This is a genomic window from Sphingobacterium lactis, assembly GCF_051951495.1.
In the GTDB taxonomy this organism is placed as follows: domain Bacteria; phylum Bacteroidota; class Bacteroidia; order Sphingobacteriales; family Sphingobacteriaceae; genus Sphingobacterium; species Sphingobacterium lactis_A.
The window spans coordinates 1-57671 of the sequence record NZ_JBNHAS010000003.1 but is presented as its reverse complement, the minus strand read 5'-3'; the positions used below and the strand labels follow the sequence as shown (position 1 = coordinate 57671).

Sequence of the window (57671 nt, the reverse complement as noted above, 5' to 3'; positions counted from 1 at the left end):
TTTATGTCTGTACATTTTTAATTAAATATGCATACCTACTGAAGTTTTATCCTCATCAAATTGGAGAAATGATCAATTTTCTCTTGATAGGGATTGCTTCACCTCAATTAGGATATCAGATGTCGATAGATCCAAGCCGTGGTTTTACTATACCATGGTCTATCTATGCTGTGATCTCTGTAGTTAATCAGTTATTTTTTATTATAGGCTTCATCTATTGGAAATATAGTAATCTTTCAAAAAAAATAATTTTTATAATTTTTTTAGCAATTGAATTTTTCTTTTGGTTTGGTCGTGGGACAAACTTTGGCGTTATCAACCTTATAGTGACATTCCTCTTGGTAATGTTTGTTAATAACTCTATTAAAAAGATTAAGCTTACCCAGAAAATTAAGAGAACAGTAGTTATTGTTTTGTTAGGGATTGCTGGTTTAGGTGTATTTACTTATAATCTGGTTGAACGCGGTGGAGGAGGAGAAGTAAATTCTTCTGAACTTAGTTTAGGTCGTTCTGAAATTGATGAGAATAACAGTTTTTTAAATAGTTTGCCAAAAAGTTTAGTACCAACCTACCTTTTTACTGTTTATTATGTTTCTCAAGGCTATTATCATACTTGTTTAGCATTTGATTTAGATTTTCATTTTACCTATTTCTTAGGGAATAATCCGGAGACAATTAACATCGGTAATATAATGGGAATGGAGGTTGATAAGGAAACTTATGTATACCGTTTAAATCAAAAAGGAATTGATCCTAAAATAAATTGGCACTCTATTTATACTTGGTTAGCATCCGATTTTTCTTTTTTTGGTGTACCCTTCATTTTTTTCATAATGGGTGCAATGCTTGGACATTCTTGGGTGTCAAGCATTAAACATCAAGATTTTATTTCCAAAATTATATTTGTGATAACCGGTAATATCCTAATATTTTCGTTTGCGAATAATAATTATTTTGGATCAATTTTTTATTCAGGGACTATTGTAATAATATATTGGTACATCACACGTGTAAAAGGCATAAAAGTTTAATAGGATAATTTATGAATGATTTTCTAACTAAAAGGTATAGTTCCATAATCGATAAAAATTCTTTCTTAACAAAGATTAGATTTTATTCTCTTCAACGGTTTTTTTTAAGAATTGTAGCTAATGTTATTACACCTTTTTGGTTTAATATAACAAACCTATTTAACCCTGTTAAATTGGAAAAAACAATAAAACAAAAAGATAGGCTTATTGTTAGTTTAACAACTTTCCCCGCACGAATTAACAGAATATGGATTGTTATTGAGTGTATGTTGAGACAGAAAGAAAAACCAGACAAAATTATTTTATGGTTATCAAAAGAGCAGTTTTCCTCCTTAGATGTATTACCAAAAAAGCTTCTTGACTTAAGGTCAAGAGGTTTGGAAATCGTTTTATGTGATGAAGACTTAAGGTCGCATAAAAAATATTATTATGCATTAAAGGAATATCCAGAAGATATAATTATTACTGTGGATGATGATGTTTTTTATCCTTCGGATACTTTAGAGCGCTTGATTGAATTAAGTAAAAGATATCCAAATTGCGTATGTTTTCATCGTGGCCTACAATTAACTTTTAATGAAAGTGAGATTAGACCATATAAAGAATGGGAATATCTTACAGATTTTAAAGGGCCATCTTATGATCTTTTACTTACAGGTTGTGGAGGTGTTTTATATCCGCCACATTCATTACACAAAGATGTTTTAGAAAAAGATCTGTTTATGACCTTATGTAAAAATGCCGATGACCTTTGGTTATACAGTATGTCTTTGTACAATGGAACAAGATTAGTTAAATCAAAAGATAATATTGAGTTAATACCAATCTATAATAAAGGTGATGTTACTTTGGCGTCTAGCAATGTTGATGATGGGCACAATGATAAGCAACTATTGAACATAAGAAATTATTTCCTCGAAAATCGATTTGTAGATGTCCTTGAAAATTCATTTAAAAAAAATAAGATATGAAAATAGTACACTTATGCTTATCATGTTTTTACATTGATGATTATTCTTATCAAGAGAATATGCTTCCGAAGTACCATGTAAAGCAAGGTCATGATGTGACTGTTGTTGCCTCATTAGTATCTTTTGATAAAGAAGGTAAGCCATGTTTGCTAGATGAAGAATCGGTTAAAGTAACCAAAGATGGGTATAAGGTAATCCGTGTTGATTACAAGAAACCTTTACATAAAATAAATAGTTTTATTAGGAGATACAAAAATCTTGATAAAATTCTTCAGGCAGAACAGCCAGATTTAATTTTTATGCATGATTTTTCATTTATGGATGTTACCAAAGTTATTAGTTATGTGAAGAAGCATCCAAACGTTCGAGTTTATTCCGATTGTCATACCGATTATATTAATAGTGCCCAAAGTTGGGTTTCAAAAAATGTTTTTCATCATTTTATATGGAGACATTATGGCAAAGTGCTTTCAAAGTATACGGAAAAATTTTATGGTGTAACACCCCTCCGTTGTGACTTTTTAAGAGATGCTTATAAAATTGACCCTAGCAAAATAGAATTATTAGTTATGGGTGTAGATGATGAGCTTTTACAAGATAAGAATAGGAAGGATATTCGACTTAATTATTGTCAAAAATTAAATATTGATCCAAATGATTTTATCATTGTTACTGGAGGTAAAATTGATGAGAAAAAGAATATCCATTTAGTTCTAGAGGCGGTTCGAAACTTGAATAATAAAAACATAAAGTTAGTTGTTTTTGGGAATATCGCTCCTGAGATGAAAAAAACAATGGATAAATTGCTAACCTCGGACAATATAATTTTTGTTGGTTGGCAAAATTCAGGTACAATTTTAGATTATTTTTTACTTGCTGATCTTATTATTTTTCCTGGTACGCATTCAGTTTTGTGGGAACAGGCAGTAGGAGTTGGTACCCCTGCGATATTTAAATATTGGGAAGGAATGACGCATGTTGATTTGGGAGGAAATTGTGAGTTTTTACATTTGGATACTGCGAAAGAAATTGAAGAGGTTATAAATTCTATTGTTACAGAAGAAAATAAGTATAAACATATGAAGGAAATTGCAATGACAAAAGGGCTTAAAGAATTCTCCTATAGCGAAATTGCAAGAAAGGCTATAACAGGTTAAGATATGTTAGGTAAACTCGAATATTATTGGTCTAAGTTGTTAAAAAAGATTAGACTAAAGGCTTTGGTAAACGTAAAAATTGGTAAAGGATCTAAAATATGCTCCGGAAGTCAATTGGTAAATGTCTCACTTGGTAAATATACTGATATAGGATATGACTGTATTATTGTAAATACTCAAATTGGATCATTTTGTTCCGTGGGTGCAAACGTGATTATCGGTGGAGCCTCACACACTATTGATTGGGTAAGTACTAGTACTGTTTTCAATGAAAATAGAGATCATTTACCCACTAAATTTTCTAAACATAAATTCTCATTAGAATCCAATACTAAACTTGGAAATGATATTTGGATCGGGAACAATGTTCTAATAAAAGCTAATTTGAAGGTAGGTGATGGAGCTGTTATCGGGATGGGATCTGTTGTTACAAAAGATATTGGGCCATATGAAATCTGGGCTGGAAATCCTGCGAAGCTTATCAGAAAAAGATTTGATGACGAGACCATTGATAAACTTTTAAAAAGTGAATGGTGGTCTTGGAATGATGAAAAAATCAGAGAATATAGTTCATCAATTAATAATGTGAAAGAATTTTTGTCGAAAATAGAAAAGGGATAAAATATATAAATAATTTTTATGGAAAGTAAAAGACCATACCAAATATGTACAAAGACAATAATGGATACGACCGATCCAAATATTGTATTCAATGAAAAGGGAGAGAGTGATTATTACACCAACTATATTGAAAATATAGTTCCCAATTGGCACACGGATGAGCGTGGCTACGAAGAATTAATGAAGATTGCGGACAAGATCAAAAAGACAAGCCGTAATAAGGATTTCGACTGTATTATAGGTCTTAGTGGTGGATTAGATAGTTCTTATGCGGCTTATGTGGCCAAAGAGATTATGGGAATCCGTCCATTGATATTCCATGTGGATGCAGGCTGGAATACAGACAAGGCAGTTGGGAATATCGAAAAATTGATTAATGGCTTGAACCTTGACCTTTACACGGAAGTAATCAATTGGGAAGAAATGAAAGACTTGCAGCGATCATTCTTAAAATCTCAAATTGCGGATCAGGATTTACCTCAAGATTATGCCTTCTTCTCAGGCCTGTATAAGTTTGCACGTAAGAATAATATTAACTACGTGTTGACTGGAGGAAATTTTTCTACAGAATGTTGTAGAGAACCCGAAGAATGGGGAGGTTTCCCAGGAATCGATGTAAAATTGGTAAAAGATATTCATGGTAAATTTGGAACTCGTCCCTTGAAAACTTTTCCATTGGTTGATATTTTAAGCTATAAGATCTACTACAAATATGTATATGGTATGGAAGTTTTCAAACCATTGAATCTTGTGCCTTATATCAAAGCAGATGCTGAGCAATTATTGCAAGATAAATTTGGATGGGAGCCATTCCAACATAAGCATCATGAATCGCGCTTTACCAGATTTTATGAGGATTATTGGTTGCCACGCAAATTTGGATTTGAAAAACGTAGAGCGCACTTTTCTTCTTTGATTTTAACTGGTCAGATGACCAGAGAAGAGGCGCTTGACCGTATTTCGCGTCCAGAGTTATCCGAAGAATTCTTACAAAAAGAGTTTGAATACGTAGCTAATAAATTAGACTTAACCAAAGCTGAGTTACAAGAAATCTTTGAGGGTCCAAATAAAACCTATAACGATTACAAAAATAAAATGGGCATTATCAAACTAGGAGCGCAGGTAATGCAGAAATTAGGTATGGAAAAGAGATTATTTAGATAATGATAACATTAATTGATTACGGAGTAGGGAATATCAATGCTTTTGTCAATGTGTACAAAAGAGTGGATGTGCCTGTAAAGATAGCGCGGAACAAAGAAGATTTGCATGGAGCAGAGAAATTGATTCTGCCAGGAGTAGGACATTTCGATCATGCCATGACACAGCTTAATAATTCAGGTATGCGTGATACCTTGGATAAAATGGTTTTGGAGGATAAGGTTCCTGTAATTGGTATTTGTGTGGGCATGCAAATGATGGCAAATCATAGTGATGAAGGAAAACTGGACGGTTTAAAATGGATTGATGCTTCGGTGCGTAAGTTTGATGAATCGACCATTAAACAGGTTACTCGTTTACCTCATATGGGTTGGAACGATGTGAAACCCGTTAAGGATATTAGCCTATTCAAGGGCCTGGAAAAAGAAGCTATCTTTTACTTCTTACATACTTACTATTTCGAATGCAACCATCAAGAGGATGTCATGGCTGTTACAGATTATGGAATTAATTTTGCCTCTGCTGCACATCATGAGAATAAATATGGTATTCAGTTCCATCCGGAGAAAAGCCATCAATATGGGGAGATTTTATTACATAATTTTGCTAAACTCTAAGAACTTATGCTAAGACCAAGAATTATCCCTAGCCTACTAATTCAGGATAATGGATTAGTAAAAACGGTAAATTTTAAGAATCCCAAATATGTTGGAGATCCCATCAATGCGGTTAAGATTTTTAATGAGAAATCCGTAGACGAGTTGGCTATTTTTGATATTGATGCTACTGTTAAAGGTCATGAGCCGAATTACAGTTTGATCGAGCGTATTGCCAATCAATCTAGAATGCCTTTATGTTATGGAGGCGGGGTAAAAACCGTTGAACAGGCGCAGCGAATTTTCGGACTAGGTATTGAAAAGATTGCACTATCATCGGCAGTCTTACAAAATCCTAAACTTATTACAGCTATTGCAGACCGAGTTGGAGCACAATCGGTCATTGTGGTACTTGATGTGAAAAAGAAAATGTTTGGTGGCTACGAAGTATATACACACAATGGTAAAAAAGGTACAGGTATTAATCCATTTCAATTCATTCAGGAAGCACAAGAGCTAGGCGCCGGAGAGATCATTATTAATTCAATTGATCAAGACGGTGTGATGAAAGGATATGATTTTGGTTTGATCGACAAAGCACGCGAACAAACCTCTTTACCAATGACCGTTTTGGGAGGAGCTGGCTCCTTGGAAGACATCAAAAAAGTTATAGATAAACATAAAATTATAGGTGTTGCTGCGGGTAGTCTCTTTGTTTTCAAAGGGGTTTACAAAGCGGTACTAATCAATTACCCTACAAAAGAAGAAAAGGAAAAATTATTTTAAATCGGATTACATGGAAATTAAGAATAAAGTTTTGTTAATCACAGGTGGTACTGGATCTTTTGGTACTGCGGTGTTGAATCGTTTTTTACAGACAGATCATTTTCGCGAAATTCGCATATTTTCTCGAGATGAAAAGAAACAGGATGATATGCGAAATCTATATAAAAATGATAAAATCAAATATTATATAGGTGATGTTAGGGATTTTGCATCTGTAGAACCTGCTACACGTGGAGTAGATTATATCTTTCATGCGGCAGCTCTAAAACAGGTTCCATCTTGTGAGTTTTTCCCTATGCAAGCGGTAAAAACCAATGTGGAAGGAACACAAAATGTAATTCGTGCAGCAGCATCGAATGGTGTAAAAAAAGTAATCTGTTTATCTACAGATAAAGCTGCTTATCCTATTAATGCCATGGGAATCTCCAAAGCGATGATGGAGAAAGTGGCGGTGGCAGAAGCTCGTAATCTAACCGATACAGTAGTATGCCTTACCCGTTATGGAAACGTAATGGCGTCTAGAGGTTCGGTTATCCCATTGTTTTTAAATCAAATCCAGAAAAACGAACCTATTACAGTGACAGATCCTAATATGTCCCGCTTTTTCATGTCCTTAGAGGATGCAGTTGATTTGGTTTTATTTGCCTTTGAGCATGGTAACCCTGGAGATCTTTTTGTTAATAAGGCACCTGCAGGATCCATTGGTGACCTGGCTAAAGCATTAATCGAATTAACAGGCAAGGAAGTTCCTGTTAAGGTGATTGGTACAAGACACGGTGAAAAATTATACGAGACACTTTGTACACGTGAGGAGATGATTAAAGCGGAGGATATGGGCGACTTCTATCGTATTCCAGCAGATAATAGGGACTTAAATTACGCGAAATATTTCTCCGAAGGTGAGCAGGATATTTCAAAGATTGAAGACTACCATTCACATAATACGGAACAACAAGGTGTGGAAGGATTGAAAAACCTTATTTCAAAATTGCCATTAATTCGTAAAGAAGTATTTGGTGAAGATGTAATGCAATATCCTTATTAATATTATGATTGAAGAAATTCAAGGCGGGATAGCCAAGGACGAAAGAGGTCAAATCAGGTTTGTAAATGATTTTGACATGACCCTGGTGAAACGATTCTATATCATTAAAAATGCGGATACCGAGCTTATTAGAGGTTGGAGAGCGCATCGTATAGAGCAAAGATGGTTTTATGTTATTTCAGGTTCATTTGTAATAGATATTGTGGCAATAGACAATTGGGATGAAGCTTCGAAAGATCTGCCTGTCCGAAAAGAAATAATAGATTCAAAGGAAAATAAGATTTTACATTTATCGGCAGGGTATGCCACGGCTTTTCAAGCCTTAGAAGCTGACAGCGAATTGCTTGTTTTTTCAGACTACCCCATCGATAATGCGAAGAATGACGATTATACTTACCCATTAGATTATTTTATTAATAAAATACAGTAATGACAAAAATTGGAATAACCGGTCAAAATGGTTTTGTTGGAAAACATTTATATCATACTTTAAAATTAACTCCTGAAAACTTTTCTGTTGTAGAATTTCAAAAGGAATTCTTTGAAGATGCATCCAAATTGGATGAATTTGTTGCCGAATGCGATGTGATTGTACATTTAGCGGCAATGAATCGTCATGAAAGCGAGCAAGTAATTTACGAAACCAATATTGGACTTGTCGAAAAGCTAATCGCTTCCTTAACACGTACGGGATCTACTCCACATGTCTTGATTTCATCTTCTACACAGGAAGAACGAGATAATCTTTACGGAAAATCAAAAAAAGAAGGTCGTGAAGCGCTAGTGAACTGGGCTGCTGAAAATGGAGCTAAGGTTTCAGGATTGATTATTCCAAATGTATTTGGTGCTTTTGGGAAGCCATTCTACAATTCATTTGTTGCTACCTTCTGTCATCAATTAACGCATGGTGAAATTCCTACGGTAGTCAATGATGGCGAAGTAAAATTGATTTATGTTCAGGAGCTGGTAGAAAAAATTATTGAAGAAATAAAAGCAGAAAAGGCGACGGCAGATTTATTGATTGCACCTACAGCTACAAAAAAGGTGACCGAAGTTTTGAATTTGCTATTGGATTATAAAACCAAATATTTTGATGCTGGCGAAATTCCTGTTATTCATGATTCATTTGAGCACAATTTATTCAATACTTATCGCTCGTATATAGAATACAAGACTCATTTCCCAGTTAAATTCACACAGCATGTGGATCCTCGTGGTGCATTTGTAGAGGTTATTCGCCTTGGGATTGGCGGTCAGTGTTCTTTTTCGACTACTGTTCCTGGAATCACCAGGGGAAACCACTATCATACGCGTAAAATAGAGCGTTTTGCTGTAATAAAAGGGAAGGCATTGATTCAGTTACGTAAAATTGGTACTGATGAAGTGCTGGATTTTTACTTAGACGGATCTGAACCAGCCTATGTGGATATGCCAATTTGGTATACCCACAACATAAAAAACATTGGGGAAGAAGATTTGTACACTATTTTCTGGATTAATGAGCCATTTAATCCGGCAGATGCAGATACGTATTTTGAAACAGTTTAATACTTAAATAAAAATGAAAAAATTAAAAGTAATGACGGTCGTAGGTACTCGACCAGAAATTATTAGATTATCTCGTGTATTATCGGCTTTAGATGCTTCTGAAGCTGTAGAACATATTATCGTCCATACCGGACAGAACTACGATTACGAATTGAACCAAATTTTCTTTGAAGATTTAGGACTTCGTAAACCGGATTATTTTTTAGAAGCGGCAGGAAAAACAGCCACAGAAACTGTAGGAAACATCTTGATCAAGATTGATCCACTTTTGGAAGAACTTAAGCCGGAAGCATTTTTGGTATTGGGTGACACCAATTCCTGTCTATGTGCCATCCCGGCTAAGAAACGTCATATTCCAATTTTCCACATGGAAGCAGGAAACAGATGTTTTGACCAACGTGTTCCAGAGGAAACTAACCGTAAAATAGTAGACCATACAGCAGATATCAATTTAACCTATTCTGATATTGCGAGAGAATACCTATTACGCGAAGGTTTACCTGCTGATCGTATCATCAAAACAGGGTCGCCAATGTTTGAAGTGTTAACCCACTATTTACCTGAGATTGATGCTTCGAATGTCTTGGAGAAATTGAATTTGGAAGAAGGTAAGTTTTTTGTGATTTCCTCACACCGGGAAGAAAACATCAATTCGGAGAAAAACTTTAGGGGTTTAATGGCATCTCTGAACGCGATTGCTGAGAAATACGGATATCCAATCATCGTGTCGACACATCCTCGTACCAAGAATATGATTGATAAGATGCAAATTGAAATGCGTCCGGAAATTCAATTCCTAAAACCTTTAGGATTCCATGACTACAATGCTTTGCAGAAAAGATCATATGCCGTACTATCCGATTCAGGCACCATCTCAGAAGAATCCTCCATTTTAAATTTCCGTGCCCTTAATATCCGTCAAGCACATGAAAGACCAGAAGCTATGGAAGAAGCATCCGTTATGATGGTTGGTCTATCTCCAGAAAGAATCTTACAAGGTCTTACGCAGGTATTACAACAAAAAATCGGTAAAGAACGTAATTTCAGACCAGTAGCTGATTATTCCATGCCAAATGTATCTGAAAAAGTAGTGCGCATCATTATTTCCTATACAGATTATATCAAAAGAACCGTTTGGTCAGAAGAAATATAATGCAGAAGAAAAGAAAGATTTTAATCCATAGTATTGCCTTTAGTCCTGATGGGGTATCGACAGCATATCTGTATAATGATATCGCAAAGGGATTCAAGAAGGAAGGATATGAGGTAGTGGTTTTGACCACTACCCCTCATTATAACACATTAGAATCAGAACTAAAGAAACAGCCCCTTAAAAAGCGAGCTTTAGGATTATTCTATGAAAGTAATTTTGATGGGATTAAGGTTCTGCATGTGCCACAGAAGAAATTCAAATCCACAGCTTTACGTTTAGTAGGCTTTGTTTTTTGGCATATCATGGCGATTATCTTGGGGTTAAAGGAAAAGAATGTTTCGGCTATTCTATCTCCTTCGCCTCCACTTACTATAGGATTTATTAATCTACTCATTGCAAAGGTAAAAAAGGCGAAAGTTGTCTACAATGTACAGGAAATTTATCCAGACTTTTTGATTGAACAAGGAGGGCTAAAGAATGGTTTTATCATAAAATTCTTAAAATGGTTAGAACGCTTTGTGTACAATAAATCGGATGCGGTGACTACGATAGATGAAGTATTCTATAAGACTATTGTCGACCGCTTTGATGATCAGCAGAAGCTACATATCATTCCTAATTTTGTGGACACAGAACTCTATAAACCTATAATGGATGTAGATTTGGGTCTTGATCCAAAAAAGTTTCCACCGAATGATCATATCAAATTGATGTATGCCGGAAATATTGGGCATGCACAAGATTGGATGCCCTTAATTCAATTGGCGGTTTTATTAAAAAACGAAGCCTTTGATTTTTATGTCATTGGTGAAGGGGTAATGAAATCTTATGTGGAAGAGCAGGTGAAAATAAATGGTTTATCCAATGTTCATGTTCTTCCTTATCAACCTCGAGAAACAATGCCTAAATTATTGGCATTCGCAGATTTGCAGTATATTTTTATGTCCAAGGAAATGGAAGGTCATGGCTTCCCTTCGAAAGTATACACCATTATGGCTTGCGGCAAGCCATTAATGGTTTGTTCCGGAGAAGGCACGCCAATTGTCAACTTCTTAAAGCCGATATCTTGTGCCTGTCTGATTACGACCTCAAATTTTGAGACCAAGATAAACGAGATGGTCAATTTTCTACGAATGCATGACAGACAATCTCTTCAAGAAATGGGAGCAAAAGGATTAGAGGAAGTAAATAGATATTATTCCAAAGATGTGGTGGTGAATAAGTATATCCGATTAATAAATAATTTGTTAGATTAATGAGCATAATTATCACAGGAGCATCAGGTTTTGTAGGACAAAATTTAATAAAGTATCTACAAGAAAAGGGTAAAACTGTTTATCCACTTTCCTTACGGGATTCCAAGTGGATTAACGAGCTTCCAAAAGAGGCAGATGCACTTATTCATTTAGCAGGAAAGGCACATGACACCTCCAATACCTCGCAAGAAATAGAATATTTCCAAGTAAATAGAGATTTGACTATTGCGATTTTTGAGGAATTCCTGAAATCAGAAATTCGAGACTTTTTTTATTTCTCATCGGTAAAAGCAGTTGCTGACACTACTGATGGCATATTGGTAGAAGATGTCAATGCCAAACCTTTTACACCTTATGGAAAATCTAAACTTGAGGCAGAGCAATATATCCTAAATAAAGAGCTGCCTGCAGGAAAAAGAATTTTTATTATTCGGCCATGTATGATACATGGACCCGGCAATAAGGGAAATTTAAACTTGCTTTATAAAATTGTTGAAAAAGGAATGCCATGGCCTCTTGCCAGTTTTGAGAACCAACGTTCCTTTTTAAGCATTGATAACCTGTCATTTATGGTTAATTCTATACTAGATAAAAGGGATATAGCATCAGGAGTATATAACTTTGCTGATGATGTTCCTTTATCAACCAATGAATTAATTGAATTGATTGCGTCGGTATTAAAGAAGAAGGTAAAGCTTTGGAATGTGTCCAAAGGTTTAATATCTACCATAGTTAAGGTAGGCGATGTATTACCACTTCCTTTGAACTCCGATAGATTAAAGAAATTGACGGAATCTTATGTGGTTTCGAATGCAAAAATTAAGCGTGAGCTTGGAATCCAACATTTACCAATATCAACACAAGCTGGACTAAAAATTACTATTGAATCATTTAAACAAGCTAATTCCTGATGGTTTATTTAATCGTATTTATTTTATTATTTGTACTTGAACTTGTCTATTTTCAAGTCGCTGATCGTTTCAATATCATTGATAAGCCTAATGAACGCTCCTCTCATACCCGTGTTACTTTAAGAGGAGGTGGAATTATCTTTTATTTTGCTGTAGTCATTTATTTTATTAGCTCTGGATTCCAATATCCCTTCTTTTTTATTGGTCTTTCCATGATGACGATTATATCTTTTTTGGATGATGTTTTCACCTTATCCAATAAACTTCGGCTATTGGTACATTTTACGGCGGTTCTATTGATGGCTTATGAATTGAACCTTTTTAATATGCCTTGGTTTTACTTACTGATTGCTTTTGTGGTCATTGTGGGTGTAATAAATGCCTACAATTTTATGGATGGCATCAATGGGATTACAGCAAGCTATAGTTTAGCCGTAGGAGGATTATTAATGATCGTTAATCATAGTATAAATTTCATCGATCAGGATTTATTGGCATACACCTTGTTTGCTGTATTGGTCTTTGCGTTCTTTAATTTTCGAACTAATGCAAAATGCTTTGCCGGTGATGTTGGCTCTGTAGCCATTGCCTACATCTTATTATTTGGCTTAGGTGCGCTTATTATTAAAACAGGAAATTTTTTATACATCTTGTTTTTAGCGGTATATGGAATTGATGCTGTCTGGACAATTATACAACGCTTAATGAAAGGTGAAAATATTTTTAAAGCCCACCGATCGCATTTATACCAATATTTAGCTAATGAAGCAGGTCAAAATAAACTAGTAGTTTCCTTTATGTATGGCTTCATTCAATTCCTTGTTGGATTATTGGCAATATATTTGAGCAGTAAGGAAATTAACATACAAATTATTTATGCCTGTTCAGTCCTTATTTTTGGAAGCATTATTTATTTAGTAATCAAAACCAGTATATATAAAAAATATGTATTGAAAACAGATTCAACACTTTAAACATTTAAATTAATAATTGTTATTTTAGCCCTTTAGAAAAACAATATGAAGAGATTTTTATTCTTGATAGCGGTATTAGCCATATTCGCTTCATGTGCTTCTCGCAAAGAAATAGTTTATTTACAGAATTCAAATGTAATTCCGGAAAATATTTATGCTAAATATGCACCTAAAATACAGCAAGAAGATTTATTGACGATTTTGGTTTCGGCTGAAGATTTAAAAGCGACACTTCCTTTCAATCAACAAAATCAATATCAGATTCAAACTGCAGCCACCAATGATTTAGCATTTAAACCTACTTACCTAGTGGACCATAATGGAGAAATTGACTTTCCGGTTATTGGAAAATTAAAATTTGAAGGTTTGAGCCGATTAGAAGCAACGGAATTATTAAAGTCAAAATTGAGCCAATACATCGTGAATCCTGGTGTCAATATTACCTTTGCTAATTTCAAGGTTACGGTATTAGGTGAAGTAAATCGACCGAATACTTATACCCTTCCTCAAGAACGAGTAACAATTTTGGAAGCTATAGGTATGGCTGGAGATATGACGATTAAAGGTGTAAGAGAAAATGTGTTGTTAATCCGAGAAAAAAACGGGGTTAAAGAAATGCACCGTTTGAATCTGTTAACGGATTCTTTGATTAATTCACCCTATTACTATTTGGCACAAAATGACGTGATTTATGTGGAGCCAAATAACTCTCAGGTTAGAAACTCAAGATTTGGACAAGATACCAATGTTTGGATTTCCATTTCAAGTTTGTTAATCACGATTACAGCCCTAATAGTTACAAATATCAAAAATTAATATGTCCCAATCAAAGACGTCCATAAATACTGTCTCCAACGAAGAAGGAAATGAGTTGGATTTAAAACAGATACTTGAACAATATTTTTTTTATTGGAAATGGTTTTTATTATCTATTGTTGTTGTTGTATTAGCAGCGAGTATATACTTACGCTATTCAACTCGTCAATATAAGGTAGATGCTAAGATACTATTAGAAAAGGAAGATAAGGCTACTGGGGAGCTATCTGGTTTGGCTGAATTAAGTTCCTTGGCGGGAGGTTCAGGGCAATCTGCTTTTGTGCTTGATCAAATTGATGTTATTCGTTCGCGTAGATTATTACGGAAGATAATTGAAAAAAATAACCTTCAGTATACTTATTATGTGAAAGGAAGTATAAAGGAGTCTGAAGTTATTGAATCTGAAAGTCCAGTTAAAATTATTGTTCAAAAACCAAATCTTCGAAATCCATCAGGAACAATCAGTCTTGAAATTTTAGACAATAATACTATATCTGTTGAAGAAGTAGATGGGAACACAATAGGTAAAATTGCTTATGGTAAGGCTTTCAAAACCTCCTTTGGAGAAATTATTGTTATTCCGAACAAAATAAACCAAGCAAATAACATAAAGGGTGTTAAGATAAGTGTAGAGCCTATTGATAAGGTTATCGATAATCTTCAAAAGAATATCGCCATTTCTCCAAACTCGGAAAAGCAATCCTATATTGTAAACTTTTCCATAACAGGTCCGCTTATTGAAAAATCCAAAATCATTATTAATGACTTAATTGAGCAATACAATATTGATGTTTCAGAGGATAAAAGCAAGGTGACTGAAGCTACCTCCAAATTTATCACAACTCGTCTGAATTTGATTGGAAACGATTTGGAGAATGTGGATAAAAAGGTTCAGGATTATAAATCCTCTAACAATATGACCGATTTGGAGGCTGAGGCAGAATTAAACCTAAAAACCTTAACTGAAGCTGAAAAGGAAGTATTGGAAAAAAGAACCCAATTGCAGTTGGCTGATTATATGCGTGAATCCATTAGAAATAACCATGATTTACAATTATTGCCGTCCAATGTGGGCTTGGAGGATATGTCTATTGAAAAGACAATCGTGGAATATAATAAACTCGTCTTGGAACGTGAGGATTTATTAAAAAGTTCAACCCCGGAAAATCCAGTTGTTAAAAATATTACGGACAATATCCGCTCTTTGAATAACAATTTAAATAGTTCGGTTGATAATTACAGATCTGTACTTCAATTGTCCTTAAATAATTCCCAAAATAAAAGAAACCAATTACAGGGTCGTGTTTCAAACGTCCCTAAACAAGAATTAGGGTTTAGGGATATTTCCAGACAGCAAAAGATTGTAGAGTCCATTTATTTGTTCTTATTAGAAAAACGTGAAGAGAATGAGATTAAGGCTGCTGCACAACCGGATATATTGAAAATCATCGATTCAGCTTATGGATCTAACATTCCCGTTGCACCTAAAAAGGCAATTATTTTATTAGGCGCTTTAATACTTGGTTTTATTATTCCATTTGTAATTTTATATCTTAAATTCTTATTGGATAATAAAATCCATTCACGTAAGGACATTGAGGAGAAATTCAATGCACCTATTTTGGGTGAGATACCAAGTTCGGATGATCCAATCGTGAAGGATAATGATCGATCATCCTTGGCAGAGGCCTTCCGTATTTTGCGTACGAATATTGCCTTTATGCTTGGAGCCAAAAAGGATTCGGCGGTTATATTCGTGACATCGACAACATCTGGTGAGGGTAAGTCCTTCGTAGCGACTAACTTGTCGAGAATCTTAGCCATGTCTGGTAAGCGTGTCCTATTAATAGGGGCGGATATTCGTTCTCCTAAGGTATTGGATTATTTAGGCCTTTCGCATTTGCAGCATACCAATATCGGAATTACGCAATTCTTGATTAATCCGGATATGCCTGTAGAAAACATCATTATTAAGAAGCCAGCACCTTATGATTTTGATATCATCTATTCCGGTTATATTGCACCTAACCCTGCGGAATTGTTAATGAATGGTCATTTCAAAGAGGTGATTGATTATGGACGTGCTCACTATGACTTTGTCTTGGTGGATACAGCTCCGGTTAGTTTGGTAACAGATACCCTATTAATTGCAGATAATGCCGATATGACCATCTATGTGTCACGTGCGAATTACTTGGATAAGCGTCTATTAAACGTACCTAAGGAACTGTATGAGGATGGCAAGCTGAAAAACATGGCTGTGGTCATAAACGATGTGGATTTCGCTCGTGGTTATGGATACGGCTATGGTTATGGTTATGGTTATGGAGAAGCAGAAAACGATTCTGTTTCCATACGAGCCAAGCTTAAAAAAGAATTCAAAAAATTGTTTAAAAAGAAGAAGAAGTAATAAAAAAGGGTTCCAAAATTTGGAACCCTTTTTCTTTTCGCTGAAATAGATATACCTATCTTTTCATTCTACTTTTTAACATTCCTTCAACCTGTTGCTTGCTGTAGTAATGTCTTCTTCCAATAACAATGGGTTTAAGTACGCCTGTTTTAACTAAACGGTAATAGGTACTTTGGCTAATCTTTAGGATTTTCATCACATCATTAGCGTCTAAGAGTTCCATAGTGGCTCCTTCACCGAAGGGGTCGAAATTCTCTTTGTCTTCTGAACTTTTGTTTTTGATGGCGAGTTGTTTTAAAATCTCTTCCATCACGTTTAGATGTCTACTCATTTGACCGTAAATTTTGATTAATGTTTTCCGATACATTTCGGATTCTTGGTTAGTTGAATTCATACCTCTGATATTCTTTAAGTTTTTAACCATGTATTTAACATTTTAATCAAAAATAGCTATGTTAAATTAAATAGAAAATAGATTGAGAAATAATAAATCGTTAATATTTATTTATCTTTTTTTTAAGAATGGTTTCCATTAGCAATTTATTGAAAAATAATGCTTATAAAATTTAGAGGATTTTGGTCGATTTTCTAATTTGCTATTAAAAAATGAAAGAAATTGGATTCGGAACCTTACTATCTACTCATAAAAAATCTTAAAACCAGCTTTTATCCTTCTTCCATCTACGGACTAAGTCTTATCTTTGGCACAATCTATCTATTTTACCTATGAAGCTCCACATCAAAACTTTATTGGGCGTATTGGCTTTTTTATTCTTTCAACCGATCAGCATAAATGCACAGGATTTGGATTCGGATCAGCTTTTTGCATTAGCACGAAAAACTGCATTTGATCAAAAGGATTATCCTAAGGCCGTTCAGCTTTCCAAACAAGCCTTAGCACGTAGTCCAGAGTATACGGATATTCAAGTCTTCTTAGGTCGACTTTATACATGGATGGATGCGGTAGATTCTGCACGTATGGTTTTTCAACAATTGGAACTTAGACAGGTTCAAGATGCTGACTTTCACCTAGCCTATGCTTCATTGGAATATTGGGAAGATCAAGAGGGGAAAGCACTGGAGATAGTAAATAAGGGTTTGGCTTACTCTCCAAAATCCATGGAATTGCGCATGTTGAAAGCCAAGATCCTAAATAGTCAAGGGCAGTACACAACAGCCCAGGATATTGTTAAGACCATTCTGGAAGATGAACCGACTAATTCAGAAGCTCGGGATTTGTGGAATAGACTAAAGAATCAATCGGGAGATCGTGAGATCGGCTTATCCTATAATTTCCTATACTTTGACCAGCAATTTGCTGATAATTGGCATATCCTTGGTTTGAGCTACAAGCAGGGCACTAAACTTGGATCCCTGATCTTTAAAACGAACTTTGCGAACAAATTCGCGAGTAATGGGGTGCAATTCGAAGTAGAAGCTTATCCGCGCTTATCTAAATTATTCTATATGTATTTAGGTGCTGGCTATTCTGATAATGTGGGTGTCTTTCCGAATTACCGTACCGGCGCTTCTTTATATGCGAACCTTCCGGCTAGCTTTGAGGCTGAAGTAGGTTTTAGACAATTGAAGTTCAGTGATCATGTTTGGATCTATACCGCATCTGTTGGAAAATATTATAAGAACTTTTGGTTTAATGCCCGTACCTACCTCACCCCTGGTGATAGCCAAATTTCGCATTCCTATGCCGCTACGGCCCGCTACTATACCCAAGGTGCCGATGATTACCTAGGCTTCGTAATAGGCACAGGTATTAGCCCTGAGGAAAATCGAGAGAACCTCTGGACTGAAAGTCCGTATAAACTAAAAACCTTTAAAACAGGATTGGATTATAATTTCTCCCTAAAAAATAAAAATCTGTTCAATATTTCCGCTACATATTACAATGTTGAATACAGACCACAAACCAAAGATAATCAGGTGGATTTTACATTGGGGTATAAAAGGAGGTTTTGAGGATTGAGACCGCTACGCTGTTAGACAAAAGACAACAGACAAAAGACATTGCAAAGTCTGTCTTCTGGTGTCTATTATCTGGTGTCTCAACTGTAGAAAGACCTATTGGCGGGATAGGATTTGCCACTCAGAGCGAAGCGAAGAGTCTCATTTCTCTCCCCCCCCCAGATCCCGTCATCACGAAGCTAGCTGAGTGAACTTTCGACTGTACAATAATTTGAGTTTTTTTATTTTTTATTATGCGGTCGAAGCATGCTTCGACCCTACAGTTATGGTGGATTAGAACAATAAAATCACGATTGTTTGTAGGGGCGATGCATGCATCGCCCGCGATAAAAACGCCTACCGATTCTTTTTCGAATTTAATATCGAACAGCTGCGGTCGAAGCATGCTTCGACCCTACGGTTATTGGTCATAAGCATTAATAAAATCACGATTGTTTGTAGGGGCGATGCATGCATCGCCCGCCATCTAGTATTTTCCCCAATCTGTGTCTATTATCTGTTATCTGTTGTCTATTATCTGTTATCTATTATCTCATCTACCACCCCCTATCAATTATTCTCATTTCATGTCAGGTTCTTTCAGGCATTTTTTGCATCCCTAAATCTGTTTTACATTCGTATAGATATCAGGAACAAACGCACTGCAGGCGTGATTATTTAACATTAAAAAACAGAAAAATGGGTGTAATTCATCAAGGTATTTTAGGAGGTTTTCACGGAAAAACCGGTTCAGTAGTAGGTTCATCATGGCGTGGTATTCAAGTCATCCGAGCATTGCCTAAGCGTATCAAGCGAAAAGCCAGTACCAAGCAATTGATGCAGAGAAAAAAGTTTCAATTTGTCACCAAGACATTAAAGCAATTAGATGGCCTTTTGAATTTTGGATTCCAGGGCAGACATCTTAGCCGTTCTACGAACTACGCGGAAGCTGTACAGCAATTACTTTTATCAGGTGTGTCTGGGGAGTTTCCTAACTATAAAGTTGAATTCAACGAATTTTCAATCAGCGAAGGACCATTGCGCAAATTGGGAAATTTGAAATGGGAAAGAAATGGAGTCAAGAAAGTGAAGCTTATTTGGGAATATACACCGTTCTTCGGAAGAAATGATGAAGAAGATAGTCTGGTCGTTGTTCTTTACCATATCCAAAAGAATCGTTTTGAATTCTATGAGGGAGGTAAAAGAAAAGATGAATCTTTTGAAATTGATGTTCCGACAGATATGCAAGATGCACTCATAAGTGGTTGGGTATTTGTACGAAATGCCGCGCTGGATGCAAATTCAGATAGCATGTATTTGGTGAATTTAGAGCCTTATACTGCACCTAAGACTGTCTAGTAAGGTAATTAAGGGGAGGATAAAAATCTTCCCCTTATGTTAATAACATATTAAATTTTAAACAATTTAATTTTCGTTCTATTTCTAGTCGAATTATATTTTACTTTTGTGCAAGGAGTTCCGAGTGAAGGATATCCTACATACTAATTAATTAATTTGGATTCGAATATCTAGTGCAATATGGCATCAACTTTGTTTAAGTTCATGCTGGTGATTGAATGCGATCTAAGCTCGACTCCAAAAGCATTTTACTGAAAAAAACACAAAATGGATAAGACCGTTCTGAAAAGATATTTCCGAAAAGATAGCCCTAGGTGGGTGATATTACTAATTGATTTACTGATTGTACTTTTTTGTTATTTCCTTTCCAATTTTGTTATCAATAGCTTTAACGGGAAGTTTGATACCAGTTTAATGGTCAAAAAAGCTCTAGTGGTTTCAGCCTTCTATTACTTATCCTTTCTATACTTTAGGACTTATAGAGGTATAATTCGACAAACGGGATTCAGAGATGCTTGGGGGATTTTTAAAGCGGTTGCTGTAGCTTGGATCTCTTTGATGTTCTTAGCTTTTATTATCCGTCAAAATTTTGAAGAGTTAAGTGTTGCTGGACAATATTTTCGATTATCCTATGCGGTTTTATTTACACATGCATTTTTTACTATCGTATGTTTAGTAGCTGCTCGTGTGTTTTATAGGACCATATATGAAAGTTTCTTTTTCGGTGGACGTGAGGTTGAAAATGTGTTGATCTTTGGGGCTGGAAATATGGGGACTATTACATTGAACCTATTGCGTAATGATGTTCGCAGAAAAGTAAAGGTAGTTGCTTTTGCAGATGATAATCCGGGACGCATAGGTAAATTAATCAATGGCTATAAGATTTTGGACATGAAGGACCTTACGGAGGAATATGTTCGGAATTTAAAGGTTGAAAGTATTATCATAGCTCTGGATGATAATAACAAGGATCGTCTTTCGCGTATATCATCGCAGATTGAACCATTACCTGTGAAATTAAAGATCATGCCTACTTCGGCAAGAATGCTGAGTGGAAATGTAGCTACTCGACAATTGAGAACCTTGAAAATTGATGATTTATTAGGTCGCGAAGCCATTAAATTAGAGAATCCTGTTATTCATGAGATGTTCCGTGAGAAGATTATCTTGGTGACAGGGGGCGCAGGTTCTATTGGTTCAGAATTGGTTAGACAAATCAGCTACACAGATTTCGATAAATTAATTATTGTAGATCAAGCGGAATCAGCGCTATATGATGTGCAACAGGAACTAAAAGCATCTTGTCATAAAGATGTATTGTTTATGGTAGGGAATGTTCGAGATCGTCATTTTATGGATTCCATTTTTGAACAGTATCGCCCGCAAATTGTCTTCCATGCAGCAGCCTATAAGCATGTTCCATTGATGGAGCAAAATCCATATGAATCCATATTAACTAATATTTGGGGTTCCAAAAACTTGGCTGATATGGCGGATAAATATGGCGTGGAGAAATTCGTCATGGTGTCTACGGATAAAGCTGTTAACCCTACGAATGTAATGGGTGCTACCAAGCGGGCAGCAGAAATTTACGTGTCAGGCTTAAGCAAATACAGTAAGACGAATTTTATCGTTACTCGTTTTGGAAATGTTTTGGGATCCAATGGCTCCGTTATCCCTTTGTTTGAAAAACAATTGAAGCGTGGAGGACCATTGACGGTAACACATCAGGATATTACGCGTTATTTTATGACCATACCCGAGGCTTGTCAGTTAGTACAAGAGGCTGCAGTAATGGGTAAAGGTGGTGAGATCTATGTATTCGATATGGGCCAACCTGTTAAAATCATGGATTTGGCTATTCGTATGATTCGTTTAAAAGGTTATAAGTATCCAGAAGATATTAGTATTGCTGTAACAGGCCTTCGTCCTGGAGAAAAGATCTTTGAAGAGCTATTGGCAGATAATGAAAATACCACCAAAACCCACCATGAGAAGATTATGATTGCCCGTGTAAATACCGATGAGGTAGATCATAAAAGGGAAAAAATCGAAGCCTTATGTGCAATCGTATCTAAACAAGCAGGTGACCATAACCCGATGTTATTGGTAGAGCTGTTGAAGGAAATTGTACCTGAATACATTTCAAAGAATTCAGTTTTTGCGCAGTTGGATAAGGCACAACAAGTAGGTTAATTCGATAATAAGAAATATAGAATTTAATTAGAGGCTCCTTTTAAAATAAAGGGGCCTTTTTTGATTGAAGAGGGATGTAATGGGACTGCTGATTTGGAAAGAATTCAATTTTAATTAAACGGTTAGAATCTGAATTCTACCCTAAGGATTGGCTTATCTCTATTTCGAAATCATTACATTTGTAAAAAGGAGATTGGATCATTGATTAAAAAAGAAACGATAGAAAAAGTACTGGATACTGCTCGAATAGAGGAGGTGGTAGGGGATTTCGTGGATTTGAAGAAAAGAGGGACTTCCCTAATTGGGAATTGTCCTTTTCACAATGAAAAGACTCCATCTTTTCATGTCTCTGTTTCAAAGGGGATTTACAAATGCTTTGGATGTGGTGCCGGTGGGGATTCGCTAAAATTCGTAATGGAGCATGAGAAATATCCTTATCCGGAGGCGATTCGTTATTTAGCGAACAAGTACAATATTCCCATTGAAGAGGTTGAGCGATCACCGGAGCAGATGGCTGCTCAAGATAAAAGAGAAAGCCTTTATGTTCTTAATCAATGGGCTTCCAAGTTTTTCAAAGAGCAACTTTGGGAAACGGATTTGGGGCGTTCCATAGGATTAAGTTATTTTCTAGAAAGAGGATACCGCGAGGATATCATTAAGAAGTTCGATTTAGGCTATTCACCCGAAGCATGGAACGGTTTAACAGATAGAGCTCAGGAAGAAGGGTTCAGTAAGGAATATTTGGTTGATATTGGCCTTGCTATTGAAAAGGATGATAAATCTATTTATGACCGATTTAGAGGTCGAGTAATCTTTCCTATTCATAATCTCACAGGTCGTGTCATAGGTTTTGGTGGACGGACATTAAAAACGGAAAAGACTGTTCCCAAATATGTCAATTCTCCAGAGTCGGAGATTTACCATAAGTCAAATGTTCTGTATGGATTGCACTTGGCGAAAAAGGCCATCATGGATCATGATGTCTGTTATTTGGTGGAGGGTTATGCAGATGTGTTATCCTGCCATCAAGCTGGAGTAGAGAATGTGGTTTCTTCTTCTGGTACTTCACTAACTTCGGGTCAAATAAAATTGATTTCTCGTTATACCAAACAGGTGGTGATTCTTTATGATGGAGATGCCGCAGGTATTAAAGCTTCTCTTCGAGGAACAGATATGCTTTTGGAAGAGGGGCTTAATGTTAAAGTTCTCCTGTTCCCTGATGGGAATGACCCTGACTCCTATATACAGAAATTTGGTGCTTCAGCCTTTCATGAATATTTAAAAAATAATCAGGAAGATTTTGTCTTTTATAAGACAAATATACTCTTAAAGGATACCAATGGAGATCCTATAAAACGTGCAGAGGTCATTCGAGAGGTGGTTCAAAGTATTGCTTTAATACCAGATGAAATCAAGGTTTCGGTCTATATTAAACAATGTAGTGGACTCTTGGATATCGAGGAGCGGGTTTTGTTAACTGAGCTCAATAAGATTCGCTTAGATAAAGCAAAGGCTAAAGACAGGAAAGAAGCTACACAATCTGCTGCTGCCTCAGCACCTGCATTGGATGAGTTTATTCCTGCGGAAATGTTGGCTGCTATGCAAGCGGAAGGTATTGCATTGCCTGAGGCGCCTAAGCAGATATCATCTGAAATTCTGATGGAAAGGGAATTGGTTCGGGTACTGCTGAACTACGGTAGGGAACTTGTAACTTGGGAAGGCGATGGCGATATCCCTGTAGCACCTTTTTTATTGGCAAGTTTAGAAGATGTGGATCTGGTAGATTCTGCTTGTAAACTGATTGTGGATGAGTTTAAGAAGCAAGCTCTGGACTACCAAGTGCCTGAGGCTAAGTTTTTCTTCAGCAACAGTAACTCGGAAGTTGCTACTTTAGCGGTTGACAGCTTGGCTAGTAAATACGATATCAGTCCGAATTGGAATGATGATAAGCGGAAAATCTTTGTCCCAGAGGAAAAGGATCAGCTAAAAGATTTGGTAAATCAGTTGATTTTCCGGATGAAAAAGAATAAAATTGAACAACAAATGGCAGGCATTCGCGAAGAGATGAAAAATATTACAGATGCAGATGAATTAGCTATTTTGTTGAGTAAATACCAGAAACTCAAAGAGGGGGAGAAGCTGTTGGCTGGGTTTCTAGGGAATACCATTGTGAAATAAATATGGATGCTTCTTCGAGTAATCAGTCGGGGAAAGCAGCTGAGGAAATGGCACGTTTGTTTCTACAAAGTCAAGGCTTGCAAATACTAGCTGAAAACTGGCGATATAAGCAATTGGAAATTGATTTAATTGCATTGGAGGGTGAGGTATTGGTCTTTGTGGAAGTTAAGGCTAGAAGTAAAGATACTTTTGTAGATACAAAGCAATTGCTGAGCTTGGAAAAACAAGAAAGATTAACACGAGCAGCCGAAGCATACCTACAGATAAATCCTCATCAAGGTGAAGTAAGATTTGATTTAATTGCCTTCGTGGCTAATAGAATACAATATATAAAAGACGCTTTTTGGAACTATTAAATATGAAAATAAGTTTAAAGATTACTGGAATTTCTTTGTTATTACTACCTATGCTGTTTGTAGCAGGTTGTAAATCGCAAAAAGGAAAATTAGAATTTGTTAGCCCTACTACCGGAAGTAAAGTGTTAAAAGGTGAAAAGGTTCAGGTTAAACTGAATTTCCCCGATGCAACCTTAGATTCTGTTGTATATGCGATAGATGGAGAAGTTTTTGAAACCAAAACAGATACAAGTTCAGTACTATTTGATTCCAATAATATTGGCTACGGCAGCAAACGTCTTTCTGCAAAAATATATGCTGCTGGAAAAGAAGATATGGCTTATAGTGAGTTACTGATTGTACCTCCAGCGCCTAAAACCTATGCTTTCGAAGTAATCAATACCTTCCCTCATGACTCCACCGCATTTACCCAAGGGTTATATTACGATAATGGTGTTTTATATGAATCTACCGGTATGCAAGGACGCTCATCTCTGCGTAAGGTGGATTTAAAAACAGGCAAGGTTTTATTGAAACATGATCTAGATGGAAATAGCTTCGGCGAAGGGATGACCGTCGTAGGTGATAGAATCTATATGCTGACATGGGAAGATATGAAAGGTCTTGTATTTGATAAAGCGAGCTTTAAACAACTGAATACTTTCGCTTATCAAGAGAGCAAGGAAGGCTGGGGATTAACACATGATGGAACTCGTTTCATTAAATCAGATGGCTCCAATAAGCTTTACTTCTTGGATCCAGTTACCCTTAAGGAAACAGGCTCAATTGTCATCTATGATGATAACGGTACGGTGGATGCAATCAATGAGCTCGAGTTTATTGATGGCAAAGTATATGCTAACCTATACCATTCAGATCGTGATGAAATGATCATCATTGATCCAAACACAGGCATCGTAGAAGGAAAAGTTAATTTTGTTGGCTTATATGATGGCAAAAGAGCCTCAACTGGCAATGAAATGAATGGTGTAGCCTATAAGACAGATTCCAAAACATTGTTAGTAACCGGTAAAGACTGGACCAAATTGTACGAAATCCGCTTGAATGAGCGGTAAGAGAGATGTTAGATATGAGATCGCTGCGCTGTTAGATTTGAGATGTGAGTTTTTTAACGGTCGAAGCATTCAATGACCATACGGTTTTGGGTAATAAAAATAATAAAATCACGATTGTAGGTGGGGGCGATGCATGCATCGCCAGCTAAATTCGAATCACAATAAACCCTGTGTAGAAATATTTTTTGAAAAACAGGCGGACATTCCGTTCGTTTTCGTTGGGAATAAATCCCTTTCCTTAAACTCACTTAGTACCGCCCCTACCTAGCGTACTATCTAGATAGTTTGTTAGAATTGAGCTATAAGATGCGTGTTTTTTAACAGTCGAAGCATTCAATGACCATACGGTTTTGGGTATTAAAGAATAATAATTTGCTCTGATCTGTAAATAGAAAAACCTCTGTTGTCTTGTGTCTGATGTCTTTTATCTAAATACTATCGACTAAATACTGCCCGAAGGGCTCAGACTCTTCGCTCTGCTCTGAGTTGTAAATAGAATACCTCTGTTATCTGTTGTCTTGTGTCTGATGTCTCATTCTAACTACTGCCCGCAGGGCTTACCCACTTACCAGCTCAAAAATAGTGATCTCCGGAGCTATTCCTACGCGGCCTGGATAGCCAAGGAAACCATACCCGGTATTAACGTATAATTGTGAATTTCCTTCTTTATAAAGGCCTGCCCATTCTTTGTAGATGTATTTTGCAGGACTCCATTGGAAGTTTTCGCCACGCACACCAAATTGCATACCGTGCGTATGTCCGGCAAACATAGCATCAATATCTGTATCCAATACTTGTGCTCGCCAATGTGATGGGTCATGTGATAATAACAATTTCACAGCTTGTTCTTCAGTTCCTAATAAGGCTTTTTGTAGATCTCCTTTTTTAGGGAATCTTCCGGTTCCCCAATTCTGTACTCCTACAATGGAAATTTCCTCATTGCCGACCTTAAGCTTGCGGTTTTCATCCATCAATAGATCCCAGCCCATTACCTTATGAGTTTCAATCAGATCTTGCAAATTCTTACGCTTTGCAGGCGAGTCCGTTGGGCCGAAGTAATAATCCCCATAATCGTGGTTTCCTAAAGTAGAATACACACCTAGAGGAGCTTGAACCTTGCTAAATATATCTTGATAGTCGCGCATCTCTGATGCGACGTTATTTACTAAATCTCCTGTGAAGAAAATGACATCCGGTTTCTCTTTCAACAACATTTCTACACCACCTAATACGGCTTTTTTGTTAAAAAAAGATCCTGAATGCACATCGGATATCTGTCCGATCTTCATGCCGTGAAAGGCTTTCGGTAGATTAGGTAGAACCAGCTTTTGACGTCTAATACGGTAATCATACGCCGTTGAAATGACACCCCATGCTAAAGGTAGCATTGGTAGAGCAGCTACTACTATTCCGGATTTTAAAAGAAAATCAGATCTTGAAATACCTTTCTTAGGTACTTCAGGAAGTGGTTTCTCTAATTCTTCAAGCTTTTCTTCGAGATTTTGCCCCTTTTTGTTTGAAAACAATCGTGAGACCCATATACCACCTCGGCGTAAATCATCAACGATTAAAACTACAGCATAGATAAATTTACTAACAGCAGTTATGAAGAAAGCGACTAAGATGATTGACCTTATAGCTAAAGGAATGGAATATTGAAAAGAGATAAATAATCCCACCAATAGCGCAATGGAGTAACCCCACCAAAGAAAAGTAAACCACTTCGTACGCATGAACTTAATGTTCGTTGCCCGCAGGGCAAAGAATATATAAAAGTCCAATAAGAATAATATAACTGCGTTTAATTTTAACATCTGCTAATTTCCATTTTCCAACACCATCTTCTTCAATGCTTGTATCCATTTTGGATGTGTGTTCAAGCTTTCTACCATATGGACCTCTTCACCGCCCATTTCTTTAAATTCATTGGCATACTCGACTTGGATTTCATCCAAGGTCTCAATACAATCCGCCACAAAAGCAGGTGAGAATACCAATAGTTTTTTCTTGCCCTCTTTAGCCAAGTTATGTAGTGTGTCCGAAGTATAAGGTTGTATCCAAGGGGTTTTACCTAATCTTGATTGAAAACAAACCGAATATTTACCTTCGGGAATATTTAATTTTTTTACCAATGCCCGAGTTGTAGCATAACATTGCGACAAATAACAATATGGCTTAACATCTTGCTTACAAGAATCACAGCCAAAGTCTGGACAGGTCAATTGTTTGCTTGGATCTACTTTCCCTAACTGTCTAACTGGAAGTCCATGATAGCTGAATAAGAAATGATCATAAGATGCTAAATCGTGCTTCTGTGCATTTTCAGCAAACACATCAATCATCAGTGGGTCCTCACAATAACTACTAACGAACTGTAGCTTTGGAAAGTATTGCCAACTGCGCATAACTTCCATAACACGGTCAATAACTGAGCCTGAAGTTGCAGAAGCATATTGTGGGAATAAAGGGATGACGGTAAGCGATTCTAAAAACATACCTTCCAGCTTCTTCATCGCCTTAGCAATAGAAGGTTCCTGATAACGCATGGCCAATTCCACATGGTACTCCTCACCAAGAGACTCTTGTAGTAAATCCCTTTGAATCTCGCTGTAATACATCAGCGGAGAGCCAGTTTCTTTGTCCCAGATGGTGGAATAGGTATGAGCGGATTTGGAGGCTCTACGAGGGACGATAATGCCTTTTACCAATAAGGTTCTCGATACATAAGGGATGTCCATTACGCGTGGATCCATTAAAAACTCGGTAAGATATTTCCGCACTTCACTTGTGTTTGGTGCATTAGGCGTTCCAAGTTGCACCAACAGCACAGCCTTTTTAGCTTTTTTACTCATACTAAATACAAAAGTAATATATTATTTACAGCTTAATTGTCTAAAGCCTTGATTTCAAGGCTTGGAATAGGTTATTTTTAAATTCGGATGACTATTAATAGGATTCTATAGCTTCTTTTACCTTCTTCATTAACCACATAGGGGTAGATGTAGCACCACATATCCCTACGGTTTCATTCTCCGCAAACAGATTTTCAGATAATTCTGCCGGATCAGAAATAAAATACGTGTTTGGGTTGACCTGTTTACAAACATCGAATAAGACTTTGCCATTGGAAGATTTCTTTCCAGAAACAAATACAATCTTATCATATTGCTTAGCAAAGCTTCCTAAGTCTTCGTAACGATTGGATACCTGTCGACAGATGGTATCATTGGCTTTTACCTCATAACCACGTTTCAATAGCTCATCTTTAATGGCATAAAAACGATCTACACTTTTCGTTGTTTGGCTATATAGGGTGAATTTCGCAGGAAGGTCGACATGATCAAGCTCTTCCAAATCTTGAAAAACGAGTGCTTCATTGTTGGTTTGTCCTTGCAATCCTATTACCTCAGCATGCCCATGTTTTCCGAAAATTAAGATCTTCTCCTCATCATCATGAGAGGTCTTAATTCTATTCTGAAGTTTCAGTACAACGGGGCAAGAAGCATCGATTAGCGTGATGTTGTTTTCAAGGGCTATTTTATATGTTTCAGGTGCTTCACCATGAGCACGGATCAACACTTTCTCATTTTGTAATCCCTGTAAATCAGCATGAGCAATGATGCGTAATCCTTTGGCTTTCAGTCGAGCAACTTCTTCATCGTTGTGAACAATATCACCCAGACAATACAGGTAACCTTCTTGATCTAGGATTTCCTCAGCCATATCAATGGCATATACCACACCAAAGCAAAAGCCGGAGTCCTTATCGATTGTAACTTGCAAATTCATAGCCATAACACAAAGGTAAGCATTTAGATGAGATCATGAATCATGCAAATCGCATTGAATTATTTTGTCTTTTCTATGACATGGATTCTATGGTTGTACTATCCTCAATCTCAAAAAAAGTACACTATACTCTCATAATTACACTTAAAGTTAAAATAGTTTTTATTGAAACATTTTAGTTTAGAATATACGTATATTCACCGTAATTACATTTTAGCTACCAGAAAAACACCTATGGAATTTCAACCTGTTCCCCAGAACGAGGCTGACCGTCTTGATGCATTATATAATTTCGGTTTGATCGGATTAGGCAAAATGCCCGATTTGGATGTTTTTGCTGAATTGGCATGCCAGTTAACGGGATGTCCATCAAGTATTATTGCTATTATGGAAGAAGATACACAGCGAATTCAAAGCTGTGTGGGTTTGGATTTGGAGACTGTCGAACGGAGAAATACGGTCTGTCAATACACGCTAATGAGTACAGACCCTTTGATGATCCCCGATACATTTGTGGATGAACGCACTCGTCATAATCCCTTAATCCAAGCAGGTCATATACAATTTTATGCTGGTGTTGCCTTATTTGATGAACGTGGACACGCCTTAGGAACACTCTGTGTGGTCGATTATGAAGCAAAAGAACTTAGCTCTGAACAATTAGTTTCCTTACAAAAACTTGCTGATTCGGTTGTTTCGGTGCTCTTAGCGAAGCGCCGATTATTACAAGCCAATTATTTTCAAGAGATACTTTCCGTAACACAGAATATGATCTGTGTATTGGACAATGATAATCGCATTAAGCAAGTAAATCCGGCTTTTGCAAATCTAATGGAACACAGTATCCAAGAATGCGTTGGTTTGGAATTCACAGAGCTATTGAAAGTTAAAAACAGCAAACTCCTTCAGAAAATAAATACGATTCGGGATAATAAGCAGGGTGTACAGTTAAAGACGAAAACAAAGTTGTCAACTGGAGAAGAAGTCATCATAGATTGGCACCTAAAACCTGATCCACTGCACCAGGAGATATTTGCCTTTGGACGGAATATTACCCAAGAGAATGCAGAGAAAGTAAAATTGGAGCTTTCTGAACAGAAATTTAGGAACTTCTTTGAAAATGGCATGGGCTTGATGAGCATGCTTGACTTGAATGGGAATATTCTGGAAGTCAATAAGAAAGGAAGAGAAACGCTAGGCTATGAAGCTGATGAGGTGCATCAGCTGAATTTACGTAATCTAGTACCAGAGGCCAATAAGAGTTTAGTAGACCCTTATCTTGATCGTATTCGTGAGAATGGGGAAGATAGTGGCATGATGGTGCTGGAAAGTAAGCATGGGCAAAGTATCTATTGGCTATACAATAACTTTCTAGAGGTAGATTCTAATGGCAGACCATATGTCATGAGCTCGGCTTCCAATCTTACGGACCGCATATGGTTGGAAAAAGATCTGCTACAAACGAAACAGTTACTAGAACAAACCAACTCTGTAGCTCAAGTAGGTGGTTGGGAGGCTGATTTGAGGAATAACACCCTGTTTTGGTCTGATTCGACTAAAATTATTCATGGGGTTCCAATGGACTTTATTCCCGACATGGACAATGCCTTTAGCTTCTTTGATGAGAAAACAACAGTATTAATTAAAGATCGCTTTAAACAAGCTATTAAATCTGGTAAACCCTATGATCTGGAGCTAAGACTTCTCAAAGGAACAGGTGAGTTAATCTGGGTTCGCATTAAGGGGATTCCAGAAATAGTAGATGGCGAATGTACGCGAGTCTTTGGAATCATACAAGATATAGAACAAAGCAAGCAGATGTACTTGGAATTGCAAATGAAGGAAGCCATGTTGCAGACCTTTGTCAAGTATGTTCCAGCTGCGGTGGCCATGTTTGATAATCAATTGGATTATTTAGCGATCAGCCAACAATGGATTGATGAGTTTCATCAAGGCACTACTCAAGTACTTCCGCTTAATCTTTATGAGCTTTTCCCTAATGTACCTATGGAAAGAAAACAGATTTATGAACGTGCATTGAAAGGAATTCCTTACAAGAACAGCAATGAGCGTCTAAAAATTGATAGCCATTCGGAGGAACAGTATTTTAATTGGGAAGTAAGGCCTTGGCGATTAGCAGATGGATCAATTGGTGGTATCATTATTTTCACCCAAAATATCACAGAGCAAGTTGCATTTAATGAAGAACTAAAACAGGCAAAAGAATCAGCTGATTTAGCGAGTAAGGCAAAGTCAGAGTTTTTAGCCAATATGTCCCATGAAATCCGTACGCCATTAAATGGGGTAATAGGCTTTTCAGACTTGCTGATGAAAACTCCTTTAAACGAATTGCAGCAACAATACCTGACCTATGTGCATGAATCGGGGACAAATCTATTGGCTATTATCAACGATATCCTTGATTTCTCAAAAATAGAATCTGGGAAATTGGAATTCTATATCGACCGATTTGATCCTTATGAATTGGTTAATCAAGTTATACATGTTATTCTTTACCAGGCGCAGAGCAAAGGGATTGAGCTTTTATTGAATATTGCACCGGGCCTACCTGCCTATATTTATGTTGATGAAAGTAGAATTAAGCAAATCTTAATTAACCTCTTAGGCAATGCGGTGAAGTTTACCGATACGGGTGAGATTGAATTACGTGTTGAACAGATTGGTATTAATGAGGAATCTGTAAAATTGCGTTTCTCTGTACGTGATACAGGAATTGGTATCCCTAAAGAAAAACAACAACGCATATTTGATGCATTTACACAAGAGGATAGTTCGGTTAGTAAACGATACGGCGGAACAGGATTAGGACTGACTATTTCCAATAATATCCTTCGATATATGGGCAGTAAGCTGGCTTTAAAGAGTGAGGTAGGAGCTGGTTCTACTTTCTCCTTTGAAATCGAAGTCCCTTATGAATCATCGGTAGAATATTCCGATACCCTGCAAGTACAACGGGTTTTAATTGTCGATGACAATAAGAATAACCGAATGATCTTGGAACATATGATGGCCTATAAGGGTGTAGAATCTGTTTCCTTGGAGAATGGTTATGAAGCATTACAATTATTGGCAAAAGGTGAGCAATTTGATGCCATTTTAATGGACTATAGAATGCCTATTCTTTCCGGATTAGAAACCATTGAAAAAATAAGGGAATATTATCAGAAAGAAGGGTCTAAGGTGCCAACCTTAGTGCTGCACAGCTCATCGGAAGATCGGGAAAAAATAGGAGGATTCTGTCAGGAGCCAAATTGCCACTGTTTGGCAAAGCCAATTATCTCCGAAGAGTTATACCGTATTTTCAGACATCCAAATGCTCCAACAAAAATAGAGGAGGATTCTGAAGAAATTAGCTTAGCTGATGAGGATTTTGGTCAGGAAGCTTTTAAAATTCTATTGGCGGATGATAATACCGTAAATATGGCACTTAACGTACGTTTAATTGAACACCTGTTGCCAGCATGCACTACTAAGGCTGTTGAAAATGGTTTGGAGGCTGTTGATGCTTGTACAAAAGAACATTTTGATCTCATCCTAATGGATATTCAAATGCCTATCATGGATGGCTTGGAAGCCACTCGTAAGATCAGGAAACTTTCAGGCTATGAGGCTGTTCCTATCATAGGGATAACAGCCGGGAATGTGTTAGGGGAACGGGAGAAGAGTCTTGAAGCTGGTATGAACGATTTCCTTACAAAACCAATTAAACGAGCTGAATTTAAGAAAGCCATTAAACAACTACTGAATGGTGTTTATACTAAACCGAAAGATGAAGAATCAGAGGTCATCCATTTAGATATGGACGTTATGGATCAAGCCACTGATGGTGATCCAGAATTCAAGCAACAGTTTATTGGGTTGATTTTAAATGAGCTCCATGAGCAAGCTGCGCACTTGAATGCTCAAGTGAGGAAAAAGGATGCGGAGGAAATTAAACGTCTGCTTCACAAGCTCAAAGGTACATCCAGCAGTGCCGGACTTAGTGAATTGAATCGACTAACAGCAGCATTGGAAAGTAAGTTCCTCCAAGGCGAGGAAGACTATGCTGCATTGCCAGCTATACAGAAAGAAATAGATTTATTAATTACATTATTTAAAGCATTAAAAGATTAAAAGATGGTTGTGTTGATAGCGGAGGATGATGAACTAATCCTTCAAACTATAGCTCATAAACTAAAAAAAGAAGGATTTGAGGTCATTTTGACTCGAAATGGCTTGGAAGCATTATCGCTGATACAAGCTGGAGGAATTGACTTAATTATAAGTGATATTATGATGCCCTTCGCTTCTGGGATTGAACTCTTGGCAGAGGTTAAAAGATTAACAAATCCAATACCTATCCTCATGCTTTCAAGCATGGGACAAGAGAATATTGTGTTAGAAGCTTTTGAATTGGGAGCATCGGATTTTATGATTAAACCATTCAGCCCGAATGAATTAATTATTCGGGTAAATCGACTGATCGCGAAAGGGTAAATATGCTTGCGACATTAACCTTACATGAGTTGCTATTAGGAATCTTGGTCAGTTTGATCTTGATTTTCCTCTTTATCGTCGGATTGCTGTTATACAGCTTTCGAGAATACCGCAGTTATGCGAATAGACAACAATGGAAGGAGCAGATTGAAGCCTATTTATTGGATCAACTAATGAAAGGGCCTGCAGATGAAATTCAGCTTGATTCAAAACTTCAGGCTTTAATGCGACAAGAGAATTTCAGGAGGTTTTTTCTAGGCTTATTGATTGCCTCAGAACGTAAGTTCTCTGGGGTTGCTGTACAGACATTATTAAAAATCTATGATGGCTATGGTCTGGATAAAGAAGCTTATAATCTATTGAGAAGCCGTTCTTCACATTTAATAGCACGCGGAATACAGGCACTAACGGTTATGCAAGATCGCCAAGCACTACCTGAAATAGAACAGAAAATTAACCATTACCATCCGCAGGTGGTGCAAGAAGTGCAATATGCCATGGTATCATTTAAAGGCTTTGATGGACTAGCTTTTATGGATCATTTAGATACGGTACTTTCTGATTGGCAGCAATTACGCATTTTAAATTCCATTACTGCTCTCCCAACTGATGTGATAGATCGACTAGGCATTTGGTTGAAAAGTAGCAATGAATCGGTGCAGGTATTATGCTTGAAGTTTATTCGAAAATTTCAACTACTACCCTTACATGAAGATCTTTTTACGCTATTAGGTGCTGGATCTTCAAAATTACATGAGGAAGTAATCAAAACGATTTTTAGTATAGAACAATCGGATAGTTCTACCCGATTACTAGCTTATTTCCCTCATGCTAACCAACGAGAGCAATTGGCTATTATAACAGGATTAGGAGATAGTAGGGCACTTGACCAATTAAGTTTTCTGCAACAACAACTGACGCAAAATTCTGATGAGCGTCTAAAAATCAAATCCGCAGAAACTCTAGTCACACTAGGACAAATGAATTATCTTTTTGAATTGCAGAAACAATTGCATCTGGAAGATCCAACATTACACATTTTAAATCACACGTTACAGCATAAATATGAATGATGTTTTAAAGATTATTTACGATATCATTATTTGGTTATTTTTACTTTATTCGATTGGCATTTTTAGTGTTTACACTTGGATAGCCCTGTTCTCTTTTGGTGCTGTACGCCGATATAAGCAAGGCAATATTTTTACCGATTATTCCATCATTGCATCGGATCCGAATGCTCCTAGCTTTAGTATCATTGCCCCAGCATACAATGAAGGAATGACCATTGTGGAGAATGTACGATCCTTGTTATCCATCTACTACCATAAATTGGAAATCATCATTGTCAATGATGGCTCAAAGGACGATTCCATTGCTCGATTGGTGGAAGCTTATCAGTTGGAAAAAGTCAATTACCTAATACCTGGAGGAATTCCCACAAAGGATATAAAGCAAGTTTATAAAAGTAAAAATCCGGCATTCCGAAAGCTTATCGTGGTTGATAAGGTCAATGGAGGGAAGGCTGATGCGCTAAATGTTGGGATTAATGTTTCAAAATGCGATTATCTGGTTTGTATCGATGTGGATTGTATTATTGAGCAAGATGCGGTCCTTAAGCTAGCCAAACCATTTATGGAACAAAAAGACAAGCGTTTGATCGCTTGTGGTGGGGTTATTCGATTAGCCAATAATTGTAAAGTTTCGCATGGTAAGGTCGTAGAGGTTCAACTTCCTAGAACCCTTTTAGGTCGCAGTCAAGCTTTAGAATATATTCGCGCTTTTGTATTAGGTCGTATGGCTTGGTCAAGAGCCAGTGGCTTGATCTTAATTTCAGGTGCTTTTGGTGCTTTTGATAAGGAGATTGTCTTGGCTTGTGGTGGATATGATTCAGCCACAGTTGGAGAGGATATGGAGCTTGTTGTACGCATGCGCCGATATATGATCGAAAAAGGACTGAAACATCAGGTAATAACGATTCCTGACCCTCTCTGTTGGACCGAAGTACCAGAGGATAAAGAAATCCTCCGAAAACAGCGGAATAGATGGATGAGGGGAACCATGGAGACGCTGTGGAAACATAGAAAGCTGCTGTTCAATCCGAAATATGGAAAATTGGGTGTGGTCAGTTTGCCCTATTGGTTTTTCTTCGAATTCTTAGGTCCCTTAATTGAATTTCTCGGTTATATCGTCTTTTGGTTATTCGTGCTGTTCGGCATTTTAAATTGGCCTTTCTTTTTTGCCCTCTGGGCATTGGTAATCTTTTCAAGTGTCTTGTATTCTGTCTATGCGGTATTTGTGGATATCATGAGCCAACAAGTGTATTCTAAGCCAAAGGATTTAGGAAGATTAATTTTTACAGCGATAGTTGAACCATTCTATTTTCATCCCTTAGTGGTGATGGCAGGGCTTAAGGGGATGCTCGATTACTTCCGTAAGCAGCAAGGTTGGGGAGAGATGGTTCGTCAAGGATTTTCGCCAAACGAGGAAATGAGCCTTAAGGAGCGAGCGAAAGCTTATGCTGTTTACCTACTCAAGCACTTTGCCCCAGTAGCAACAGTATTCCTGATTTTAACCTTCCTAATCAGCGGTATGGAATGGTTGCTCTATTCAGGAGCTGCTCAAGATCTTCAACGATTTCAAGCATTCCTATTGATCCTTGGAAATAACTTGTTGTTCGGCTTTTCCTTTTTACTACTCTTCGGATTCTTGTATTTCTTGGTTTCCTTCTTAAATGAATTTGTTGCCAAGATTATGCTAAACGTACTGGTAACTGCTTTCGTTATAGCACAAGTGTTATTAGCCTTCTATTTTGCTACTTCTAGAAATTTGTTGGGAATTGATCTGTTTTATTATTCCAAAGAAGAGTTAATTCATATCCTGGAGGCTAGTGGCGTATGGAATTGGATGACTATAACAGCTTTAGTAGCTGGAATTGGCTTATTGTACTTCTCTATTAATTGGTTAAGTAAAAAATGGAAAGGTTCAGTACCTTTTGCTATTGGTATATTTTTAATAGGCCTACTTTCTATTGGTTTTTTGTCGTTTTCAGGAGAATTTCGATCCTCCATTACCGATGATTTTGCTGAGTCTGCTGCCAGGAGTAAAATAGGCTATTTTTTCAATCGAAATACGGAGTTGTTAATATCAGAGGTAAAGGAGAATTTATTTGGAGAAGATGACAATACAAATGCACTATCTTCTGAATATCCGTTTTTACAAGAGGAAAAAACAGAGGATTATTTAGGGCCTTTTTTCCATAAAGCGGAACAAACACCCAATTTGGTTTTTCTAATCATTGAAGGATTAGGGAATGCCTACAGCAATCCAAAGGGGTATATTGGTGATTTTACGCCATTTCTCAGTAGTCTTAAAGATAGTTCCTTAGTGTGGGATCAAAATCTTAGTTCCTCTGGTCGAACATTCTCTGTATTGCCCACTATCTTGGGGTCCCTGCCTTTTGGTAAATCGGGGTTTCTAGAACAATCTTCATATCCTGATAACTTCAACTTGATTAATATCCTAGGCAGTCAGGGATTCGGCACAGCTTTCTTTTATGGTGGAAATGCCTCATTTGACTTTATGAGCAATTTCCTTGAGTCAAGCCAAATAGATAATATAACGGAAGAGGCTAATTTCCCGAAGTCCTATCGGAAATTACCATCAGGTTCAGGAGAAAGTTGGGGGTATGAGGATCAGGCGGTTTTTGATATGTTAGCAAAAGCTAGTCTTTCTACTGGTAAACCTTATTTCCATGTCGCTTTAACCCTTTCTACGCATAATCCATTTATGATTAATGATGCTTCAAAATTTGAAGCCATGTATGATCAAAGACTTAAAACGGCTAAACTAAGTAAGGAACAGCGTGCTTTTGCATTGGAGAATAAAAAACAACTGGTATCTGTCCTTAACCTTGACAATGCTCTTCAAAATTTCTTTGAAGCCTATAAAAAGCGTCCCGACTTTGCCAATACCATCTTTGTGATTACAGGTGATCATAGTATGCCTGAAATTCCATTGCAGAGTAAAATTGACCGGTATCACGTCCCTTTGGTTATCTACTCGCCACTACTTAAAACAAAGCGGAGGTTTCCCCAATTAGTCAGTCATTTTGATGTAGCACCAAGCTTATTAGCCTATTACCGTAATAATTACGGCCTACAAACACCTTCTCAAGTTACATGGATAGGTAAGGGCTTAGGCGTTGGTGCAGGTAAAAAGGGATTGGGTGTACCGATGATGCAGAGTAAGTCGCAACAAATTGATTTTGTATATACAGATATACATGTGCATGAAAAACAAGCTTACTTATTGAGTAAGGAATTGGATGAAGATATTCTTTCTCAAGCGGATGCTGGAAAGGATGCCAAGGATAGATTTACGCAATTCCAATCCTATAACAATCAATTTATTCGATTAAAAAAATTGATGCCTGATAGTGTTTATCGTCAATATTTCCCATCAAAATAGAGTAACCACTTGATGCTTTATTTCAAGAGATTTCTGAAAATTGATAGATATGATTACATTTGCAAAAATTTTTTTCAAGTAACATGGCAACAAACAGAACTTTTACGATGATTAAGCCAGATGCGGTAGCAAATGGCCACATTGGTGCTATTTTAAACGACATTATTGCTGGCGGATTTAAAATCGTTGCAATGAAGTACATTCAATTGAGCAACGAGAATGCAGGTAATTTTTATGCAGTGCACAAAGAGCGTCCTTTCTATGGAGAATTAGTAAACTTCATGACTTCAGGACCAATCGTTGCAGCAATCTTAGAAAAAGACAATGCAGTGGAAGATTTCCGTACTTTAATCGGTGCTACTGATCCTGCAAAAGCTGCAGAAGGAACTATCCGTAACAAATTTGCTAACTCTATCGAAGCAAATGCTATCCACGGATCTGATTCTGATGAGAATGCAGAAATCGAAGGTAACTTCTTCTTCTCTCAATTCGAACGTTTCTAAGCCTTATAGGCAAAAAAAGCATATAAAAAAGGCGATTCATTCTTTGAATCGCCTTTTTTATGTTTAGTCCTAAAAGGATCTTTTTCCTAGATAGTAATTCTCCATCTCGGTCATTCGTGTCTTATCTTCCTTTTTCTTATCATAGTAGCCACATAAATGCAAAACTCCATGTATAATGACACGGTGTAATTCATCCCGTTCACTGACATTAAACTTGGATGCATTTTCTCGAATACGTTCAATGGAAATGAATATATCGCCCGCTATGCTATCCTCCGTTTCGGAAGAATCAAATGTTACAATGTCCGTATAAGTATCGTGATTAAGATACTGCTTGTTGATCTCTAGTAGGTAATTGTCGGAACAAAGGACAAAGCTTAGTTCACCTATGCGATTAAAACCTTCAGCTTTGATGGTCTCCCCAATCCAGGTTCTCAGTTTTTGCTTCTCTTTAATGTTGAAGTCTATATCTTCTGTGAAGAATTGAATGTCTTTTAATGCCATATTAAAATGCTTTACTTTCCAGGTAAGATTGTAGGATGATAGTTGCAGAGACCGTGTCGATTAACTTCTTGTCCTGTCGCTTGTTTTTCTTTACCCCCGACTCAATAATTACTCTTGAAGCCATTTTAGAGGTGAATCGTTCATCGACTTCCACCACATTAATCTGAGGATAGGTTTTTCTTAATTTGCGGACAAAGCCAACGATATGTTGGTCAGATTGTGAAGGAGTGCCATCCATCTGTCGAGGTTTACCAACGACAAAAGTTTCTATTCCCTCCGTTTTCATGTACTCTGTTAAGAAGTCCCAAACTTCTGTGGGATGTATGGTTGTTAGGGAGGTCGCTATAATCTGCAAGGGGTCAGTTACCGCAATGCCCATACGCTTAGTCCCATAATCAAATGCCATTATTCTCATCTTTTACCGCTTTCAGACAAAAATACAATTAAACTTAGAACTCTCCCATTTCAAACCATTCAAAAAAACAATACATTTGAGTATCATGAAAAACGTTTTGATGACCATGGGTTTTGTCCTGCTACTTATCTGTAGCAAACATGTACAAGCTCAAGATTATTCCGCCGAATTATTGGCACACCGTAAGCAGGCTGCAGCAGCTTTTGCAAAGGACGATTTTGGACCTTTGCGGAAGAATCAAATTGCTTATTTAAATTACTTCGCCCCGTATGCTGATTATAAGGTTCAGGCGGAAGTAGAACTGCTTTTCAATGAACCTAGCTTTCGGATGCCTACTTATGATGGTACGTCTAACGAATATAAACGATACGCACTACTTCATTTCAAACTGTTTGGTAAAGAATATAAGCTTACGGCCTATCAAAGTGTCGCCTTGTTTCAAAATCCAGCCTATCAAGACCATTTGTTTCTTCCATTTATGGATCTGACCAACGGAAAGAGCACTTATGAAGGAGGAAGATACATCGATCTAAAAAGCAGCAACATAGAGAATGGTAAGTTGACTATTGATTTCAATTATGCTTATAATCCATATTGCGCTTATAGCAACGGTTACCGTTGTCCGCAGCCACCTCAAGAGAACAGCTTGAACTTAGCAATTGAAGCAGGAGAACAAAAGTACAAAGGACCTAAAAACGAAAGACCAGTGAATAAAGAAAATACGAAAGGATTTAATGATGATGAAAAGAAGATCATTCAATCTGGCAATAAGGAACAGATCATGCATGTTTATCAAACAACCAATGAACAAGAATTGGCTGTTCTAAAGAAAACTTCACAAGACATCAAGCATGATGAACCTTTGCTGCAACTGTTGGCAGACCGCATGCTACAGACTGTTCAAGACCCGGAATATAAAGGTGTTGGAATTGCTGCCCCACAGGTCGGTATTAATAAAAATGCGATATGGGTACAGCGATTTGATAAAGCAAATGAACCCTTTGAATTTTATATTAACCCGAAGATTCTTTGGCGATCCAAATTACAACGCATTGGCCCCGAAGGCTGTCTTTCTATTCCCGACCTACGTCAGGATGTTCCACGTAGTTACGCGATTCGCTTGCAATATACTGACCAGCAAGGAAACATCATCGAAGAAAATATTGAAGGATTTACAGCTGTTATTTTCCAACATGAAGTGGACCACCTGTATGGAATCCTTTTCCCTGATCGTATAGCCGAAAAACCAACAGAAGAACTGAAACCTGTGACCTTGTTTGAGAAGGGAGACACCAGATTATAGACACCAGATGATAGACTTTGCGATTCAATCTACTAAATAATAGGAACTTTCTCCAACATTTTTAGGTGGGCAGACATTCCGCTGCGCTAAGTACTGCCCCTACGCGTGGCTGCTATTAAACGCCTAATATCGAACCAACTAGATAGTACGTTAGGTAGGGGCGGTACTGAGAGAGCTTGAAGATAAGGGATTCATCCCGTTCAAAAGCGAACGGAATGTCCGCCCGTTTTTTGTTTTGAAAGACAACAGAGTTCAGACATCAGAAAACAGAATGGAGGATATACTATATGGCGGGCGATGCATGCATCGCCCCTACAAACAATCGTGATTTTATTATTTTTTAATACCCTTAACCGTAGGGTCGAAGCATGCTTCGACCGTTTCACATCCAATAAATTAACTATTCTGATTTGCATAGTTTATAGTTCACTCAGCAAGCTTCGTGATGACGGAGTCTTGTGGGGAAAATGAGACTCTTCACTTCGTTCTGAGTTGTAAAACCAATTTTTCTATTCCACCATTAGGTCTAAAATCTGGTGTCTTTTATCTGTTGTCTCAAACTCACATCTCACATCTATCAGCGTAACGGTCTCCTTTTTCCTTTTCCCTTTCTACTTTCTACTTTTTCCCTTCCAATTTCTGTTGTCTTTTGTCTGTAGTCTAAAGGTCTTTCCTAGGGGTTGGATTCGACACTCTAACGGATCTCCTTCGGAACTTGTTCGGAACTCCTTCGGATCTCGTTCGGTTCCGAGCGAACGAGATCCGAAGATGAACCCTATCAAATCCCTAGAAATTCCCTAAGTGTCTCGAAGCAATATGGAAGGAAATACAGAGAAAGGCAAAGCCAATCCCTTAGGTAAATACTATGGTAAATAAGTCCTTAGACTACGATACTATTGGTCATCTACCAAATTAAATGCGATCGCAAACCGCATTAGATCTGCAAAGGAATCACAATCTAGTTTCCGAATAATGTTTTTCCGGTGGGTAGATACCGTATGGTTGGAGAGAAATAAAACATCTGCTATTTGTTTGTTGGATTTGCCATTGGCTAGTTGGCAGATGACTTCTTTTTCACGTTTGGTCAATTGATTGAACTTCCAATAATTATCTTGAATATATTTGTCAAGTTCCAGTACCCGGTGCATACGTTCGGTAATATTATCAATTCCTTGGGTAGGTGAAGACAGGAAAACTAGATTTTGTGCACTACCTTCTGAACCGTTGAAGGCCATTAATTTACAGACCGTATAGAACCAGGTATATTCTTTTTTGCCATATAGCTTTACCTGTTGAAAGAAGTTGAATTGTGTGCTAAAATCGCCGGTCATTAAATATTTCGCAATACCATCACGATGTAATGTTAATTCTTCAGCAATAAAGTATTTATCGTAATAGGATTCCCCCAGGGCATTGACTTCCTCAGCTGAAGAGCCAAGGTTTGAACAGCCCCATGCGTTCATGTAAAAACAGCCAATTGGCATAAGTCCATCTAATTGATGAAGCATAAGTGATGCAGGAACGATATCTCCAATGTCCTGCAGATTAAGATTGCCGGATTTTATGCGACGCTCAATGCCGAAAAACTCCTTTTCAAGCAGATTCATGAGTTTGTTAATATAAGGTCAGCTGAGATTAATAGCTATCTTCAAGAGACCGGTTAATACTTTGGTTTATACGAATATACCCATATTTTTATTAACTTGCTTATGCTAAAGAATTAATAGCCAGCTTTAAACCTATGAAAATCCAAAAATATGATACGCCTTTTGGGCTAATTAGCCTATGTATACCCCTGATTATATTCTGTGCTTCTTGTGCAGGAATAAATAAAACTCAACAAGCCGCAACAAGTTCAACTACTTATTTCAATAATCCGGTATTTGCTACCGCTCTAGCTGATCCTACTGTCATTCGAGATCCAAAAAGTAAACTCTTCTATGCTTATGGCACGCAAGTCAATTGGGGAGATGATCAAGGAATTCGGTTTGTTCCCATCTTGGAATCTATGGATATGCTTAATTGGAAATACGTGGGTTCTGCCTTCTCGGATAAACCAACATGGAAAAAGGCAGGAAGCATATGGGCACCAGATATTAACTTGTTGAATGGGCGCTATTACCTTTATTATTCTATGTCTACCTGGGGAGATCCGAATCCAGGAATAGGTTTGGCAATTGCTGACAAGCCTCAAGGACCATTTATAGATCAAGGAAAACTATTCGATTCCAAAGGAATCGATGTGCCTAACTCCATAGACCCCTTCTTTATACAAGACAATGGAAAGAATTATCTTTTTTGGGCTCTTTTGATCATTCCAATAAACAAGGAACCTTTGCTGTAGAATTGACAAAGGATGGTAAATCTTTAAAATCGAAACATAAAACAAAAATTGCAGCGGGTGATTTTGAGGCCGTAACTATTTATAAAAAACAAGACTACTATTATTTCTTTGGTTCAAAAGGGACCTGCTGTGAAGGTGAAAAGAGCCAGTACCATGTATTAGTGGCACGTTCAAAAGAATTATTGGGTCCTTATTTGGATAAGGATGGAAAGGATATTCGAGAACGTGGAAATGGAACATTAGTCTTGACAGGTAACAGTGAAATAGCTGGACCCGGACATACTTCTGCTGTGATATTAGACGATAAAGGAAAAGAGTGGATCTATTACCATGCTATAGAAAAGAAGCAGCCGCGTATTGGAAATAAAACTAATCGAAGAATTCTCTTTTTGGATGAATTGATTTGGGAAGCAGGTTGGCCACGAATAGGACCCGGAACCGCAAATCTTAAACCTATTATTAAACCTACTGTGATTAATAGGTAATTTACTTCCATAAAAATATTGCTTATCTATCTTCTTGTCTTTTCAGTCATTTTGAAAAAATTATAAGTTAAACAAACGATTGATTAACTATATCAATGAAATTAGCGTGTTAAAAGTACACCTATTTGCTTTTTAACTACAATTGGATTCGTATATTAGAGCACCTAAATTAATTAAATCGCACGCTATGTTCGCTATAAATGACGTACCGCATACTAGATTGAATTTACTAACTGGTGAACGTGTATTGGTTTCTCCACATCGGAGTAAGCGTCCTTGGCAAGGTCAAGTAGAAGATCTTGCTACGGATAATCGACCAGAATATGATCCTAAATGTTATTTATGCCCTGGGAATAGTCGTGCAGATGGTGATCAGAATCCAAAATATACAAAGCCTTTCGTTTTTGTAAACGACTTTTCAGCCTTATTAAAGGATAGTCCCGATGGACAAATTAATGTAGACAATCTATTGATCGCTGAGACAGAACGAGGAATCTGTAAGGTAATTGCTTTTTCTCCTCGTCATGACCTCACTTTACCAGAGATGAGCATTGCAGATCTTAAATTGGTGGTTGAGGTATGGAAGTCGGAATTTCAAGAACTAGCTGCATTACCATGGATAAACTACATTCAGATTTTTGAAAATAAGGGTGCAATCATGGGATGTAGTAATCCGCATCCGCATGGTCAGATATGGGCACAAAACACCTTGCCTGTAGAGATTGAAAAGGAAGATCAGCAACAAAAGATTTATTTTGATAAACATGGAAAGTCCATCTTATCGGATTATTTGGAAACGGAATTGCGTGAAAAGACGCGGATAATTATTGAGAATGAGCATTTCGTAGCCTTAGTTCCTTTTTGGGCTGCATGGCCCTATGAGACCATGATCATCAGTAAGAGACAGATTTCAAATATTGCTGAATTCACTGAAGCGGAATGCGAAGATTTGGCAAAAACATTAAAGGAGTTAACCACGCGTTACGACAATATTTTTAACACCTCATTTCCGTATTCAGCAGGTATGCATCAGGCGCCTGTAAATTTAGGCGAACAAGCACATTGGCATTGGCATATGCACTTTTATCCGCCCTTGCTTCGTTCGGCGACCGTAAAGAAATTTATGGTTGGCTATGAAATGTTAGCCAATCCTCAACGCGATATCACAGCAGAGATGGCTGCTGAAACCATTAGAAATCAATCAACTATTCATTATAAAGAAGGAACTAACCGTTAATGGAAAGACAACAATTAAGCGATCAATTCAGAGCTATTTATCATCAGGAACCCGATTTAGTCGTAAAATCACCTGGTCGTATTAATATTATTGGAGAACATACGGATTATAACGAAGGATTCGTATTGCCAACTGCTATCGATAAGGCCATTTATGTTGCTCTTGGAAAACGTGATGATCAAGAAATCCATCTTTATGCTGCTGATTTTAAGGAATCGTTTCGTACTGATTTACAATCATTGGCACCCACAGATAAAGGTTGGCCAAATTACATATTAGGTGTTGTTAACCAACTTGTGGAAAGAGGTTTACCCTTAACAGGGTTTAACCTATTCATTGATGGGGATGTGCCTCTAGGCGCTGGTCTATCTTCTTCTGCTGCGGTTGAATGTGCGGTTGGATATGGATTGAACAATTTATATGATCTTGGTTTAGATCGCGTTGAAATAGCGAAAATTGGTCAATTGGCAGAGCATACCTATGCAGGTGTGAAATGTGGTATCATGGATCAGTTTGCATCTATTCTTAGTAAAGCGGGCAATGTGGTTAAACTGGATTGCCGAGATCTTTCCTATAGCTATGTGCCTTTAGAATTGGGCGATTATGAAGTGGTATTGCTTAACACGAATGTTAAACATTCTTTAGCATCATCGGCATACAATGACCGTAGACAGTCCTGTGAGACAGCCGTAGCTTTAATACAAGAAAAATATCCAGAAGTTAATAGCTTGAGGGATGTGACTATGGACATGCTTTTGGAATTGGTGAAACCAGTTAATGAAGACAGCTTCATTAAAGGCAAGTTTGTGATCGAAGAAAATGAGCGATTAAATAAAGCTTGCGATGCTTTAATAGCTGGAGATATTCCTGCATTAGGAGAGCAATTATTCTTAGCCCACGATGCTTTAAGCAGTGAATATGAAGTTTCCTGCAAGGAGTTAGACTTCTTGGTTGATCAAGCAAAAAAGAAGGCCGAAGTAGTAGGTGCTCGAATGATGGGAGGCGGTTTTGGTGGTTGTACCATTAATATCGTGAAAAAAGGATATGGTAAACAATGGGCAGAAGAATTAGCTCCATTATATCAAGAAGCTTTTGATTTGGAACTTACGCCGATTTTCGTCAAAACAGATAATGGCTCAGAATTAGTATATTAGTTTCTATTATAAACTAAAATTATGAAAAGAAGAGTAACCTACCTATCTCTTTTTGCCCTGCTCTTGCCGTTTTTGGCCTGTCAGCAGTCAGCAAAGCAAAAAGAGTCAACAACCACTTCGGATTCTAATACAGTTACACTTGATTCAGTCGCATTTGGTGCTAATATTGATGGCAAGGCTGTTAAATTGTATCAAATCAAAAACAGTAATGGCGTGACAGCTTATCTAACTGAATTTGGTGCAAGGATTGTCGGCCTTTGGGTACCTGATCGATTAGGAACTTTAACAGACGTGGTATTAGGATTTAAGAATGCCGCAGATTATAATAATCCTGCTGAACCTTATTTCGGACCTATTGTTGGCCCTTTTGGAAATAGAATTGCTAATGGAAAGTTTAGCCTAGATGGGAAAAGCTATACGACATCTGTGAACAATGGACCTAATACCCTACATGGTGGTGAAAAAGGTTTGCATTTTGTGCATTGGACAGCCAAGCAAGTAAATGATAAAGTAGTCTCTTTTAGCTATACGCATCCAGATATGCAAGATGGATTCCCTGGAAACATCAAAATTGAGGTTGTCTACAGCTTGACTGATGATAATGAACTGCATATCAATTACCAAGCGGTTAGTGATAAGAAGACCGTAATTAATCTAACCAATCATGCTTATTTTAACTTGAATGGTGAAGGTTCAGGGTCAATTTTAAACCATGATCTTCGCATCTTTGCAGATCAGTACACACCTGTAGACAGCACCCTAATACCTACTGGTGAGTTAGCGAGTGTGAAAGACACGCCTTTTGACTTTAATTTTCCAAAAACCATTGGTAAAGATATCGATCAGGATAATCAACAATTAGCTTATGGCAAGGGCTATGATCATAATTTCGTGTTAAATGGAACTAAGGTTGATGGTTTAAATCATGCTGCCACTTTAACAGGAGATCAGACTGGTATTATCATGGATATCTATACCCAGGAGCCAGGCATACAGTTTTACAGTGGAAATTTTATGGGTGATAAAGTGACCCTAAAATCTGGTAAAACCGATAGCTTTCGTACGGCAGTTTGCTTAGAGCCACAACACTTCCCAGATTCCCCTAACCAACCGAATTTTCCCTCTACGGTACTTAATCCTGGAGATACCTATAGCACAAAATCAATTTATAAATTTAGCACCATAAAATAGTATGGAAACCAAAGATTACATCGTATTTCTCTGTTACTTCGTCATCGTGGCGGGGTATGGGTTATACATCTACTACAAAAAGAAATCCGCTTCTGGCGACTCTAAAGATTACTTCCTTGCCGAAGGATCATTAACATGGTGGGCTATTGGTGCCTCCCTTATCGCGTCAAATATCTCCGCAGAGCAATTCATTGGGATGTCAGGCTCCGGATTTAAAATCGGATTAGCCATTGCAACTTATGAGTGGATGGCCGCAGCTACCTTAATTGTCGTCGCTGTATTCTTCTTGCCGGTGTACCTCAAGAACAAGATTTTTACCATGCCGCAGTTTTTGAATGTGCGGTATAACGGTACGGTTTCCATGATCATGGCGGTGTTCTGGCTGTTGCTATATATCGTGGTGAACTTGACATCCATCTTATTCCTAGGGGCTCTTGCCGTTTCTTCTATTTCTGGATTGGATTTCCAGTTCTGTATGATTGGTTTGGCTGTATTTGCTATCATCATTACCCTAGGAGGTATGAAGGTAATCGGATACACCGATGTTATTCAGGTATTCTTCTTAATCTTAGGTGGATTGGCAACAACCTATCTTGCATTAGACTTAGTTTCCACACATTTTGGTGGAACAGGTATTTTGGATGGTTTCAATATTGTTCATGAAAAAGCTAATGACCACTTCCATATGATTCTGAAGCCAGATAATGAAAACTACATCGATCTTCCAGGCTTAAGTGTCTTGATTGGTGGTATGTGGGTGATCAATTTAAGCTACTGGGGATGTAATCAATACATCACACAACGTGCTTTAGGAGCTGATCTTAGTACCGCACGTAATGGATTATTATTTGCTGCTGTATTGAAGTTATTAATGCCATTAATCGTTGTGTTGCCAGGTATTGCTGCTTTCGTTCTTTATAACGATGGTAAATTTACCCAAGAAATGATGGCTGGTGGTGAACTTAATCCAGATAGAGCATACCCAGTATTACTTAGTTTGCTACCTACAGGATTGAAAGGGTTATCCTTTGCTGCTTTGACAGCTGCAGTAGTAGCCTCTTTAGCGGGGAAAGCCAATTCGGTTGCAACTATCTTCTCTTTGGATATCTATCAAAAAATATTCGATAAGAATGCTTCAGAAAAGAAATTGGTCAATGTGGGTAAAATCACCATTATAGTTTCAATGGTATTGGCAATTATTATTGCCCCACACTTAGGAATTGATAAAAAAGGTGGTTTCCAATATATCCAAGAATATACCGGCTTCGTTTCACCGGGTATCTTTGCGATGTTCCTTCTTGGATTCTTCTGGAAGAAAACTACATCCAATGCTGCTTTATTTGCAACCATTGGTGGTTTCTTGATGTCAATTGTTCTTAAATTCCTTCCGAAATTTATGGATCTTTCTTTCTTGGCATCAACTGGATTCTCTGTACCTGTAAACGGTGTTTATGAAATTCCATTTATAGACCGCGTAGGATTTGTATTCTTATTCTGTGTGATAGGTATGTACTTTATTTCCATTTATGAGAACAAACGAGGAGTGGTGCCGAAAGGTCTTGAGGTGGATTCTACCATGTTCAAAACTAAAACAGGCTTTGCTGTTGGAGCACTTATCGTGCTTGGTATTACAGCCGCCTTATACACCATATTCTGGTAAACCATAAAAAAACGGTCGGGAAACATAAAGTCCCGACCGTTTTTATTCTGCGCTATTCTCTTAAGCGTGCAGACCTTCTAATGCTTGGTCAAAATCAGCAATCAAATCATCAATATGTTCTATTCCTACAGAAATGCGGAGCATTCCTGCTGTAATACCACCATTTTGTTTTTGTTGCTGATTATGATGTCCACCCCACATGCTTGCTGGATGTACCACGAGTGATTCAACACCTCCTAGGCTGGCTGCATTGGCAAATATCTTTAGTTTGTTTAATACTTGTTGAGCATTCTGATACGCTTGCTCCTCACTATCTCCAATTAACTCTACACTCAACATGCCTGTTCCTCCTTTCATTTGTTTCTGAGCCAATTCATATTGTGGATGAGATTCTAAACCTACATAGCCGGTATACTTTATTCGTTGATCTGCTTCAAACCATTTGGCTAGTGCTAAAGCATTTTCGTTGATTTGCTTCACACGCATAGATAGGGTTTTTAAGCCCCGTACAAGGAGCCAAGAGTCAAATGGGCTAAGTGACCCTCCCAGGGTTAAAGATCGTCTCCAGACCTTATGAATGTAGTTCTTGCTGCCACATACCGCACCCGCAGTCAAATCACTGTGACCACCTAAATATTTGGTGGCAGAATGTACAATAACATCAATGCCAAAATCTTTTGGGTGCTGATTAATCGGTGATGAAAAAGTATTATCAACCATCGTGGTAATACGGTGTTTCTTGCCTAATTCGCCTATAAATGCCAAGTCAGTAATGGCAAGATTAGGGTTTGAAGGTGTTTCTATATAAATGATCTTGGTGTTTTCCTGAATAGCATTCTCAAAGGCTTTATTATCCGTTTGGTCGACATGGGTCACTTGGACTCCATAATCTGATAAGAATTCTCTGAAAAACAACATGGCACCTGAATAGAGCGAATGCTGAGTGACTATATGATCCCCTGCTTTGACAACTGCAAGAATAGCTGTACTGATTGCTGCCATACCAGTAGCTAAAACTAAGGCATCTTCAGTTTTCTCCAAGCTGGCAATTATAGCTGCAGCCTGTGAATTACTTGGATTTCCATGTCGATGATAAAAGCCTGGATGCTTTGTGGCTGTTGCTGCAATGATATAAGCTTGTAAATCCGAATCTGCATAATAAGTCGATGTTTGAAATATCGGTGTAACGACTGCATTGGTCTCATTAAATGCACTGCCCTGATGGATCAGATCTGTTTCTATTTTTGACATTTTGGTTGATTTAGAAAATATAAGGTAGAAATTTAAAAAATTATCCGTTAAATAGTTAATTTGTAGCTCTAAACTGTAAAGATTATTTACCTATTAATATTGCTAATTTATGAAAAGATTACTGAGTATTATTGGTTGTTTCATAAGCTTTTGTGCTTTTGCACAGGTGAAATCACCCTCAGAGTTTCTAGGATATCAAGTGGGAGCTAAAGTGACACCATATTGGAAAGTATTAGACTATTACCAATACCTGGCTCAACAATTCCCAAATCAAATAAAAATGGAGGTTTATGGTCAATCTGTAGAAGGGAGACCTTTGCAGGTGTTTTATATCTCCTCCGAATCCAACATCAATCAACTAGAAAGCATTCGAACAAACAACCTTCAACTAGCGCATGCCATGGAAGGGCAAGGAAGTACGAATATTCCCGCCATAGTTTGGATTTCTAATAATGTACACGGTAATGAAACTTCCTCTATTGAAGCGTCTATGTTGACATTATTTGAGTTGGTTAATCCCAAGAACAATCGTTCAAAGACTTGGCTGAACAATACCTTGGTTATTTTGGATCCATGCTTAAACCCCGATGGAACAGAACGATATAACAATTGGTATAATGGAATGATAGGTGCACAGTATAATCCGGATCTTTATGCTCGAGAGCACAGAGAACCTTGGCCGGGAGGACGTGTTAATCATTATTATTTTGATTTGAATCGTGATTGGGCATGGCAGACACAAAAGGAAAGTGAGCTGAGAGCCAAAATCTATAACAAATGGTTGCCACATATTCATGCTGATTTCCATGAGCAAGGCATCAATTCACCTTATTATTTCCCGCCAGCAGCTGAACCATTTCACGAAGTAATAACCCCTTGGCAAAGGGAGTTCCAAACGACCATTGGTAAGCACAATGCCGCTTATTTTGATACGAAAGGCTGGCTCTATTTTACCAAAGAACGGTTCGATTTATTTTACCCTTCTTATGGAGATACTTATCCGCTTTACTCTGGCGCCATTGGAATGACATTTGAAAAAGCTGGCAATGGTTCTGCAGGATTAGGTATTTATACCGATGAAAAGGATACTTTAACTTTAGTGGATCGGGCTATTCAGCACCATGCTTCTGGATTGAATATTATTGACGTTGTATCTCAACATGCAAATAAGGTTGTAGCTGAATTTAAGAAATTTGGGGATGATGCCATTGCTGGAAAACTATCTTCCTATCAAACCTATGTGGTGAAATATGATGAAAACAGATCATCCAATATGCATGCTCTATTAGAACTATTGGACAAGAATAATATTAAATATTACAGTTCGACTGGAACGATTAAAGGTTTGGATTATTTCAGTAAAAAGGAGCAAAGTCAGCAGTTATCAGCAAAGGATATTGTTATTCCTGCTAACCAATCCAAAGCGGCACTGATACGTGTACTTTTTGAACCGGAAGCTAAATTAACGGATTCCGTTACGTACGATATTACTGCTTGGGCATTGCCTTATGTTTATGGACTACCTGCTATAGCTTCCCATACGAAAATATCCAACTTAAATACCTATAGTTTAGATAAGATCAGTAACCCGAGTAATGCTGCATTTGGTTATGCTGTAAAATGGAATGGTTTCTCCACCGCTCAATTAGCAGCGGCCTTGTTGAAACATAAAGTGACTGTAAAGTCTTCGGATTATGCTTTTAAGCTTGGTACGGATAATTTCCCTAGAGGATCTTTACTCATCATGAAAAATGGTAATAGAAATAAGGATTTAGAAAGGATCATAAAAGAAGAGTCGGATAAACTACAGGTTCGGATTTATCCAATAGCATCTGGTATTGTTGATGGAGGAAGAGATCTAGGAAGTTCGGATGTAAAGACAATAAAGGCACCTAAGGTCTTGATGATGGCAGGTGAAGGATTGCGAGCAACTAATGTTGGGGAGGTTTGGCACTACTTTGATCAACAATTGAAGTATCCTATTGGGCTGATTAATCCTAATGATTTCTCTCGTGTTAAATGGAATGAAATCGATGTTTTCATCATGCCTAGTGGCTTTTATACTTTCCTTAGAGATAGTAATCAAAATAAAGCCTTTGGAGATTGGATAAAAGCAGGTGGGAAGGTAATTGCATTGGAGTCGGCAGTATCGCAATTGGCATCTCAAGAATGGAGTAAATTGAAAGCCAGTAAAGCGGATACATCTAAGAAAAACAAGCCTAGCCCGTTAAAGAAATATGCTGATAGAGAGCGTGGAGCCTTGGAAAACTATACATCAGGAGCCATTTATAAGGTTAGCTTTGATGAAACTCACCCTTTGATGTATGGCACTAAAGAATATTTCACTTTGAAAACAGATGCAAATCTATATCAGTATTTTGAGAACAATGCAGGCTGGAATGTAGGATATATTACCGAGGACTCTAAAATGAGTGGTTTCGTTGGACATAACTTAAATAAGAAACTCAAAAACGGATTGGTATTCGGAACACAACGAGTAGGTGCAGGAACCATAATTTACCTAACGGATAATGTTCTATTCCGAAACTTCTGGGAAAATGGTAAGCTTATCATGGCAAATGCCTTATTCCTCAGCAACGATTGATAAAAAGAAAAAGGCGAGTTGGAATCATCTAACTCGCCTTTTTTCTTATAGTATATTTTTAATGCGTTAAGCCATTTCAGATAATAACTGAATAGCATATTCGATGTTGTTGACATTGTTGATGGCAATACGCAATTGCCCTTTGACTTCCTTCAGATTGGAAATACTGCCATGGTTTTGAACGAAGGCTAATACTTGTCCAAACTTTTCAGATTGGTAATAACTCGACTTTGGATTGCTCACAAAGAAACCTTTCAGGGTGTCTTTTTTATAGGAAATCTTCTCTAATCCAATTTCTTTACCTAGCCACTGCAACCTCAAGGTATTGAACAGCTCAAATACAGGCTCTGGTATTGGACCAAAACGATCGATTAACTCTTGTTCAAATGCTTTTAAATGTTGCTCATCCTTCAACTTCGCAATCTCATTATAGAGGTTATAGCGCTCCGATATATTCGTTACGTATTCATCCGGGATCAATACTTCTAGATCGGTGTCAATCTGTGTGAAGGAGACATATTTACGATTAGCTTCATCAGCAAATAATTCCCCAAATTCATCATCCTTCAACTCTTGTACTGCCTCATCCAAGATCTTGTTATACATCTCAAATCCTATCTCGGCAATAAAACCAGACTGTTCGGCACCCAATAGATTACCTGAACCTCGAATATCCAAATCGCGCATGGCAACATTAAATCCTGAACCCAATTCAGAGAACTCTTCAATTGCAGATAGGCGTTTATAGGCTTCGCTGGTTAAGGTTGAAAGTGGTGGGCTTAACAAATAACAAAAGGCCTTTTTATTGGTCCTTCCCACACGACCACGCATTTGGTGCAAATCACTTAAACCAAACATGTGCGCATGGTTAATGATGATTGTATTGGCGTTAGGGATGTCCAATCCTGCTTCAATAATGGTCGTAGCTACCAATACATCGTAATCATGGTTAATGAATTTTAACATCACATCTTCCAATTCATCGCCTTCCAATTGACCATGTGCAATTCCAACACGTGCTCCAGGAACTAACTTGCGAATCAACATGCCTAACTGCGGTAAATCAGCAACTCGATTGTGAATAAAGAACACCTGTCCTCCTCGTTCTAACTCATAGCTGATAGACTCTTGGATAAGGGGCTCATTGAAAACATGCAACTCTGTCTGAACAGGTTGTCTATTTGGTGGTGGTGTGGAGATAATACTTAGATCTCTTGCCCCCATTAGAGAGAAATGTAAGGTTCTTGGAATCGGAGTAGCCGTCAAGGTCAGGGAGTCTACATTTGCACGCATGACCTTTAATTTTTCTTTGACAGAAACTCCAAATTTCTGCTCTTCATCAATAATCATCAAGCCCAAGTCCTTAAACTTGACATCCTTACTCACTAACCTATGCGTCCCGATGATAATGTCAATTTTCCCTTCCTCTAACTTCTTCAAAGTTTCCTTTACCTGCTTAGTGCTTTTAAAACGATTGATGTAATCGATGTTTGCTGGCAATCCCTTTAAGCGTTCTGAGAAAGTGCGGTAATGCTGTAAGGCAAGAATAGTGGTCGGCACCAGTACGGCTACTTGCTTGCTATCTGCTACTGCCTTGAATGCTGCTCGAATAGCAACTTCGGTTTTTCCGAAACCAACATCACCACAAACCAAACGGTCCATAGGGTGAGGTGACTCCATGTCCTTCTTAACATCATTTGTTGCTTTTTCTTGATCTGGAGTGTCTTCATATATAAAGGAAGCTTCCAATTCGCGTTGCAAATAACTGTCAGGACTAAAAGAATTACCTGTTTGAGCTTTTCGCTTAGCATATAATTTGATCAGGTCACGGGCTATATCCTTAACCTTTTTCTTCGTTGTCTTCTTTAGTTTGTCCCAGGCATCAGTTCCCAGTTTATTCATCTTCGGAACCGTGCCTTCCTTTCCGGAGTATTTCGAGATGCGGTTTAAAGAGTTGATATTAACATATAGCAGGTCATTATCCGCATATACTAAACGAATCATCTCCTGGGTTTTGCCATTGACATCGACCTTTTCAAGTCCTGCATATTTACCGACACCATGATCAATGTGGGTAATAAAATCCCCAGGCTTTAATTCACCTAGTTCTTTTAAGGTAATCGCCTGCGAACGCTCATAACCTTTCTTGCGTTTGTATTTGTAATAGCGATCAAAAATCTGGTGATCGGTATAACAAGCAAGCTTCAAGCTATCATCTCTAAAACCTTCGCGTAAAGCTTTATAAATAGGAGTAAAACTAATACTCTTGTCTAGGTCATCTAGAATGGCATAAATACGCTCAATCTGCTTGCTAGAATCAGAGAAAATATAATTATGGATACCATGCTTCTCATTTTCCTTCAAATTGTGGATCAATAAATTGAAATCCTTGTTGAATGAAGGTTGAGGATGTGCATCGAATTGTATCGTTTCATCAGCTTTGTAAAAGAATTGCTTACCAAATTCAATGATTGGGTATTCGAATAACAAAGCATTGAAATTCTTATCATCGGTAAAGGTAAATCGAGGATCTACCCAATCTGGATTTGCTTGAATATCTTTCTCCGAAAGTGCCTTCCAGAACTGAGATGCTCTTTTATAGCCATCCTTTAAAATATCCAAGGTAAATTGTACATCCTTTATCCAGATAATGGAATTCTTATCAATGTATTCCAGAAGGGAAATATGGTTATTGCTTAAGAATTTTGCTTGTACATTGGGAACAATGGTGACTGTATGGATTTTGCTGACCGATAATTGAGATTCAATATCAAATGTCCTAATACTCTCGATATCATCACCGAAAAACTCAATACGATAAGGAAGGTCATTGGAAAAAGAGAAGATATCCACAATACCGCCACGAATATCAAATTGCCCTGGTTCATAAACAAAATCTACACGCTCAAAATCATATTCGTAAAGAAACTCATTGATGAAATCAATGCTTAGTTTACTGTTCTGTGTTATTTCAAGGGTGTTTTTCTCTAAATCCTGTTTGTTAATTACTTTCTCGGCTATAGCCTCAGGATAAGTAACCACAATCTTTGGTAATTCGGATTGTTGGTTTAAGGAGCTTAAAGTTTCTGCCCGCTGTAAAACATGCGCACTATCCAATTGAGTGAACTCATAAGCCTTACGGTAGGATGCAGGAAAAAATAGGATTTGCTTGTCAAAAAGACTCTCTAAATCACTTAAGAAATAGGAGGCATCTTCATGCGTGGGAAGGATAAAAACATTTAATCGCTTTTCCACTTGATAACAAGCTGCCGCAATAAAAGCATCTACAGAGCCAACAAGACCCTTTAGATGAATCTTTGGGTTTTCGGCTTGTATACCTTGCTGTAATGTTTTAACAAATTGGGATTGGCTGTATTGATCTAATAGTTCTTGAATATTCACGCGGAAGAATCTTTTTGCAAATTTACAAAACTTTTGATTGGCAGTCTAATACACGAGGGATAATCCGAATAGCTAAATGAAAAAACCTGCTTTCTAGGCGATAAGATGATGCTCTTCAGCAAAATGAAGTACATATTCCATCTGTTCTTTTAAGTCATATTGTAAATCCTCATGAAGCTTATCGTGCAGTGTAATGATGTTTTTTACTCGTCCCATCAAGTACTTTTGTAATTTGATGGCGGGCATTAAGGCAGATGGAGTGAATAGATACGGATAACGATCAAATGCTTCCTCCACCAATAATAAACGACATTCCAATACAGAAAACTTATCCTTAGTAATCTTTTCATGTTCATTGATCATCCCACTACCTTGGCGAATTAAACTCGACAATTCCTTGAAATTAGAGTAAACAGGGAGATTTTTAATCCGACTTCTAGCTTGATCGTATAAGTCCTCTAATCTGTTCTTTAAATCCTCAATGCGATCCGCTAAATCAGTCTCATCTTCCAATAACTCATAATGAAGCTGCTTTAACAGCATTTTATCCTTATTGATTAACCGAACCAATAATTTATCTTTCTCTTTTGCCGGTAGATTTAATACCGCTTCCTTCAAAACGGAATCCTTGTGTAATGACATGCTTAAAGATAAACATTGTAATTGAAATAGTGTTTTGCGTTGTTTTTTAGAAGAATGATATTTAAGCGGGCGATGCATGCATCGCCCCTACAAACATCCGTGAATTTATTGTGGTGTATAGGTTAATGGATGGATTATGCCTACAAACCTTAGTCTACTTTAATTATTTTAAATTACCCCTATACAGTTTGAAGTTCATTTATCTTCGATAAATGATGACGTGGTCTTGTGGGGGGAACAAATACTCTTCGCTTTGCTCTGAGTTGTAAATGTTGGAAATACTATACCGCCAATAGGTCTAAATACTCCGTACTATATACTTAATACTGCCCGAAGGGCTCAGACTCTTCGCTTTGCTCTGAGTTGTAAATGTTGGAAATACTATCCCGCCAATAGGTCTAAATACTCCGTACTAAATACTTAATACTGCCCGAAGGGCTCAGACTCTTCGCTTTGCTCTGAGTTGTAAGTAGCAGAAAGGATTGGCATAGGACGTTCAATTCATAATTTTACGTTCATTTAATAATCTAATTCTTAAAGATTTATTAAGCCCATAGTGTCCGTCCCTGAAATAGGTTGACCACAAATTGAAATGAACTATGAGAGTAAATTTGAGGCTAATTAGAAAAACTCGTAAGTATTCTGAGGAATTCAAGCGGGAAATAGTTTCTCTATTTGAG

Annotated in this window: 43 protein-coding genes and 1 pseudogene (1 of these 44 running past the window's edge); 34 read left to right on the top strand and 10 right to left on the bottom strand. The window is 37.5% G+C overall.

Going from position 1 to position 57671, the window contains the following annotated elements; all coding sequences use genetic code 11:
* The 16 genes from ACP6L2_RS12300 to ACP6L2_RS12225 all read left to right on the top strand — a co-directional run.
* Positions 1–1031, top strand: the 3' portion of a protein-coding gene (locus tag ACP6L2_RS12300; RefSeq protein ID WP_440509668.1) for an O-antigen polymerase. Its footprint begins 247 nt before the window's first position; 1031 of the gene's 1278 nt are visible here — the last part of the coding sequence; its start codon lies beyond the left edge, outside the window; the stop codon is at positions 1029–1031.
* A 173-nt stretch (positions 1032–1204) separates the two neighbouring features.
* Entirely contained in the window at positions 1205–2002 is a 798-nt protein-coding gene (locus ACP6L2_RS12295) for a glycosyltransferase (RefSeq protein ID WP_440509667.1), read from the top strand.
* Positions 1999–3159 carry a glycosyltransferase family 4 protein gene (locus tag ACP6L2_RS12290; RefSeq protein WP_440509666.1) on the top strand — a complete coding sequence of 387 codons (1161 nt, stop codon included), beginning with the start codon at positions 1999–2001 and terminating at the stop codon, positions 3157–3159. Before ACP6L2_RS12295 ends, ACP6L2_RS12290 begins: the two co-directional genes overlap by 4 nt.
* Positions 3160–3162: 3 nt before the next feature.
* Positions 3163–3780: a CatB-related O-acetyltransferase gene (locus ACP6L2_RS12285; protein ID WP_440509665.1), complete on the top strand. Its 618-nt coding sequence runs from the start codon at positions 3163–3165 to the stop codon at positions 3778–3780.
* A gap of 18 nt (positions 3781–3798) precedes the next feature.
* A complete protein-coding gene (locus tag ACP6L2_RS12280; protein ID WP_440509664.1) occupies positions 3799–4944 on the top strand; it encodes an N-acetyl sugar amidotransferase in 1146 nt (381 codons plus the stop codon).
* On the top strand, positions 4944–5558 hold the full coding sequence (gene hisH / locus ACP6L2_RS12275; RefSeq protein WP_440509663.1) for an imidazole glycerol phosphate synthase subunit HisH: 615 nt from the start codon (positions 4944–4946) through the stop codon (positions 5556–5558). Before ACP6L2_RS12280 ends, hisH begins: the two co-directional genes overlap by 1 nt.
* Before the next feature lie 6 nt (positions 5559–5564).
* Positions 5565–6323, top strand: a complete 759-nt coding sequence (locus ACP6L2_RS12270) for an AglZ/HisF2 family acetamidino modification protein (protein ID WP_440509662.1) — start codon at positions 5565–5567, stop codon at positions 6321–6323.
* Positions 6324–6333: 10 nt separating this feature from the next.
* Positions 6334–7368 (top strand): polysaccharide biosynthesis protein, encoded by a 1035-nt coding sequence (locus tag ACP6L2_RS12265; protein WP_440509661.1) that lies wholly within the window; start codon positions 6334–6336, stop codon positions 7366–7368.
* A 4-nt stretch (positions 7369–7372) separates the two neighbouring features.
* Positions 7373–7798 (top strand): WxcM-like domain-containing protein, encoded by a 426-nt coding sequence (locus ACP6L2_RS12260; RefSeq protein WP_440509659.1) that lies wholly within the window; start codon positions 7373–7375, stop codon positions 7796–7798.
* Entirely contained in the window at positions 7798–8916 is a 1119-nt protein-coding gene (locus tag ACP6L2_RS12255) for a polysaccharide biosynthesis C-terminal domain-containing protein (protein ID WP_440509657.1), read from the top strand. The genes ACP6L2_RS12260 and ACP6L2_RS12255 overlap by 1 nt, the downstream gene beginning before the upstream one ends.
* 13 nt (positions 8917–8929) lie before the next feature.
* The gene (gene wecB / locus ACP6L2_RS12250) at positions 8930–10069 is read left to right on the top strand and encodes a non-hydrolyzing UDP-N-acetylglucosamine 2-epimerase (RefSeq protein ID WP_440509655.1); all 1140 of its coding nucleotides are present in this window, start codon (positions 8930–8932) and stop codon (positions 10067–10069) included.
* Positions 10069–11325, top strand: coding sequence for a glycosyltransferase family 4 protein (locus tag ACP6L2_RS12245; protein ID WP_440509653.1), 1257 nt, complete (start codon positions 10069–10071; stop codon positions 11323–11325). The genes wecB and ACP6L2_RS12245 overlap by 1 nt, the downstream gene beginning before the upstream one ends.
* Positions 11325–12236 (top strand): NAD-dependent epimerase/dehydratase family protein, encoded by a 912-nt coding sequence (locus ACP6L2_RS12240; protein ID WP_440509651.1) that lies wholly within the window; start codon positions 11325–11327, stop codon positions 12234–12236. The genes ACP6L2_RS12245 and ACP6L2_RS12240 overlap by 1 nt, the downstream gene beginning before the upstream one ends.
* A complete protein-coding gene (locus ACP6L2_RS12235) occupies positions 12236–13210 on the top strand; it encodes an MraY family glycosyltransferase (RefSeq protein WP_440509649.1) in 975 nt (324 codons plus the stop codon). Before ACP6L2_RS12240 ends, ACP6L2_RS12235 begins: the two co-directional genes overlap by 1 nt.
* 45 nt (positions 13211–13255) lie before the next feature.
* Positions 13256–14026, top strand: coding sequence for a polysaccharide biosynthesis/export family protein (locus tag ACP6L2_RS12230; protein ID WP_440509647.1), 771 nt, complete (start codon positions 13256–13258; stop codon positions 14024–14026).
* A gap of 1 nt (position 14027) precedes the next feature.
* Entirely contained in the window at positions 14028–16436 is a 2409-nt protein-coding gene (locus tag ACP6L2_RS12225) for a GumC family protein (protein WP_440509645.1), read from the top strand.
* 55 nt (positions 16437–16491) lie between these two features.
* Here ACP6L2_RS12225 and ACP6L2_RS12220 read toward each other — a convergent pair whose 3' ends face one another.
* Positions 16492–16767 (bottom strand): helix-turn-helix domain-containing protein, encoded by a 276-nt coding sequence (locus tag ACP6L2_RS12220; RefSeq protein WP_440509643.1) that lies wholly within the window; start codon positions 16765–16767, stop codon positions 16492–16494.
* A 395-nt stretch (positions 16768–17162) separates the two neighbouring features.
* Between ACP6L2_RS12220 and ACP6L2_RS12215 the strand changes: the two genes are divergently transcribed.
* From ACP6L2_RS12215 to ACP6L2_RS12190, 6 genes are all read left to right on the top strand, one after another.
* Positions 17163–18410 (top strand): YaiO family outer membrane beta-barrel protein, encoded by a 1248-nt coding sequence (locus tag ACP6L2_RS12215; RefSeq protein WP_440509641.1) that lies wholly within the window; start codon positions 17163–17165, stop codon positions 18408–18410.
* Between the two features lie 684 nt (positions 18411–19094).
* Positions 19095–19754 carry a DUF6266 family protein gene (locus ACP6L2_RS12210; protein WP_440509639.1) on the top strand — a complete coding sequence of 220 codons (660 nt, stop codon included), beginning with the start codon at positions 19095–19097 and terminating at the stop codon, positions 19752–19754.
* Between the two features lie 267 nt (positions 19755–20021).
* Entirely contained in the window at positions 20022–21950 is a 1929-nt protein-coding gene (locus ACP6L2_RS12205; protein WP_440509637.1) for a polysaccharide biosynthesis protein, read from the top strand.
* 201 nt (positions 21951–22151) lie between these two features.
* The gene (gene dnaG / locus ACP6L2_RS12200) at positions 22152–24128 is read left to right on the top strand and encodes a DNA primase (RefSeq protein ID WP_440509635.1); all 1977 of its coding nucleotides are present in this window, start codon (positions 22152–22154) and stop codon (positions 24126–24128) included.
* Positions 24129–24130: 2 nt separating this feature from the next.
* Positions 24131–24484 carry a YraN family protein gene (locus tag ACP6L2_RS12195; RefSeq protein WP_440509633.1) on the top strand — a complete coding sequence of 118 codons (354 nt, stop codon included), beginning with the start codon at positions 24131–24133 and terminating at the stop codon, positions 24482–24484.
* A 2-nt stretch (positions 24485–24486) separates the two neighbouring features.
* Complete coding sequence (locus ACP6L2_RS12190) at positions 24487–25539, top strand: glutaminyl-peptide cyclotransferase (RefSeq protein ID WP_440509631.1); 1053 nt, start codon at positions 24487–24489, stop codon at positions 25537–25539.
* 557 nt (positions 25540–26096) lie between these two features.
* Here ACP6L2_RS12190 and ACP6L2_RS12185 read toward each other — a convergent pair.
* The 3 genes from ACP6L2_RS12185 to ACP6L2_RS12175 form a co-directional block, all read right to left on the bottom strand.
* Positions 26097–27353, bottom strand: a complete 1257-nt coding sequence (locus tag ACP6L2_RS12185) for a metallophosphoesterase (RefSeq protein WP_440509629.1) — start codon at positions 27351–27353, stop codon at positions 26097–26099.
* A gap of 3 nt (positions 27354–27356) precedes the next feature.
* Positions 27357–28391: a ferrochelatase gene (gene hemH, locus ACP6L2_RS12180; RefSeq protein WP_344675794.1), complete on the bottom strand. Its 1035-nt coding sequence runs from the start codon at positions 28389–28391 to the stop codon at positions 27357–27359.
* 94 nt (positions 28392–28485) lie between these two features.
* Positions 28486–29334, bottom strand: a complete 849-nt coding sequence (locus tag ACP6L2_RS12175) for a 4-hydroxy-3-methylbut-2-enyl diphosphate reductase (protein WP_440509627.1) — start codon at positions 29332–29334, stop codon at positions 28486–28488.
* A 228-nt stretch (positions 29335–29562) separates the two neighbouring features.
* Between ACP6L2_RS12175 and ACP6L2_RS12170 the strand changes: the two genes are divergently transcribed.
* The 5 genes from ACP6L2_RS12170 to ACP6L2_RS12150 all read left to right on the top strand — a co-directional run bounded on the left by ACP6L2_RS12170 (position 29563) and on the right by ACP6L2_RS12150 (position 38798).
* On the top strand, positions 29563–33462 hold the full coding sequence (locus ACP6L2_RS12170; RefSeq protein ID WP_440509625.1) for a response regulator: 3900 nt from the start codon (positions 29563–29565) through the stop codon (positions 33460–33462).
* Between the two features lie 3 nt (positions 33463–33465).
* Complete coding sequence (locus ACP6L2_RS12165) at positions 33466–33825, top strand: response regulator transcription factor (RefSeq protein ID WP_344675791.1); 360 nt, start codon at positions 33466–33468, stop codon at positions 33823–33825.
* 2 nt (positions 33826–33827) lie between these two features.
* A complete protein-coding gene (locus ACP6L2_RS12160; protein ID WP_440509623.1) occupies positions 33828–34898 on the top strand; it encodes a hypothetical protein in 1071 nt (356 codons plus the stop codon).
* Complete coding sequence (locus tag ACP6L2_RS12155) at positions 34891–38295, top strand: sulfatase-like hydrolase/transferase (protein ID WP_440509621.1); 3405 nt, start codon at positions 34891–34893, stop codon at positions 38293–38295. The genes ACP6L2_RS12160 and ACP6L2_RS12155 overlap by 8 nt, the downstream gene beginning before the upstream one ends.
* Positions 38296–38378: 83 nt before the next feature.
* Entirely contained in the window at positions 38379–38798 is a 420-nt protein-coding gene (locus ACP6L2_RS12150) for a nucleoside-diphosphate kinase (RefSeq protein WP_440509619.1), read from the top strand.
* A gap of 69 nt (positions 38799–38867) precedes the next feature.
* Here the strand turns inward: ACP6L2_RS12150 and ybeY are convergent, their stop codons facing one another.
* Together ybeY and ruvX are read right to left on the bottom strand one after the other, a co-directional pair.
* Complete coding sequence (ybeY, locus tag ACP6L2_RS12145) at positions 38868–39302, bottom strand: rRNA maturation RNase YbeY (RefSeq protein ID WP_440509617.1); 435 nt, start codon at positions 39300–39302, stop codon at positions 38868–38870.
* Between the two features lies 1 nt (position 39303).
* A complete protein-coding gene (gene ruvX, locus ACP6L2_RS12140) occupies positions 39304–39717 on the bottom strand; it encodes a Holliday junction resolvase RuvX (protein ID WP_344675786.1) in 414 nt (137 codons plus the stop codon).
* Positions 39718–39802: 85 nt separating this feature from the next.
* On the opposite strand from ruvX, the gene def reads away from it, so the two are divergent.
* Complete coding sequence (def, locus tag ACP6L2_RS12135; protein WP_440509614.1) at positions 39803–41020, top strand: peptide deformylase; 1218 nt, start codon at positions 39803–39805, stop codon at positions 41018–41020.
* A gap of 893 nt (positions 41021–41913) precedes the next feature.
* Here the strand turns inward: def and ACP6L2_RS12130 are convergent.
* The gene (locus ACP6L2_RS12130) at positions 41914–42627 is read right to left on the bottom strand and encodes a response regulator transcription factor (protein WP_440509612.1); all 714 of its coding nucleotides are present in this window, start codon (positions 42625–42627) and stop codon (positions 41914–41916) included.
* Positions 42628–42761: 134 nt separating this feature from the next.
* Between ACP6L2_RS12130 and ACP6L2_RS12125 the strand changes: the two are divergent.
* From ACP6L2_RS12125 to ACP6L2_RS12105, 5 genes and pseudogenes are all read left to right on the top strand, one after another.
* Positions 42762–43849: pseudogene (locus ACP6L2_RS12125) on the top strand (family 43 glycosylhydrolase).
* A 187-nt stretch (positions 43850–44036) separates the two neighbouring features.
* Complete coding sequence (locus ACP6L2_RS12120; RefSeq protein ID WP_440509610.1) at positions 44037–45086, top strand: UDP-glucose--hexose-1-phosphate uridylyltransferase; 1050 nt, start codon at positions 44037–44039, stop codon at positions 45084–45086.
* On the top strand, positions 45086–46240 hold the full coding sequence (gene galK / locus ACP6L2_RS12115; RefSeq protein WP_440509608.1) for a galactokinase: 1155 nt from the start codon (positions 45086–45088) through the stop codon (positions 46238–46240). The genes ACP6L2_RS12120 and galK overlap by 1 nt, the downstream gene beginning before the upstream one ends.
* Positions 46241–46261: 21 nt before the next feature.
* Positions 46262–47431 carry an aldose epimerase family protein gene (locus ACP6L2_RS12110; RefSeq protein WP_440509606.1) on the top strand — a complete coding sequence of 390 codons (1170 nt, stop codon included), beginning with the start codon at positions 46262–46264 and terminating at the stop codon, positions 47429–47431.
* Between the two features lies 1 nt (position 47432).
* Positions 47433–49091, top strand: a complete 1659-nt coding sequence (locus ACP6L2_RS12105; RefSeq protein ID WP_440509604.1) for a sodium/sugar symporter — start codon at positions 47433–47435, stop codon at positions 49089–49091.
* A 60-nt stretch (positions 49092–49151) separates the two neighbouring features.
* Here the strand turns inward: ACP6L2_RS12105 and ACP6L2_RS12100 are convergent, their stop codons facing one another.
* Positions 49152–50342, bottom strand: a complete 1191-nt coding sequence (locus ACP6L2_RS12100) for a trans-sulfuration enzyme family protein (RefSeq protein ID WP_440509602.1) — start codon at positions 50340–50342, stop codon at positions 49152–49154.
* Positions 50343–50451: 109 nt separating this feature from the next.
* Here ACP6L2_RS12100 and ACP6L2_RS12095 point away from each other — a divergent pair, with 109 nt between their 5' ends.
* On the top strand, positions 50452–52947 hold the full coding sequence (locus ACP6L2_RS12095) for a M14 metallopeptidase family protein (protein ID WP_440509600.1): 2496 nt from the start codon (positions 50452–50454) through the stop codon (positions 52945–52947).
* 66 nt (positions 52948–53013) lie between these two features.
* On the opposite strand, the gene mfd is transcribed toward ACP6L2_RS12095, so the two are convergent.
* A complete protein-coding gene (gene mfd / locus ACP6L2_RS12090) occupies positions 53014–56349 on the bottom strand; it encodes a transcription-repair coupling factor (protein WP_440509598.1) in 3336 nt (1111 codons plus the stop codon).
* A gap of 93 nt (positions 56350–56442) precedes the next feature.
* Positions 56443–56991, bottom strand: coding sequence for a hypothetical protein (locus ACP6L2_RS12085; RefSeq protein ID WP_440509596.1), 549 nt, complete (start codon positions 56989–56991; stop codon positions 56443–56445).
* Positions 56992–57671 lie beyond the last annotated feature (680 nt).

What these genes read in the sequence shown, in the direction of transcription:
- ACP6L2_RS12290 (WP_440509666.1), top strand. Translation starts at nt 1,999, where the DNA reads ATGAAAATAGTACACTTATGCTTATCATGTTTTTACATTGATGATTAT.
- ACP6L2_RS12285 (WP_440509665.1), top strand. Translation starts at nt 3,163, where the DNA reads ATGTTAGGTAAACTCGAATATTATTGGTCTAAGTTGTTAAAAAAGATT.
- ACP6L2_RS12280 (WP_440509664.1), top strand. Translation starts at nt 3,799, where the DNA reads ATGGAAAGTAAAAGACCATACCAAATATGTACAAAGACAATAATGGAT.
- hisH (WP_440509663.1), top strand. Translation starts at nt 4,944, where the DNA reads ATGATAACATTAATTGATTACGGAGTAGGGAATATCAATGCTTTTGTC.
- ACP6L2_RS12270 (WP_440509662.1), top strand. Translation starts at nt 5,565, where the DNA reads ATGCTAAGACCAAGAATTATCCCTAGCCTACTAATTCAGGATAATGGA.
- ACP6L2_RS12265 (WP_440509661.1), top strand. Translation starts at nt 6,334, where the DNA reads ATGGAAATTAAGAATAAAGTTTTGTTAATCACAGGTGGTACTGGATCT.
- ACP6L2_RS12260 (WP_440509659.1), top strand. Translation starts at nt 7,373, where the DNA reads ATGATTGAAGAAATTCAAGGCGGGATAGCCAAGGACGAAAGAGGTCAA.
- ACP6L2_RS12255 (WP_440509657.1), top strand. Translation starts at nt 7,798, where the DNA reads ATGACAAAAATTGGAATAACCGGTCAAAATGGTTTTGTTGGAAAACAT.
- wecB (WP_440509655.1), top strand. Translation starts at nt 8,930, where the DNA reads ATGAAAAAATTAAAAGTAATGACGGTCGTAGGTACTCGACCAGAAATT.
- ACP6L2_RS12245 (WP_440509653.1), top strand. Translation starts at nt 10,069, where the DNA reads ATGCAGAAGAAAAGAAAGATTTTAATCCATAGTATTGCCTTTAGTCCT.
- ACP6L2_RS12240 (WP_440509651.1), top strand. Translation starts at nt 11,325, where the DNA reads ATGAGCATAATTATCACAGGAGCATCAGGTTTTGTAGGACAAAATTTA.
- ACP6L2_RS12235 (WP_440509649.1), top strand. Translation starts at nt 12,236, where the DNA reads ATGGTTTATTTAATCGTATTTATTTTATTATTTGTACTTGAACTTGTC.
- ACP6L2_RS12230 (WP_440509647.1), top strand. Translation starts at nt 13,256, where the DNA reads ATGAAGAGATTTTTATTCTTGATAGCGGTATTAGCCATATTCGCTTCA.
- ACP6L2_RS12225 (WP_440509645.1), top strand. Translation starts at nt 14,028, where the DNA reads ATGTCCCAATCAAAGACGTCCATAAATACTGTCTCCAACGAAGAAGGA.
- ACP6L2_RS12220 (WP_440509643.1), bottom strand. Translation starts at nt 16,767, where the DNA reads ATGAGTAGACATCTAAACGTGATGGAAGAGATTTTAAAACAACTCGCC.
- ACP6L2_RS12215 (WP_440509641.1), top strand. Translation starts at nt 17,163, where the DNA reads ATGAAGCTCCACATCAAAACTTTATTGGGCGTATTGGCTTTTTTATTC.
- ACP6L2_RS12210 (WP_440509639.1), top strand. Translation starts at nt 19,095, where the DNA reads ATGGGTGTAATTCATCAAGGTATTTTAGGAGGTTTTCACGGAAAAACC.
- ACP6L2_RS12205 (WP_440509637.1), top strand. Translation starts at nt 20,022, where the DNA reads ATGGATAAGACCGTTCTGAAAAGATATTTCCGAAAAGATAGCCCTAGG.
- ACP6L2_RS12195 (WP_440509633.1), top strand. Translation starts at nt 24,131, where the DNA reads ATGGATGCTTCTTCGAGTAATCAGTCGGGGAAAGCAGCTGAGGAAATG.
- ACP6L2_RS12190 (WP_440509631.1), top strand. Translation starts at nt 24,487, where the DNA reads ATGAAAATAAGTTTAAAGATTACTGGAATTTCTTTGTTATTACTACCT.
- ACP6L2_RS12185 (WP_440509629.1), bottom strand. Translation starts at nt 27,353, where the DNA reads ATGTTAAAATTAAACGCAGTTATATTATTCTTATTGGACTTTTATATA.
- hemH (WP_344675794.1), bottom strand. Translation starts at nt 28,391, where the DNA reads ATGAGTAAAAAAGCTAAAAAGGCTGTGCTGTTGGTGCAACTTGGAACG.
- ACP6L2_RS12175 (WP_440509627.1), bottom strand. Translation starts at nt 29,334, where the DNA reads ATGGCTATGAATTTGCAAGTTACAATCGATAAGGACTCCGGCTTTTGC.
- ACP6L2_RS12170 (WP_440509625.1), top strand. Translation starts at nt 29,563, where the DNA reads ATGGAATTTCAACCTGTTCCCCAGAACGAGGCTGACCGTCTTGATGCA.
- ACP6L2_RS12165 (WP_344675791.1), top strand. Translation starts at nt 33,466, where the DNA reads ATGGTTGTGTTGATAGCGGAGGATGATGAACTAATCCTTCAAACTATA.
- ACP6L2_RS12160 (WP_440509623.1), top strand. Translation starts at nt 33,828, where the DNA reads ATGCTTGCGACATTAACCTTACATGAGTTGCTATTAGGAATCTTGGTC.
- ACP6L2_RS12155 (WP_440509621.1), top strand. Translation starts at nt 34,891, where the DNA reads ATGAATGATGTTTTAAAGATTATTTACGATATCATTATTTGGTTATTT.
- ACP6L2_RS12150 (WP_440509619.1), top strand. Translation starts at nt 38,379, where the DNA reads ATGGCAACAAACAGAACTTTTACGATGATTAAGCCAGATGCGGTAGCA.
- ybeY (WP_440509617.1), bottom strand. Translation starts at nt 39,302, where the DNA reads ATGGCATTAAAAGACATTCAATTCTTCACAGAAGATATAGACTTCAAC.
- ruvX (WP_344675786.1), bottom strand. Translation starts at nt 39,717, where the DNA reads ATGAGAATAATGGCATTTGATTATGGGACTAAGCGTATGGGCATTGCG.
- def (WP_440509614.1), top strand. Translation starts at nt 39,803, where the DNA reads ATGAAAAACGTTTTGATGACCATGGGTTTTGTCCTGCTACTTATCTGT.
- ACP6L2_RS12130 (WP_440509612.1), bottom strand. Translation starts at nt 42,627, where the DNA reads ATGAATCTGCTTGAAAAGGAGTTTTTCGGCATTGAGCGTCGCATAAAA.
- ACP6L2_RS12120 (WP_440509610.1), top strand. Translation starts at nt 44,037, where the DNA reads ATGTTCGCTATAAATGACGTACCGCATACTAGATTGAATTTACTAACT.
- galK (WP_440509608.1), top strand. Translation starts at nt 45,086, where the DNA reads ATGGAAAGACAACAATTAAGCGATCAATTCAGAGCTATTTATCATCAG.
- ACP6L2_RS12110 (WP_440509606.1), top strand. Translation starts at nt 46,262, where the DNA reads ATGAAAAGAAGAGTAACCTACCTATCTCTTTTTGCCCTGCTCTTGCCG.
- ACP6L2_RS12105 (WP_440509604.1), top strand. Translation starts at nt 47,433, where the DNA reads ATGGAAACCAAAGATTACATCGTATTTCTCTGTTACTTCGTCATCGTG.
- ACP6L2_RS12100 (WP_440509602.1), bottom strand. Translation starts at nt 50,342, where the DNA reads ATGTCAAAAATAGAAACAGATCTGATCCATCAGGGCAGTGCATTTAAT.
- ACP6L2_RS12095 (WP_440509600.1), top strand. Translation starts at nt 50,452, where the DNA reads ATGAAAAGATTACTGAGTATTATTGGTTGTTTCATAAGCTTTTGTGCT.
- ACP6L2_RS12085 (WP_440509596.1), bottom strand. Translation starts at nt 56,991, where the DNA reads ATGTCATTACACAAGGATTCCGTTTTGAAGGAAGCGGTATTAAATCTA.